59 protein-coding genes and 1 tRNA gene (1 of these 60 only partly in view) are annotated in these 55159 nt (G+C 70.9%); 41 read left to right on the plus strand and 19 right to left on the minus strand.

The features are described 5' to 3' along the window. The 3 genes in view from purD to GH747_RS04940 are tightly spaced (at most 10 nt apart) and all read left to right on the plus strand, a layout consistent with a single transcriptional unit that may run on beyond the window. Positions 1-521 carry the final stretch of a phosphoribosylamine--glycine ligase gene (gene purD / locus GH747_RS04930; RefSeq protein ID WP_149768394.1) on the plus strand. Its footprint begins 745 nt before the window's first position, so 521 of the gene's 1266 nt are visible here — the last part of the coding sequence; the start codon falls outside the window, past its left edge; the stop codon is at positions 519-521. Positions 522-531: 10 nt separating this feature from the next. Beyond that, positions 532-975 (plus strand): nitroreductase family deazaflavin-dependent oxidoreductase, encoded by a 444-nt coding sequence (locus GH747_RS04935; protein ID WP_149768395.1) that lies wholly within the window; start codon positions 532-534, stop codon positions 973-975. Between the two features lie 9 nt (positions 976-984). After that, complete coding sequence (locus tag GH747_RS04940; RefSeq protein WP_149768396.1) at positions 985-1422, plus strand: nitroreductase family deazaflavin-dependent oxidoreductase; 438 nt, start codon at positions 985-987, stop codon at positions 1420-1422. A gap of 1 nt (position 1423) precedes the next feature. Here GH747_RS04940 and GH747_RS04945 read toward each other — a convergent pair whose 3' ends face one another. Together GH747_RS04945 and GH747_RS04950 are read right to left on the minus strand one after the other, a co-directional pair. After that, the gene (locus GH747_RS04945; protein ID WP_149768397.1) at positions 1424-1711 is read right to left on the minus strand and encodes a transcriptional regulator; all 288 of its coding nucleotides are present in this window, start codon (positions 1709-1711) and stop codon (positions 1424-1426) included. After that, the gene (locus tag GH747_RS04950) at positions 1708-2181 is read right to left on the minus strand and encodes a hypothetical protein (protein ID WP_149768398.1); all 474 of its coding nucleotides are present in this window, start codon (positions 2179-2181) and stop codon (positions 1708-1710) included. The genes GH747_RS04945 and GH747_RS04950 overlap by 4 nt, the downstream gene beginning before the upstream one ends. A 127-nt stretch (positions 2182-2308) precedes the next feature. Between GH747_RS04950 and purB the strand changes: the two genes are divergently transcribed. Beyond that, positions 2309-3730: an adenylosuccinate lyase gene (gene purB, locus GH747_RS04955; RefSeq protein ID WP_456085350.1), complete on the plus strand. Its 1422-nt coding sequence runs from the start codon at positions 2309-2311 to the stop codon at positions 3728-3730. Positions 3731-3814: 84 nt separating this feature from the next. Here purB and GH747_RS04960 read toward each other — a convergent pair whose 3' ends face one another. After that, positions 3815-4627, minus strand: coding sequence for an ABC transporter permease (locus tag GH747_RS04960; RefSeq protein WP_149768400.1), 813 nt, complete (start codon positions 4625-4627; stop codon positions 3815-3817). After that, complete coding sequence (locus GH747_RS04965; RefSeq protein ID WP_323740623.1) at positions 4624-5625, minus strand: ABC transporter ATP-binding protein; 1002 nt, start codon at positions 5623-5625, stop codon at positions 4624-4626. The genes GH747_RS04960 and GH747_RS04965 overlap by 4 nt, the downstream gene beginning before the upstream one ends. An 82-nt stretch (positions 5626-5707) precedes the next feature. On the opposite strand from GH747_RS04965, the gene GH747_RS04970 reads away from it, so the two are divergent. After that, a complete protein-coding gene (locus tag GH747_RS04970) occupies positions 5708-6655 on the plus strand; it encodes a helix-turn-helix transcriptional regulator (RefSeq protein ID WP_205602761.1) in 948 nt (315 codons plus the stop codon). A gap of 12 nt (positions 6656-6667) precedes the next feature. On the opposite strand, the gene GH747_RS04975 is transcribed toward GH747_RS04970, so the two are convergent. Both GH747_RS04975 and ccmA read right to left on the minus strand, forming a co-directional pair. Then, positions 6668-8203 (minus strand): DUF6297 family protein, encoded by a 1536-nt coding sequence (locus tag GH747_RS04975; RefSeq protein WP_149768401.1) that lies wholly within the window; start codon positions 8201-8203, stop codon positions 6668-6670. Continuing rightward, complete coding sequence (gene ccmA / locus GH747_RS04980; RefSeq protein WP_228552776.1) at positions 8200-8841, minus strand: heme ABC exporter ATP-binding protein CcmA; 642 nt, start codon at positions 8839-8841, stop codon at positions 8200-8202. Before ccmA ends, GH747_RS04975 begins: the two co-directional genes overlap by 4 nt. A 112-nt stretch (positions 8842-8953) precedes the next feature. Here ccmA and GH747_RS04985 point away from each other — a divergent pair, with 112 nt between their 5' ends. From GH747_RS04985 to GH747_RS05035, 11 genes are all read left to right on the plus strand, one after another. Then, positions 8954-10093, plus strand: coding sequence for a serine hydrolase domain-containing protein (locus GH747_RS04985; protein ID WP_149768403.1), 1140 nt, complete (start codon positions 8954-8956; stop codon positions 10091-10093). Positions 10094-10102: 9 nt separating this feature from the next. After that, a complete protein-coding gene (locus tag GH747_RS04990; protein WP_149768404.1) occupies positions 10103-10972 on the plus strand; it encodes a phosphoribosylaminoimidazolesuccinocarboxamide synthase in 870 nt (289 codons plus the stop codon). Between the two features lie 132 nt (positions 10973-11104). Continuing rightward, positions 11105-12655, plus strand: a complete 1551-nt coding sequence (locus GH747_RS04995; protein ID WP_149768405.1) for a long-chain-fatty-acid--CoA ligase — start codon at positions 11105-11107, stop codon at positions 12653-12655. Positions 12656-12727: 72 nt separating this feature from the next. Further along, positions 12728-13000: a phosphoribosylformylglycinamidine synthase subunit PurS gene (gene purS, locus GH747_RS05000; protein WP_149768406.1), complete on the plus strand. Its 273-nt coding sequence runs from the start codon at positions 12728-12730 to the stop codon at positions 12998-13000. Then, entirely contained in the window at positions 12997-13665 is a 669-nt protein-coding gene (gene purQ, locus GH747_RS05005) for a phosphoribosylformylglycinamidine synthase subunit PurQ (protein ID WP_149768407.1), read from the plus strand. Before purS ends, purQ begins: the two co-directional genes overlap by 4 nt. Before the next feature lie 34 nt (positions 13666-13699). Continuing rightward, positions 13700-13996 (plus strand): GNAT family N-acetyltransferase, encoded by a 297-nt coding sequence (locus tag GH747_RS05010; protein WP_149768408.1) that lies wholly within the window; start codon positions 13700-13702, stop codon positions 13994-13996. A 92-nt stretch (positions 13997-14088) separates the two neighbouring features. After that, positions 14089-14502, plus strand: a complete 414-nt coding sequence (locus tag GH747_RS05015; protein WP_149768409.1) for a hypothetical protein — start codon at positions 14089-14091, stop codon at positions 14500-14502. Next, positions 14499-14987 (plus strand): hypothetical protein, encoded by a 489-nt coding sequence (locus tag GH747_RS05020; protein ID WP_149768410.1) that lies wholly within the window; start codon positions 14499-14501, stop codon positions 14985-14987. Before GH747_RS05015 ends, GH747_RS05020 begins: the two co-directional genes overlap by 4 nt. A 59-nt stretch (positions 14988-15046) precedes the next feature. Beyond that, on the plus strand, positions 15047-16267 hold the full coding sequence (locus GH747_RS05025; RefSeq protein WP_228552777.1) for an Nramp family divalent metal transporter: 1221 nt from the start codon (positions 15047-15049) through the stop codon (positions 16265-16267). Between the two features lie 35 nt (positions 16268-16302). Next, positions 16303-16719 (plus strand): VOC family protein, encoded by a 417-nt coding sequence (locus tag GH747_RS05030; RefSeq protein WP_149768412.1) that lies wholly within the window; start codon positions 16303-16305, stop codon positions 16717-16719. Positions 16720-16742: 23 nt separating this feature from the next. Beyond that, positions 16743-17588 carry a siderophore-interacting protein gene (locus GH747_RS05035; protein WP_149768413.1) on the plus strand — a complete coding sequence of 282 codons (846 nt, stop codon included), beginning with the start codon at positions 16743-16745 and terminating at the stop codon, positions 17586-17588. A gap of 205 nt (positions 17589-17793) precedes the next feature. Here the strand turns inward: GH747_RS05035 and GH747_RS05040 are convergent, their stop codons facing one another. Next, entirely contained in the window at positions 17794-18945 is a 1152-nt protein-coding gene (locus GH747_RS05040; RefSeq protein ID WP_163695296.1) for a GNAT family N-acetyltransferase, read from the minus strand. Positions 18946-19021: 76 nt separating this feature from the next. On the opposite strand from GH747_RS05040, the gene GH747_RS05045 reads away from it, so the two are divergent. Genes GH747_RS05045 through purL form a run of 3 tightly spaced genes read left to right on the plus strand, consistent with a single transcriptional unit; the run spans position 19022 to position 22068 of the window. After that, entirely contained in the window at positions 19022-19411 is a 390-nt protein-coding gene (locus GH747_RS05045; protein ID WP_149768415.1) for a VOC family protein, read from the plus strand. Continuing rightward, positions 19408-19728 carry a cupin domain-containing protein gene (locus tag GH747_RS05050; protein ID WP_149768416.1) on the plus strand — a complete coding sequence of 107 codons (321 nt, stop codon included), beginning with the start codon at positions 19408-19410 and terminating at the stop codon, positions 19726-19728. Before GH747_RS05045 ends, GH747_RS05050 begins: the two co-directional genes overlap by 4 nt. A gap of 33 nt (positions 19729-19761) precedes the next feature. Beyond that, a complete protein-coding gene (purL, locus tag GH747_RS05055) occupies positions 19762-22068 on the plus strand; it encodes a phosphoribosylformylglycinamidine synthase subunit PurL (RefSeq protein WP_149768417.1) in 2307 nt (768 codons plus the stop codon). A gap of 50 nt (positions 22069-22118) precedes the next feature. Here the strand turns inward: purL and GH747_RS05060 are convergent, their stop codons facing one another. Then, complete coding sequence (locus tag GH747_RS05060) at positions 22119-23072, minus strand: type IV toxin-antitoxin system AbiEi family antitoxin domain-containing protein (protein ID WP_205602762.1); 954 nt, start codon at positions 23070-23072, stop codon at positions 22119-22121. A gap of 131 nt (positions 23073-23203) precedes the next feature. Between GH747_RS05060 and GH747_RS05065 the strand changes: the two genes are divergently transcribed. After that, positions 23204-23704, plus strand: coding sequence for a GNAT family N-acetyltransferase (locus GH747_RS05065; RefSeq protein WP_149768418.1), 501 nt, complete (start codon positions 23204-23206; stop codon positions 23702-23704). A gap of 9 nt (positions 23705-23713) precedes the next feature. On the opposite strand, the gene GH747_RS05070 is transcribed toward GH747_RS05065, so the two are convergent. After that, the gene (locus GH747_RS05070) at positions 23714-24100 is read right to left on the minus strand and encodes a nuclear transport factor 2 family protein (RefSeq protein WP_149768419.1); all 387 of its coding nucleotides are present in this window, start codon (positions 24098-24100) and stop codon (positions 23714-23716) included. Between the two features lie 47 nt (positions 24101-24147). On the opposite strand from GH747_RS05070, the gene GH747_RS05075 reads away from it, so the two are divergent. Genes GH747_RS05075 through GH747_RS05090 form a run of 4 tightly spaced genes read left to right on the plus strand, consistent with a single transcriptional unit; the run spans position 24148 to position 28005 of the window. Beyond that, on the plus strand, positions 24148-25239 hold the full coding sequence (locus GH747_RS05075) for a sensor histidine kinase (RefSeq protein ID WP_149768420.1): 1092 nt from the start codon (positions 24148-24150) through the stop codon (positions 25237-25239). A 60-nt stretch (positions 25240-25299) separates the two neighbouring features. Then, positions 25300-26055, plus strand: a complete 756-nt coding sequence (locus GH747_RS05080; RefSeq protein WP_149768421.1) for a LytR/AlgR family response regulator transcription factor — start codon at positions 25300-25302, stop codon at positions 26053-26055. A gap of 1 nt (position 26056) precedes the next feature. Next, positions 26057-26440 (plus strand): hypothetical protein, encoded by a 384-nt coding sequence (locus GH747_RS05085; protein ID WP_149768422.1) that lies wholly within the window; start codon positions 26057-26059, stop codon positions 26438-26440. Positions 26441-26457: 17 nt separating this feature from the next. Next, positions 26458-28005, plus strand: a complete 1548-nt coding sequence (locus GH747_RS05090) for a sodium/solute symporter (RefSeq protein ID WP_149768423.1) — start codon at positions 26458-26460, stop codon at positions 28003-28005. Here GH747_RS05090 and GH747_RS05095 read toward each other — a convergent pair. After that, on the minus strand, positions 27977-29206 hold the full coding sequence (locus GH747_RS05095; protein ID WP_205602764.1) for a S1C family serine protease: 1230 nt from the start codon (positions 29204-29206) through the stop codon (positions 27977-27979). The two genes, GH747_RS05090 and GH747_RS05095, sit on opposite strands and share 29 nt — an antisense overlap. A 66-nt stretch (positions 29207-29272) precedes the next feature. Beyond that, entirely contained in the window at positions 29273-30760 is a 1488-nt protein-coding gene (locus tag GH747_RS05100; RefSeq protein ID WP_149768424.1) for a DEAD/DEAH box helicase, read from the minus strand. Between the two features lie 242 nt (positions 30761-31002). Here GH747_RS05100 and GH747_RS05105 point away from each other — a divergent pair, with 242 nt between their 5' ends. From GH747_RS05105 to GH747_RS05120, 4 genes are all read left to right on the plus strand, one after another. Further along, positions 31003-32508 (plus strand): glycosyltransferase family 39 protein, encoded by a 1506-nt coding sequence (locus tag GH747_RS05105; RefSeq protein ID WP_163695297.1) that lies wholly within the window; start codon positions 31003-31005, stop codon positions 32506-32508. Between the two features lie 180 nt (positions 32509-32688). Beyond that, positions 32689-33027 (plus strand): DUF485 domain-containing protein, encoded by a 339-nt coding sequence (locus tag GH747_RS05110; protein WP_228552778.1) that lies wholly within the window; start codon positions 32689-32691, stop codon positions 33025-33027. Then, positions 33024-34673: a solute symporter family protein gene (locus tag GH747_RS05115; RefSeq protein ID WP_149768427.1), complete on the plus strand. Its 1650-nt coding sequence runs from the start codon at positions 33024-33026 to the stop codon at positions 34671-34673. Before GH747_RS05110 ends, GH747_RS05115 begins: the two co-directional genes overlap by 4 nt. 104 nt (positions 34674-34777) lie before the next feature. Then, complete coding sequence (locus GH747_RS05120; protein ID WP_149768428.1) at positions 34778-35701, plus strand: AEC family transporter; 924 nt, start codon at positions 34778-34780, stop codon at positions 35699-35701. Between the two features lie 131 nt (positions 35702-35832). On the opposite strand, the gene GH747_RS05125 is transcribed toward GH747_RS05120, so the two are convergent. Next, complete coding sequence (locus GH747_RS05125) at positions 35833-36873, minus strand: NAD(P)-dependent alcohol dehydrogenase (protein WP_149768429.1); 1041 nt, start codon at positions 36871-36873, stop codon at positions 35833-35835. A gap of 63 nt (positions 36874-36936) precedes the next feature. On the opposite strand from GH747_RS05125, the gene GH747_RS05130 reads away from it, so the two are divergent. Together GH747_RS05130 and GH747_RS05135 are read left to right on the plus strand one after the other, a co-directional pair. Next, on the plus strand, positions 36937-37788 hold the full coding sequence (locus GH747_RS05130; protein ID WP_149768430.1) for a patatin-like phospholipase family protein: 852 nt from the start codon (positions 36937-36939) through the stop codon (positions 37786-37788). A gap of 2 nt (positions 37789-37790) precedes the next feature. Continuing rightward, on the plus strand, positions 37791-38153 hold the full coding sequence (locus GH747_RS05135) for a sterol carrier family protein (RefSeq protein WP_377035993.1): 363 nt from the start codon (positions 37791-37793) through the stop codon (positions 38151-38153). Between the two features lie 46 nt (positions 38154-38199). On the opposite strand, the gene GH747_RS05140 is transcribed toward GH747_RS05135, so the two are convergent. Then, a complete protein-coding gene (locus tag GH747_RS05140) occupies positions 38200-39576 on the minus strand; it encodes a glycoside hydrolase domain-containing protein (RefSeq protein WP_149768431.1) in 1377 nt (458 codons plus the stop codon). A gap of 6 nt (positions 39577-39582) precedes the next feature. Between GH747_RS05140 and GH747_RS05145 the strand changes: the two genes are divergently transcribed. From GH747_RS05145 to GH747_RS05160, 4 genes are all read left to right on the plus strand, one after another. Further along, positions 39583-40884 carry a dipeptidase gene (locus tag GH747_RS05145; RefSeq protein WP_323740624.1) on the plus strand — a complete coding sequence of 434 codons (1302 nt, stop codon included), beginning with the start codon at positions 39583-39585 and terminating at the stop codon, positions 40882-40884. A 111-nt stretch (positions 40885-40995) separates the two neighbouring features. Further along, positions 40996-42120: a hypothetical protein gene (locus tag GH747_RS05150; protein ID WP_149768433.1), complete on the plus strand. Its 1125-nt coding sequence runs from the start codon at positions 40996-40998 to the stop codon at positions 42118-42120. Between the two features lie 198 nt (positions 42121-42318). After that, on the plus strand, positions 42319-42774 hold the full coding sequence (locus GH747_RS05155) for a hypothetical protein (RefSeq protein WP_149768434.1): 456 nt from the start codon (positions 42319-42321) through the stop codon (positions 42772-42774). Then, on the plus strand, positions 42771-43109 hold the full coding sequence (locus GH747_RS05160) for a hypothetical protein (RefSeq protein ID WP_149768435.1): 339 nt from the start codon (positions 42771-42773) through the stop codon (positions 43107-43109). The genes GH747_RS05155 and GH747_RS05160 overlap by 4 nt, the downstream gene beginning before the upstream one ends. Positions 43110-43192: 83 nt before the next feature. Here the strand turns inward: GH747_RS05160 and GH747_RS05165 are convergent, their stop codons facing one another. Next, positions 43193-44764, minus strand: a complete 1572-nt coding sequence (locus tag GH747_RS05165; protein WP_149768436.1) for a long-chain-fatty-acid--CoA ligase — start codon at positions 44762-44764, stop codon at positions 43193-43195. A gap of 95 nt (positions 44765-44859) precedes the next feature. Here GH747_RS05165 and GH747_RS22395 point away from each other — a divergent pair, with 95 nt between their 5' ends. The 4 genes from GH747_RS22395 to GH747_RS05180 all read left to right on the plus strand — a co-directional run bounded on the left by GH747_RS22395 (position 44860) and on the right by GH747_RS05180 (position 47939). Continuing rightward, positions 44860-44988 carry a hypothetical protein gene (locus GH747_RS22395; RefSeq protein WP_267236157.1) on the plus strand — a complete coding sequence of 43 codons (129 nt, stop codon included), beginning with the start codon at positions 44860-44862 and terminating at the stop codon, positions 44986-44988. 38 nt (positions 44989-45026) lie between these two features. Continuing rightward, a complete protein-coding gene (gene purF, locus GH747_RS05170; protein WP_149768437.1) occupies positions 45027-46541 on the plus strand; it encodes an amidophosphoribosyltransferase in 1515 nt (504 codons plus the stop codon). Positions 46542-46557: 16 nt separating this feature from the next. After that, positions 46558-47607 carry a phosphoribosylformylglycinamidine cyclo-ligase gene (gene purM, locus GH747_RS05175; protein ID WP_149768438.1) on the plus strand — a complete coding sequence of 350 codons (1050 nt, stop codon included), beginning with the start codon at positions 46558-46560 and terminating at the stop codon, positions 47605-47607. Positions 47608-47744: 137 nt separating this feature from the next. Next, the gene (locus GH747_RS05180) at positions 47745-47939 is read left to right on the plus strand and encodes a DUF3073 domain-containing protein (RefSeq protein WP_149768439.1); all 195 of its coding nucleotides are present in this window, start codon (positions 47745-47747) and stop codon (positions 47937-47939) included. A 93-nt stretch (positions 47940-48032) separates the two neighbouring features. Here the strand turns inward: GH747_RS05180 and GH747_RS05185 are convergent, their stop codons facing one another. Both GH747_RS05185 and GH747_RS05190 read right to left on the minus strand, forming a co-directional pair. Then, positions 48033-49808 carry an ABC transporter ATP-binding protein gene (locus GH747_RS05185; protein ID WP_149768440.1) on the minus strand — a complete coding sequence of 592 codons (1776 nt, stop codon included), beginning with the start codon at positions 49806-49808 and terminating at the stop codon, positions 48033-48035. After that, a complete protein-coding gene (locus tag GH747_RS05190) occupies positions 49805-51511 on the minus strand; it encodes an ABC transporter ATP-binding protein (RefSeq protein ID WP_149768441.1) in 1707 nt (568 codons plus the stop codon). The genes GH747_RS05185 and GH747_RS05190 overlap by 4 nt, the downstream gene beginning before the upstream one ends. A gap of 214 nt (positions 51512-51725) precedes the next feature. Here GH747_RS05190 and GH747_RS05195 point away from each other — a divergent pair, with 214 nt between their 5' ends. Next, complete coding sequence (locus GH747_RS05195) at positions 51726-52604, plus strand: siderophore-interacting protein (RefSeq protein WP_149768442.1); 879 nt, start codon at positions 51726-51728, stop codon at positions 52602-52604. Between the two features lie 22 nt (positions 52605-52626). Here GH747_RS05195 and GH747_RS05200 read toward each other — a convergent pair whose 3' ends face one another. After that, positions 52627-53706 carry a Leu/Phe/Val dehydrogenase gene (locus tag GH747_RS05200; RefSeq protein WP_228552779.1) on the minus strand — a complete coding sequence of 360 codons (1080 nt, stop codon included), beginning with the start codon at positions 53704-53706 and terminating at the stop codon, positions 52627-52629. Between the two features lie 159 nt (positions 53707-53865). Between GH747_RS05200 and GH747_RS05205 the strand changes: the two genes are divergently transcribed. Both GH747_RS05205 and GH747_RS05210 read left to right on the plus strand, forming a co-directional pair. Then, positions 53866-54099, plus strand: coding sequence for a BldC family transcriptional regulator (locus tag GH747_RS05205; protein ID WP_149768443.1), 234 nt, complete (start codon positions 53866-53868; stop codon positions 54097-54099). A 78-nt stretch (positions 54100-54177) separates the two neighbouring features. After that, on the plus strand, positions 54178-54645 hold the full coding sequence (locus GH747_RS05210; protein WP_149768444.1) for a hypothetical protein: 468 nt from the start codon (positions 54178-54180) through the stop codon (positions 54643-54645). Here GH747_RS05210 and GH747_RS05215 read toward each other — a convergent pair. Both GH747_RS05215 and GH747_RS05220 read right to left on the minus strand, forming a co-directional pair. After that, entirely contained in the window at positions 54642-54977 is a 336-nt protein-coding gene (locus GH747_RS05215) for a DUF6191 domain-containing protein (protein ID WP_149768445.1), read from the minus strand. The two genes, GH747_RS05210 and GH747_RS05215, sit on opposite strands and share 4 nt — an antisense overlap. Before the next feature lie 75 nt (positions 54978-55052). Then, positions 55053-55126: transfer RNA gene (locus tag GH747_RS05220), tRNA-Phe, on the minus strand. Positions 55127-55159: the final 33 nt, after the last annotated feature.

Genomic DNA, 55159 nt, shown 5'->3' on the forward strand with positions numbered 1-55159 from the left:
TCGACACGATGGCGCAGCGAGGCACCCCGTTCACGGGCCTCCTGTACGCGGGCCTGGCCCTGACGTCGCGCGGCCTGAAAGTCGTCGAGTTCAACGCTCGGTTCGGTGACCCGGAGACGCAGGCGCTGATGGCACTGCTCGAGTCGCCGGTCGGGCTGCTGCTGCACGCCGCGGCGACCGGCGACCTCGCTGCGGTCCCGGCCCCGGTGTGGCGCGACGGAGCCGCGGTCACCGTGGTCGTCGCCGCTGAGGGCTACCCGGTCGCGCCGCGCAAGGGTGACGTGATCCGAGGCGTCGACGATGCCGACGCGGTGGAGGGCGTCGACGTGATCCACGCCGGCACCGCGCGTGACGCCGACGGCAACCTCGTCACCGCGGGTGGTCGGGTCCTGACGGTCACGGCCGCCGGTGCCGACCTCGCCGAGGCGCGCCGACGGGCGTACGCGGCCGTCGACCTGATCCACATCGACGGCGGCTTCTCGCGACGCGACATCGCGGCGAAGGCAGCCGCTGCGTCCTAGGGTGATCGACATGTCGATCACCGGAGAGTACGAGCCGAGCGCCTGGAAGATGTCGCGGGACCAGGTCGCGGGGTACGAGGCGTCCGGCGGGCGCACGCACAACACGATCGTGGGCAAGCCCGTCGTGATCGTCACCTACCGCGGCCACAAGACCGGCCTCGTACGCAAGACTCCCGTCATGCGGGTCGAGCACGACGGCGCGTACGCGGTGGTGGCCTCCATCGGCGGCCGCCCGAAGAACCCGCAGTGGTACGCGAGCATCGTCGCCGACCCGCACGTGATGCTGCAGGACGGTCCCGAGCCGCGCGACTACGTGGCGCGGGAGGTCCACGGGGACGAGAAGGCGCTCTGGTGGGACCGTGCGGTCGCGGCCTACCCGTCGTACGCGGACTACCAGAAGAAGACGTCGCGTGAGATCCCGGTGTTCGTTCTCGAAGCCGTCGACGGTGCTTGACTGAGGAGCATGCCAGTCACCGGAGAGTACGAGCCGAGCCCGTCGGCTCGCGTGCGCAAGCACGTCGAGGAGATGGAGGCCACCGGCGAGCCCGCGAACACGCCGCTCGGCCTGCCGATCGTCGTGATGACCTTCCAGAGCAGGCATCCGGGCAAGGTCCACAAGACGGCCGTCATGAAGGTCGAGCACGACGGGGCGTACGCGCTGGTCGCGTCGAAGGGCGGGGCTCCGCAGCACCCGTCGTGGTACCACGCGCTCATCCGGCACCCCGAGATCGACCTGCAGGACGGGACGGAGAAGCACGCCCTCCGGATCCGCGAGATCCACGGCGAGGAGCGGGCGCAGTGGTGGGACCGCGCCGTCGACGCCTATCCGCCGTACGCGGAGTACCAGACGAAGACTGATCGCGAGATCCCGGTCCTGCTCGGCGAGCCGATCCAGGCCTGACTCAGTCGCCGAGGAGAGCCTGCAGCGCCGCCCGGTGGCGGCGGTAGGCGGCGCGCCCGGCCGACGTGAGGGAGTACGAGGTGCTGGCGCCGCGGCCGCGCCCGCTCTTGTGCACCTTCACGTACCCGGCTGCCTCGAGGGCGGACATCTGCTTCGACAGGTCGGACTCGGTGATGCCGAGGTGCTCGGTGAGGAACCGGAACGTCACGTGGTCGGAGCCGGTCAGCACCGCCATCGCGGCGAGCCGCTTCGGGGCGTGGATGACGGGGTCGAGATCGGCCAGGCTCATGCGAGCCGCGCCTTCGCGGCCGCCGCTGCACGGGCGTACGCGCGCTCGTACCACCACAGTCCTGCCCCTGCGGTGACGCATCCGACCGCGGCGCAGACCCACCACGGGGCGAGGGCGACCGCGACGACGATCGCGCCCAGGACAACCACGGCCCCGACGACGTAGCCACGCATCACACGCCGGATCTCCACCGGCTTGCGGCCGCGCAGCGAGGGTGCCGCGCCGTGGTAGCGCTGGTACCAGCCGACGTAGACGCCGATCAGGGCTGCGAGGCCGACGATGCCGGCCGCGGCCCAGATGCGCCCCGGGTCGTCGCCGCGGGTCAGCTTTGTGAGGGCCGCGAAGGATCCGGCCCACAGGGCGGCCGCGGGGACGTACCACCAGGGGGTGGGTGGGGTGCTGGTGTAGGGGGCCGCCTCTGCTCGCTCGAGCTCGCGCAGCTGGTCACGGATCTCCGAATCGCTTTCCATGTCGGAAACCTTAGGGGAATGCTTTCCACTTATGCAAGTGGAAAGTTGTGCGAGTTCCCGGCGGCGGTCCTCAGGGCCTGACATGCCCAGATCGGGGACGTGGGCGGCACCTGGGACAATGGAGCACGTGACGACTCCGAACGTGCTCGCTCTCCGCTACGCCTCGCCCGAGATGGTCCGCATCTGGTCCCCCGAGCACAAGATCGTGCTCGAGCGGCGCCTGTGGATCGCCGTCATGGAGGCGCAGCGCGACCTCGGCATCGAGACCCCCGACGGCGTGATCCAGGCGTACGCGGCGGTCGTCGAGCAGGTCGACCTCGACTCGATCGCGGCCCGTGAGCGCGTCACGCGCCACGACGTGAAGGCCCGCATCGAGGAGTTCAACGCCCTCGCCGGCCACGAGCACATCCACAAGGGCATGACGTCGCGCGACCTCACCGAGAACGTCGAGCAGCTCCAGGTCCGCTCGTCGCTCGCGCTGGTGCGCGATCGCGCGGTGGCGGCGCTGGTGCGGCTGGCCGCGCGTGCCACGGAGCACGAGGCGCTCGTGATGGCGGGGCGCAGCCACAACGTGCCGGCCCAGACGACCACGCTCGGCAAGCGGTTCGCGACGGTCGCCGACGAGATGCTCGTCGGGGTGCAGCGGATCGAGGAGCTCATCGCGCGCTACCCGATGCGGGGCATCAAGGGTCCGGTCGGCACCGCGCAGGACCAGCTCGACCTCCTGGGCGGCGACCGTGAGGCGCTCTCGTCGCTCGAGCAGCGCGTCGCGGACCACCTCGGGTTCGACCACGTGCTCACCAGCGTCGGCCAGGTGTACCCGCGCTCGCTCGACTTCGACGCCCTCAGCGCGCTCGTGCAGCTCGCCGCCGCGCCGTCGAACCTCGCGACCACCGTCCGCCTGATGGCAGGCAACGAGCTCGTCACCGAAGGCTTCAAGCCCGGTCAGGTCGGCTCGTCGGCGATGCCGCACAAGATGAACTCGCGCTCGTGCGAACGCGTCAACGGATTCGCGGTCGTGCTCCGCGGCTACCTCGCGATGATCGGCGAGCTGGCCGGCGACCAGTGGAACGAGGGCGACGTCTCGGACTCCGTCGTACGCCGGGTTGCGCTGCCGGACGCGTTCTACGCTGCGGACGGCCTCTTCGAGACGTTCCTGACGGTGCTCGACGAGTTCGGGGCGTTCCCCGCGGTGGTGCAGCGCGAGCTCGACCGCTACCTGCCGTTCCTCGCGACCACGAAGGTCCTGATGGCCGCGGTCCGCCACGGCGTCGGCCGGGAGTCGGCGCACGAGGCGATCAAGGAGCACGCGGTCGGCGTCGCGCTCGAGATGCGCGAGAAGGGCACGAGCGAGAACGACCTCTTCGCCCGGCTCGCCGCCGACGAGCGTCTCGGCCTGACCGAGGCGGACCTGCAGGCGCTGGTCGCCGAGCCCCTCACGTTCACCGGGGCAGCCGTGCCGCAGGTCGAGGCGGTCGTCGCCCAGGTCGAGGAGCTGGCCGCACGTCACCCGCAGGCGGCGGCGTACAGCCCCGGCGACATCCTCTGAGCTGCCCGCGGCGGACACGCACACGACGACGAGGGATCCCGGCCAGATGGCCGGGATCCCTCGTCGTTCGTGCAGGGTCGTGCGTCAGCTGCTCGCTCGCATCGCCCGCGCACCGACCACGAGCCCGACGACGCAGGTGATGGCAGCCGCGGCGGCGCCCGCGACGGCGTCACCGTTCCACGAGCCCTCGATGAGCGCACGCTCGGCATCGACGACGTAGGTCAGCGGGTTCACCTTCGAGAGTGCCTCGAGCCAGCCCGGCGCCCCCTGCAGCGGGAGCAGGATGCCGGCGAGGAGCATCAGCGGGAACAGCAGCGTCTGCTGCACACCCCAGAAGGCCCACTGGTTCTCCTTGACCGCGAGCGCGAGGGCGTACGACAGCGCGCCCAGGCCGACGCAGAACACCGACAGCACCACCAGCCCGACCACGAGCCCGGCGAGGTCAGGGCGGAACCCGAACGGCACCGCGACCCCGACGATCACCAGCGCCTGCACGATGGTCGGGACGATCTCCTTGAGGGCGCGGCCGATCATCAGCGACGAGCGCGACAGCGGGCTGACGAGCGTGCGCTCGTGGGACCCCGTCTGCATCTCGAACTGCAGGTTGGCTCCCGTGGTCGACGTGCCGAACAGCGCCAGCATCACGATCACGCCGGGCACGAACCACTGGAGCGTGTCGGCCGTCGACTGCCCCGACGACGCGACGAGCAGGGGTGTGAACAGCCCGAGGAAGAACAGCGGCTGGATGATGCCGAAGATGACCGAGAACGGGTCCCGGACGACGGGCCGCAGCTCGCGTACGAAGACGAGGGCGGTGTCGTGCAGAGGGCTCGTCGCTCGGCTGACCGGCGCCGGCGCGTCGGGCGTACGGGTGGGGTGGGTGTCGACGGCGCTCATGCCGCCACCTCCTCGAGGGTGTCGATGCTGGTGTCGGTGCGGCCTTCGCGCAGGCTCCGACCGGTGAGGGAGAGGAAGACGTCGTCGAGAGTCGGACGCGCGACCTCGACGGTCGAGGGCGTGATCCCGGCCTGGGCGTAGTCGCCGAGGAGGCCCGCGACGATCCCGGACCCGCCGGCGACCTGGATGTCGACGGCGCGCGAGGTGTGCGTGACCTGCGCGGCCGGGTGAGCGGCGGAGGCGCGCTCGGCGGCCCGCGACGCGTCGCCGGGCGACGAGAACGTGAGGGCGATGCGGTCGCCGGCGTGGTCGGCCTTGAGAGCGGCCGGGGTGTCGTCGGCGACGACGCGGCCGTTGTCGACGACCACGATGCGCTCGGCGAGTGCGTCTGCCTCGTCGAGGTAGTGCGTCGTCAGGACGACGGTCGCTCCGTGCCGGTGGCGGAGGTCGAGGATGTGCTCCTGGAGGTTCGCGCGGTTCTGCGGGTCGAGCCCGGTCGACGGCTCGTCGAGGAACAGCAGACCCGGCGCGTGGATGAGCCCCATCGCGATGTCGAGCCGGCGCCGTTGCCCGCCCGAGAGCGTCATCACCTTCTGCTTCGCCTGCTCAGACAGCCCCAGCGACTCCATCAGCTCGGCGGCGCGCGTGCGCGCCTGCGTGCGGGACAGACCGTACGACTGTCCGCTGACGACGAGCTCGTCGATCGCGCGCTGCGCGTGCGCGGCGCTGTTGCCCTGGCCGATGTAGCCGATCGCGCGACGGACGGCGCGCTGGTCGGTCACGACGTCGTGACCGGCGACCGTTGCGCTCCCCGTCGTCGGTGCGAGCAGCGTGGTGAGCATCCGGAGCGTCGTCGACTTGCCGGCGCCATTCGGGCCGAGCAGCGCGACCATCTCGCCCTGTGCGATGTGAAGGTCGAGGTCCTTGACCGCGGTGACGGTCTTCTTGCCGGTGTGGAACTCACGGGTGAGTCCCCGCGTCTCGATCATGGTGTCCATGGCTCTACGTTCTCGCGGCTTCCGGTCAGGTTCTGTCCTGATTCAGCCCCTATGCTGAGAAACCGGAAGGATCGAGGAGAACATGGCTGGTTCGAGCGAACGCATGCTGCGACTGCTGTCCCTGCTGCAGACGCACCGCTACTGGACGGGGCCCGAGCTGGCCGACCGGCTCGACGTCAGCGAGCGCACGCTGCGGCGCGACGTCGACCGGCTCCGCGGCCTCGGTTACCCCGTGGACGCGACCCGCGGCGCCGCCGGCGGCTATCAGCTCCAGGCCGGCGCGTCTCTGCCCCCGCTGCTGGTCGCCGACGACGAGGCCGTCGCCATCGCGGTCGGGTTGCAGGCGTCGGCAGGCACGGGGACGAGCGCTCTCGACGACGCGACGGTCCGCGCGCTCAGCAAGATCGTGCAGGTGATGCCGCCGAGGCTGCGGCGCAGGGTGAAGGCGCTCCAGGACTACACCGACCGAGGACCGATGTACGGCGGTCCTGCCATCGACGCGGTGCTGCTCTCGGTCCTCGCGCAGACGTGCCGCGACGACGAGCGGCTCGAGATCGTCTACCGCCGGGCCGACGGCGAGGGCGGCCGCCGTACGGTCGAGCCGCACCGGCTCGTCTCGCGCGGCCGCCGCTGGTACCTCGTGGCGTACGACCTCGGCCGGGGCGACTGGCGCACCTTCCGTGTCGATCGCATGTCCGAGCCGCGTGCGACAGGGACGCGGTTCCGCCAGCGGGAGCTGCCGGCGCCTGACGCGGCGACGTTCGTGAGCGAGAAGATCGCCGCCCTGCGGCCGACGATCGACGTGGCTTTCACGGTGCATGCGCCGCCCGCGCAGGTGAAGCAGGCGGTCCGGCGGTGGGGCACGGTCGAGGCGGCTGGTGACGGCCGGTCGCGCGTCACGATGACGGTGGACACGTTCGACTGGGTCGTGTTCGTCCTCGCGGCGGTCGGCGCGCCGTACGAGCAGGCCGAGCCGCCCGAGCTGATCGAGCACCTGCGCCGTACGGGCGGGCTGCTCGCCGGCGTCTGACCTGCGGACTGGTCAGGAGCGGCGCTTCTCGGCGGTCGCCTCCTGCAGCCGCTCCGTGTACGGGCGAGTGTCCCCGACGGCGTTGATCGCCCGCCACAGCGCGAACGCTGCGACCAGCACGGCGACGGCGACAGACCACAGCGTGGACGCGCCGAGCGTGAGCGCGAGAGAGCCGAGCACGGCAACGTCCGGTCCACGGACGACGGAGACGATCATCCCGGGCGGCAGTGCACCCATCGGGCTGGTGACGAGCGGACCGTCGAACCGTGGGGCCGCCGAGGCGGCCGAGCGCACGATCCCGCTCCAGATCGCCAGCGTGAGCACGACGACCTCGACCACGGACCCGCCCGGAAGGAGCATCGTGATGCCGACCGACCACAGTGCGGCCACGACACCGCCCGGCACCGCGAGCGCGACGAGGAGGGCGAGGTCGTCGAGCCCGAATGCGCGTCGCAGCCCCGGCGACCGCCAGACGATCCGCAGCGACGCGGTCGTCCACCGCGTGGCCGCGTAGCCGGCGAGCGCCGCGACCAGGACGGCGAGCGACCCGAGGCCGACGGCCGCACCGACCTGGACGACGACCGCGGCGGCCGCCAGGCCGAGGAGCCGGCGCGGCGACCGCGCGAGTCGCATCCCCTCGCGCACGACCACCGCACCGAACCCCCGTCCGAGCCCGCGCCGCGACCTTCGTGCACCCAGCAGCCTGAACCGGCGCGCGGTGAGCAGCTCGCCGACCAACGAGAGGTCGAGCCCGTACGCCGCGCCGGTCAGGCCGGCGACCAGCGCGCCGCCGGGCTCGACGTCGGCGCGGCTCAGCCGGGAGATGCGGCGGGTCGCCAGGACCGCGGCCACGAGGCCCGCGACGACCACGACGCCGGCGACGGCGAGCGACACCGACGCGTCGACCGTGAGCTCCCACGAGAGGCCGTACGCGATAGCGGCGGCGAGCACGAGGGCGCCCAGGAGCAGCGCGTCGCCCGTCACGCCGACGGCACGCCGCAGTCCCGGATGCGGTTGGGCAGCCGTCGCGAGCGCCGTGGTCAGGAGCCCGGTCCCGACGGCACCCACCAGCACTGCGACGATCGTCGCCGGGGACGCGATCGTCCCGGCCAGCGCGACCCCCGGGAACGCCACGCACACCGCGACAGCGACGCCCAGCGCGGCGGCGTACGGCCGTCGGAGCAGCCCGCCGCGCGCGACCGGTGTCGCGAGCACCCACTGGCCGGTCGCGCTGCCGCTGACGACGGGACCGATCGACGCGAGCGCATGGAGGACCGCGCCGACCGTGCCGAGCGCGACCACCACCGGCAGCTCCTCCCGCACGGCAGCGCACCCGGCGGTGGGACACCCCAGAAGCTCATGGTGGACCTGGGCGATCGCGGCGCCGACGACGACCCCGAGCATCGCGAGCGTGAAGAGCGCGACGTAGGCGTCCTCGGCGACCTGCAGCCACGTCTTGTTCGCGTGGGCGCGGCGGGCGCGCGTGAGCTGACGGCGGAATGCACGGACCGACGGGACGGCGGCGGCAGCCGCGACAGTCTCGCTCACGCGCCGAGCTCGAGGACGTCGTCGCCGACGGCAGCGGCGAGGTCGGGGTCGTGGGTGGCCATCACGATCGCCGCACCGGCGCGCTTGTCGGCGGCGAGTCGCTGTGCGAGCCACGCCTGGCCGTCGGTGTCGAGCCGCTGCTCGGGCTCGTCGAGGACCAGCAGCCGGTACGGCCGGACGAACGCCGTCGCCAGCGCCAGCCGCTGGCGCTGTCCCGACGAGAGTGTGCCCGGGAACTGGTCGCGTACGTCGCTGATGCCGACCGCCTCCAGCACCTCGTCGGCCTGCTCGGGCGCCTGCCCGTGGGCGCGGGCGAGCAGGTCGAGGTGCTCGAGGACCGTGAGGTCGGGGAAGAAGTCGAGATCCCCGAGGACGGTCGCCACGTCGGCGCGGAAGCGCGGGTCGGACTCGTCGACGCGACGGCCGTCGAAGGTGACGGTGCCGGAGGTCGGACGCTCGCCCACGAGGCAGCGCAGCAGCGTGGTCTTGCCCGAGCCGTTGGGCCCGCGCAGCACCAGGCAGCGGCCGGCACGGACGTGGAAGGACAGGTGGTCGAAGACGACCCGGTGCCCGTACGCGTGCTCGAGATCGGTGACCGAGACCAGGGACGTGGGCGTCTTCTTCGACTTGCGGCTCACCGCGTCAGTCTGCCACCGCCGTCCGAACCGTCCGCGTGGACCGCGGCTCGACACCCCTGGCGGGGGGTGGCAAGGTGAGCGGACGCTTAGCCCCTGCCTCGAGGAGCCCCGCATGGCCGAGATCCACGGCACGTACGACGACCGCTTCCAACCGCTGGTCGACGAGCTCGCCCGGCGGGTCGACACAGGCCATGAGGTCGGCGCCTCGCTCGCCGTCGTGCAGGAGGGGCGAACCGTCGTCGACGTCTGGGGCGGGCACGCCGACGCCGCGCGGACGACGCCGTGGGTTGAGGACACCATCACGCACGTGTGGTCGTGCACCAAGACCGTCACCGCGCTGGCCGCGCTCGTGCTGCACGAGCGGGGGCTGGTCGACGTCTACGAGAAGGTCTCCGCCTACTGGCCGGAGTTCGCCGCGAACGGGAAGGCTGACGTCGAGGTCCGCCACCTCCTCGCGCACGCGTCCGGAGTCTCGGGGATGGACCAGCCGTGCACGGTCGAGGACCTGTACGACGCTCAGGCCGCGGCGGCGCGGTTCGCGGCGCAGGCGCCATGGTGGGAGCCCGGCACTGCCTCCGGCTACCACGCGATCAACTATGGGCACCTCGTCGGCGAGGTCGTACGCCGCGTCACCGGCCAGTCGCTGGCGGAGTTCGTCGCGGCGGAGATCGCGGGCCCGCTCGGCGCCGACTTCACGATCGGCCTGCCCCGCGACGCGTACCCCCGGGTGAGCCCGATCATCGCCCCGACCGGCGTCGAGATGCCGCCGGGTGTCCAGCCGGGACCTCTCGCGATGCAGACCCTCGGCGGCCCGCCGCTGCACGCGACCGTGGCGCTGACCGACGGGTGGCGCGCCGCCGAGATCGGCGGAGCCAACGGGCACGGCAACGCCCGCTCGCTGGCGCGGATCCAGTCGGCGATCACGAACGGAGGCGTCGTCGGCGGCCACAAGCTGCTGAGCCCGGGGACGATCGACCTGATCTTCGACGAGCAGACCTCGGGCCCCGACCTCGTCCTCGGCGCACCACTGCGCTGGGGGATCGGCTACGCGCTCGTCGACCCGGCGACCCAGCCGTACCTCCCCGAGGGGCGCATCTGCCACTGGGGCGGCTGGGGCGGCTCGTACGTCGTCAACGACCTCGACCGGCAGATGACGGCGACGTACGCCATGAACCGCATGGGCAACGGCCTGCTCGGCTCGCACCGTGGCGCAGGCTACCTGCGCACGCTGTACGCCTGCGTCGACGCCTAGACTCTCACCGTGAGCGCGCCGTACGACGTCCCCGGAGCCACCCACGTCTACTCCGGCAAGGTCCGCGACCTGTACGACCTGCCGAGCGGCAACCTGCTCATGGTCGCCAGCGACCGGATCTCCGCGTACGACCACGCGCTCGACCCGCCGATCCCGGACAAGGGCGAGATCCTCACCCGCATGTCGCTGTGGTGGTTCGACCAGCTCAGCGACGTCGCGCCCAACCACGTGGTCTCCACCGACGTCCCCGAGGTCGTCGCCGGGCGTGGCATCGAGGTCGAGCGGCTCGACATGGTGCAGGTGGAGTGCATCGCCCGCGGCTACCTGACCGGGTCGGGCCTCTTCGACTACCGCGAGTCGGGAGTCGTCTCGGGGATCACGCTCCCCGACGGGCTGACCGACGGGTCGCGGCTGCCCGAGCCGATCTTCACGCCGAGCACGAAGGCGGCGTACGGCGGCCACGACGAGCCCATCTCGTACGAGCAGGTGGCGGGCATGGTCGGCGAGGAGCTCGCCGCGTCGCTGCGCGACCTGACCCTCGAGGTCTACGCCCGCGGCGAGGCGATCGCCCGCGCGAAGGGCATCATCGTCGCCGACACCAAGATCGAGATCGGGGTCCGGGCCGACGGCACCCTGGTGCTGGCCGACGAGCTTCTGACGCCCGACTCGTCGCGGTTCTGGCCCGCCGACCAGTGGGAGCCCGGCCACGCTCAGCCGTCGTACGACAAGCAGTTCGTCCGCAACTGGCTCACCTCGCCGGAGTCGGGCTGGGACCGCGTCTCGGACACCGCGCCGCCGCGCCTGCCCGACGACATCGTCGAGAAGACGCGGGCGCGCTACCTGGAGGCGTACGAGACGCTGACCGGCGAGACCTTCTAGCCGCCGGTCGTCACCCCGATGCGACGCCCGTCACGTGCCGCATGTCACTCTTGGGGAACCCGTACTCGTCGGTAGCCCTGTGGCGGCGCTGGTGCGGAGCCATGACGACCCTTCCTGACAGGAGCATCTTCGGTGAGCAATCTGGCCTCCCTCCTCGAGCGCTCGGCGGCGGAATTCCCCGACCGGACCGCCATCGTCTTCGGCGACATGCGACTGAGCTATCCGCAGGTCGATGCCGCTGCCAACCAGGTCGCGAACCTCCTGGCCTCGCGCGGGATCGGGCACGGCGACAAGGTCGCGCTGGCGTGCCCGAACCTCCCGTACTTCTCGATCGTCTACTACGGCATCCTCAAAGCCGGCGCGACCGTCGTCCCCCTCAACATCCTGCTGAAGGGTCGCGAGGTCGCGTACCACCTCGACGACTCGGACGCTCGTGCCCTCTTCGCCTTCCAGGGCACGCCGGACCTGCCGATCGGCCAGGAGACGTGGGACGGCTTCAACGCCACCGACGGCTGCGAGCACTACTTCCTCATCACCGCCGACCCGACCGCACCGTCCCCGATCGAGGGCGCGGAGACGTTCGCGGCCGCCGTCGGCAACCAGCCGCCGACGCACGAGACGGTGGAGACCGCCGACTCCGACACCGCGGTGATCCTCTACACCAGCGGCACGACCGGCCAGCCCAAGGGCGCTGAGCTGTCGCACTCCAACATGCTGAGCAACGCGCTCGTCGCCGACCGTCTGTTCGGCGCCGACGCGCAGGAGCCGCACACCTACCTCTGCGTGCTGCCGCTGTTCCACTCCTTCGGCCAGACCGTCATCCAGAACGCCGGCTTCGCCTACGGCGGCACCGTCGTGATGCTGCCGCGCTTCGAGGCGAACGCCGCGCTCTCGCTCATCGTCGGCGAGGGCATCACGTTCTTCGCGGGCGTGCCGACGATGTACTGGGGCCTGCTCGGCGGCCTCGAGGGCAGCGACATCACCGCCGAGCAGGTCGGCGCGACGCTCAAGGTCGCGGCCGCGGGCGGTTCGTCGCTCCCGGTCGAGATCATCAAGGAGTTCAAGGCACGCTTCGGCGTCGACATCCTCGAGGGGTACGGGCTCTCCGAGACCTCCCCGGTCGCCAGCTTCGCGCCCCTCGGCGCCGAGCCGCGGCCCGGCTCGATCGGCAAGCCGATCCCGGACGTCGAGATGAAGCTGATCGACCCGGAGTGGAACGAGGTCACCGAGCTCGGCGAGATCGGCGAGATCGCGATCAAGGGCCCGAACATCATGAAGGGCTACTACAACCGGCCCGAGGCGACGGCCGAGGTCATCAAGGACGGATGGTTCCGTTCGGGGGACCTGGGCCGCAAGGACGAGGACGGCTACTACTACATCGTCGACCGCGCCAAGGACATGATCATCCGCGGTGGCTTCAACGTGTACCCGCGCGAGCTCGAGGAGGTGCTGATGACCCACCCGGCGGTCTCGCTGGTCGCGGTCATCGGCGTCGCTCACGACAGCCACGGCGAGGAGGTCAAGGCCGTCGTCATCAAGAACCCCGGCGACGAGACCACCGAGGAGGAGCTGGTCGCGTGGGCCAAGGAGCAGATGGCGGCGTACAAGTACCCGCGCATCGTCGAGTTCCGTGACTCCCTGCCGATGACCGCCACGGGCAAGATCCTCAAGCGCGAGATCTGACGTCGAGACGGGATTCCGGCGGCAGGTAGACTTTCCGCCGGAATCCCGTCCCGCCTCCCAAGGAGTGCCATCGTGGCTCGTGTCGTCGTCGACGTCATGCCCAAGCCGGAGATCCTCGACCCCCAGGGCAAGGCCGTTCACGGCGCGCTCGACCGCCTCGGCTTCGGTGGAGTGGCCGACGTCCGCCAGGGCAAGCGGTTCGAGCTCGAGGTCGAGGGCGAGATCACCGAGGAGCGGCTCGCCGAGATCCGCAACATCGCCGAGACCCTCCTCTCCAACCCCGTGATCGAGGACTACGCGGTCCGAGTCGACGAGTCCGTCAGCGCCGAGGGCGGCGCGGCGTGAAGGTCGGCGTCGTCACCTTCCCCGGGTCGCTCGACGACGTCGACGCCCAGCGCGCCGTACGCCTCGCCGGAGCAGAGCCGGTCGCGCTCTGGCACGGCGACCACGACCTGCGGTCGGTCGACGCGGTCGTCCTGCCGGGCGGCTTCTCGTACGGCGACTACCTCCGCTGCGGAGCGATCGCGCGGTTCGCGCCGGTGATGACCGAGGTCGTCGCCGCAGCCCACGGCGGCATGCCGGTGCTCGGCATCTGCAACGGGTTCCAGATCCTGTGCGAGTCCCACCTGCTCCCCGGTGCGCTGATCCGCAACGACCACCGCAAGTTCGTGTGCCGTGACCAGCGTCTGCGCATCGACAACGCTGCCACCGCCTGGACGAGCAGCTACGAGGCCGGCGACGAGATCGTCGTCCCGCTCAAGAACGGCGAAGGCGGCTTCGTGGCGGACGAGTTCACGCTCGACCTCCTGGAGGGCGAGGGCCGTGTCGTCGCGCGCTACCTCGACGACAACCCCAACGGGTCGCTGCGCGACATCGCCGGCATCACCAACGAGCGCGGCAACGTCGTCGGTCTCATGCCGCACCCCGAGCACGCCGTCGAGGACCTGTGCGGTCCTGGCACGGACGGGCTCGGCTTCTTCACGTCGGTGCTCAGCGCCCTCGTGAAGTAGCCGCCGAAAGCACCCCCCGTACGAAGGAGCCCCCATGGTCGAGTCAGTCGTCGACGTCCACGACAACACCGAGGATCAGCGCTACGACCTGATGGTCGACGGCGACCTCGGCGGCACGATCGTCTACCGCGATCCTCGTCCCGGTGTCCGGCAGCTGGTGCACACCGAGGTACGCCCCGAGCTGGGCGGACGCGGGCTCGCGGGCGTGGTCGCCAAGGCGGCGCTCGACGACATCCGCGCCAAGGGCTGGCAGGTTGTCCCGACCTGCCCGTACGTCGCCTCCTACATCGAGAAGCACCCCGAGTACGCCGACCTCGTCGCCGGCGGCTGACCTCTTTCGACCCCTCGAGTAGCGCACCTCGCCCAGCCGGGTGAGGATCGAGACGACCCCCGGCTCGGCTTCGTTCGTCAGCAGGGGTTCTCGTGGTCGCAAAGCTCGTGACGTGGTCGATCACCGTGTCGGCCGTGGCTGCACTCAGCCTCGTCGGGGGCGCGGGGAAGGGGCCGGCTGATGATCCAGCGGAGACTCTGGAACGCATGCTGGTGGCGATCGGCAGCGGCGAGTACGCGGTGGCGTGCGAGATGACGGTCATCGACGGGACACCGGTTGAGGACGCCGACGCGACCGGGTGCGCGGAGCGCCTGCGGATCTTCGCCGAGGGTATGAGCCCGTCGGACCTGGGCCGTCTCAGAGAGGTCGAGGTCGAGCCGGTCTCGGCCTCCGGGTCGACGATCGCGATCACCGGGTCGCGGGTCGCGGGGGCGCCCGCAGCGTACGCCCAGTCGGTCTTCGACCTCGTCCGCCTGAACGGCAAGTGGTACGTGGTGGGCACATGAGCGCGCACGCCGGCTCTGGGCGGCGGCGTGGCACGGTGCCGGTCGTCGTCGCGATGGTGGTGGTCGGGCTGGGCGTGGCCCTCTTGTCACTCACGACGAGCACCGGATCGTCCGGGCTCCCGGCGCGCCCGAGCGCGGCGGCGGCCGAGAGCTGGTCGGGATCGCCGTCGGAGACGCTCGAGCGGATGCTGAGGGCGCTGGGCACGGGCGAGGTGGAGGCTGCGTGCAGCGTGGCCGCACCCGACGGTTTCCCGATCACCACGATCTCCGGCCAGCGGCGCTGTCAGCGTGAGCTCCGCGCGAAGCTCGACGACCTCGACCCGCGGCTCCTCGAGGCCTACCGCGACATCGAGGTCCGCGGGGCGACGGTCGAGGGCAACAGCGCGACGGTGCGTCCGCACCAGGTCGTCGGGGCGCCCGTCGCGATGCTGAACGCAGTCTTCGTGCTCGTCGAGGCGGGCGACTCCTGGTACGTCGTGGTCTGACGGGACTGAAGCGGCGCCTCGGTTTCGGGGCCCGCCCGTGATGGTCCATGCTGGTGGGCGTGTTCGTCCGTTCCCCGCGCCTGCCCCGGAGCGTAGGTCTGCTCGGCCCCGCGTTCGTGGCAGCCATCGCGTACGTCGACCCCGGCAACGTCGCCACCAACGTGACGGCGGGGGCGACGTTCGGCTACACCCTGGTCTGGGTGGTCGTGCTGGCGAACGCGATGGCCGTCGTCGTCCAGTACCTGTCGGCGAAGCTCGGCATCGTCACCGGCCAGTCGCTCGCCACGCATGTGGGGGAGGCGCTCCCGCGGCCCGCGCGGATCGCGTACTGGCTCCAGGCCGAGGCCGTGGCCGTGGCGACGGACATCGCGGAGGTCGTCGGTGGCGCCGTGGCGCTGTACCTGCTGTTCGACCTCCCGCTCGTCGCCGGCGCCCTCGTGACGGTGGCCGTCTCGATGCTCGTGCTCCGTATCGGCGACCGGTTCGGCCAGAGCACGCTCGAGCGGGTCGTCATCGGCTTCCTGCTGCTCATCGCGGTGGGGTTCACGGCCGGACTCTTCGTGGCGCCGCCCGACCCCGGGGCCACCATCGAGGGCCTGGTGCCCCGGTTCGACGGGGCGGAGAGCGTCCTGCTGTCCTCGGCGATCATCGGTGCGACCGTGATGCCGCACGTGATCTACCTGCACTCCGGGCTGACCGCGGGACGCCTCGGCGAACGGGGGGTCCGCCGATCGATCCCGGACCTGCTGGCGGCGACGCGCGTCGACGTCGTGGTCGCGCTGGTGGTGGCCGGCACGCTGAACCTCGCCCTGCTGCTCACAGCCGCGTCGAGCCTGTCCGGCCAGGACGGCACCGCGACCCTCGCCGGTGTGCACGCCCTGATGACGTCCGAGCTCGGCGCGGGTGTCGCGCTGCTGTTCGCCGTCGCGCTGCTCGGGTCCGGCCTCGCGTCGACGTCGGTAGGCTGCGCCGCGGGCGCCGAGGTGATGCAAGGGCTGCTGCGGGCGCGCGTCCCGATCCTCGTACGCCGCGTGGTGACCGTGATCCCGGCGCTCGTCGTCCTCGTGATGGGCATCGAGCCGTCGCGCGCGCTCGTGGTGTCGCAGGTCGTGCTCTCGGTCGGGATCCCGTTCGCCCTGATCCCGCTGCTGATCCTGACGGCCAAGCGGTCGGTGATGGGGGAGGACGTCAACCGACCAGTCACGACGGTGGTCGCCGCCGCGATCGCGGGCGTCGTCATCGCCCTCAACGTCGCGCTGCTGGTGCTCACGTTCGCCTGAGCGTCTCGTCGGCGGCGACGCCTAGGGTGGTCAGCATGGACCAGCGCATCAGCTTCCTCACGCTCGCCGTGGGCGACGTCGCCCGCAGCCGTGCCTTCTTCGTGGACGGGCTCGGGTGGGAGGAGAGCCTATACGTCCCGGGCGAGGTCCTCATGCTCGCGGTCGGCGAGCACGTGGTGCTGTCGTTGTGGGACCGTGCCGCGTTCGAGGAGGAGGTCGGTCCGATCGCGACGGGCCCGGGGCTCGCGCCGATGACGATCGCCCACAACGTGGCGAGCCCCGCCGAGGTCGACGCCGTCCTCGCCGTGGCTGCCGCCGCGGGAGCGACGGTGCGGTCGCCGGGGACGCAGCGGGAGTGGGGCGGCTACAGCGGCTACTTCCTCGACCTCGACGGATTCGCCTGGGAGATCGCCTTCAACCCAGGCCCCATCGGTGCCTCCGTCCTGCCTTGACGGCTCAGTTAGGGTTGCCTGATATGAGCACGACGACGCAGCCCCCGACGTCCACGGCGAAGGCTCGCCGTAGCCCGATCAAGTTCGAGGTGGTCTCGAGCGAGCGGCTCACGCGTCACATGCAGCGCGTGGTGCTCTCCAGCCACCAGTTCGACGAGTTCGCCCGGAAGTTCGGCGGATTCACGGACTCCTACGTGAAGCTCGTGTTCCTCGCCGACGGCTTCGACTACCCCGACCCGCTCGACCTCGACTTCGTCCGCGAGGAGTTCCCGAGCGAGGCGCAGCCGGTCGTCCGCACCTACACGCTGCGGGCGATCGACCTCGTCCACAGCCGCATCACGCTCGACTTCGTCGTCCACGGAGACACCGGCGTCGCCGGGCCCTGGGCGAAGCGCGCCAAGGTCGGTGACGTCATCCACCTCAACGGCCCTGGCGGCGCCTACGCTCCGGATCCCGCCGCGCCGTGGCACCTGCTGGCCGGCGACGAGGCCGCACTCCCGGCTGTGCTCGCGGCGCTCGAGGGCATGCCGGCCGGAGCTCGCGTGCATGCGTTCGTCGAGGTCGACGGTCCCGAGGACGAGCAGCCCGTCGTGTCGGAGGCTGACGTGACGATGACCTGGCTCCACCGCGACGGCGCGCCGGCCGGTTCGACGACGCTGATCGCCGATGCCGTCCGCGGCCTCGACTGGCTCCCGGGCGAGCCGCAGGTGTTCGTGCACGGCGAGTCCGGGCTGCTCAAGCAGCTCCGTGCCTACTTCCTCACCGAGCGCGGCATCCCGCGCGACCGGCTCTCGCTGTCCGGCTACTGGCGCCGCGGCGAGACCGAGGAGGGCTTCCGCGCCTGGAAGAGCGCGCAGACGCCGGCGTAGGTCTCGATACGCGGGCTCGTTCCTCGCCCGCTACTCGACCGGCGGAAGGGTGCGGGCTCGTTCCTCGCTCGCTACTCGACCGGCGGAAGACGCGGGCTCGTTCCTCGCCCGCTACTCGACCGACGGAAGACGCGGGCTCGTTCCTCGCCCGCTACTCGACCGGCGGAAGGGTGCGGGCTCTCGTCGACCGGCGGAAGACGCGGGCTCAGAAGTAGTCGACCATGAACGGCGTCGCTGCGAACGCCGCGTCGATGCGCGCATCCGTCTCTGGGTCTCCGCCCTCGGCGAGGCCCGACCGGCGCAGCGTCGCGAGCGGCGTGCCGGCGTACACCGCTGCCGCGCCGCGGGGCCCCAGGGCCACCCCGTCGCCGAGCTCGGTGCGCTCCAGCCGGCCGGCGCCGTCGGACACGATCAGCGTGTAGGCGCCCGACCCGGCTGCGTCGAGCGGGTCGTTCAGCGTCAACGGGACCTCGATCTCGAGACCGGGCGGGAATCCTCGCGCGGCGATCGCAGCGGGCGCGTCGACGAGGCGGAGCATCCACCACTGGGTCGCCCGCGTCGTGATCACGTTGTCCGGGATCATCCACCACACGGGGTCGTGAGGCGCGAGGGCGACGCGGACGGTCGAGAGCACCGACGAGCCTGACCCGACGATCCGCCACAGCGCGCGCAGCGTGGACTCCGACGTGGCGGCGATCGTCTGGACGTCGAAGCGCTCCCTGCCGAACGAGTACGACAGGACGCCGTCGTCGGCGACGTAGGTGAGGATCTCGTCGTCCTCGAGGTCGTGCGCGATCTCGACCGGTTCCCAGTCGAACGGCCCGCAGTCGCGGGCGTGCGCTGCCGTCGCGCCGATCAGGCGGGCGATCTCGGCAGCGTCGTCGGGGCCGCCGCGACGGAGCGGCACGTCGGGACCGGACAGCCGGCGGAGCGTGTCGGTCGAGATCTCCACGACGTGCCGGGCGCCGGCGACCTCGTATCCGACGGCCCGGTACGGGGCGGTGGTGGCCGGATACAGCGCGGACAAGGGAAATCCGAGTTCACGCGACCGCTCGAGGATGCCCTGCATGAGCGCCGACCCGACGCCGCTGCCACGGTGCTCGGGAGCCACCACGACCCCGCCGATCCCGGCCATGGGGACCCGGCGACCCGCCCACCACTGGCCGAAGCTGTTGATCCGGGCTGTGGCGACGACTGCCCCGTCCACGTAGGCGGCGAGCACCCGCTTCCCGTCGATCGAGCGCTGCACCATCGCCTTCCACTGCTCGACGTCGCCCCCCGAGATCGGGCCGAACGAGCGGGAGCGGACGTCGAGCGCGGGGTCGAGGTCGTCGGGCGACAGGTCACGGATCTCCATCGCTCGACCGTAGTGGCAGGTCGGGTTACGGTCGAAGGGATTCTCGGAACTCCGTACGACACGCGAGGAGCCCGTGATGGCCAACAGCATCGTCCACTTCGAGATCCCGTTCGCCGACGGTGACCGTGCGCGGTCGTTCTATCGCGACGCGTTCGACTGGGAGGTCGCTGAGATGCCGGACCTCGACTACACGATGGTCGTCACCGGCCCGGTGGGCGACGACCAGATGCCGAGCAGCCCGGGATACATCAACGGCGGCATGTTCCAACGGACGGAGCCGTTCACGGGACCGTCCCTGACGATCGCCGTCGACAGCATCGACGAGACGATCGCCAAGCTCGAGTCGCTGGGTGCGACCGCGGTCGGCAAGAAGGAGGCCGTCGGCGACATGGGCTACGCCGCCTACTTCAAGGATCCGGAGGGCAACGTGATGGGCCTCTGGGAGAACGCGACACCGACAGGATGAGCGCGCACCTCATCGAAGTCACCTCCACCGACAACGTGGAGGGTGAGGCCTACGACGCCGGAGTCTCGATCATCCAGGAGGACACCGACGTCGTGGGGAGCGGGCCGCGGCTGCACCAGCACCCGTACGCCGAGACGTTCGTCATCCACGCCGGGAGCGCCCTGTTCACGGTCGCGGGCGAGGAGGTCGTCGGCCGGGCGGGCCACGTGCTCGTCGTGCCCGCGAACACTCCGCACAAGTTCTCGGTGCTTCCGGGCGGCTACCGTGCCACGCACATCCATGCGAGCCCGACCTTCGTCACGGAGTGGCTGGAGTAGGGGGCCTTCGGAGGCGCCGACTACCCTGGTGTCGTGACCGACGCGCCTGCCGCCACCGCCCCGCCCGCCAAGTTCCGCCTCGACACCGTCGAGCACGCCGACGCGACCCCGGACCACGAGCAGCCTTGGGCCGACCTGGGCCTGAAGGCCGACGAGTACGCCCGGATCCGCGAGATCCTGGGCCGCCGGCCCACCGGGGCGGAGCTCGCGATGTACTCGGTTATGTGGAGCGAGCACTGCTCCTACAAGTCGAGCAAGGTGCACCTCAAGAAGTTCGGCGAGCTCCCGCAGGAGACGCCGCTGGGCAAGACGCTCGCCGGGATCGGTGAGAACGCCGGCGTGATCGACGTCGGGCAGGGCTACGCGGTCACCTTCAAGGTCGAGTCGCACAACCACCCGAGCTACGTCGAGCCCTACCAGGGCGCTGCCACCGGTGTCGGCGGCATCGTCCGCGACATCCTCGCGATGGGCGCCCGCCCGGTCGCCGTGATGGACCCGCTGCGCTTCGGCCCGCTGGACGCACCCGACACGAAGCGCGTGATGCCGGGGATCGTCGCCGGAGTCGGCGGCTACGGCAACTGCCTCGGCCTGCCCAACATCGGGGGCGAGGTCGTCTTCGACGAGACCTACCTCGGCAACCCGCTCGTCAACGCGCTGTGCGTGGGCGTCCTGCGCCACGAGCAGCTGCACACCGCCCACGCGTCGGGCGAGGGCAACCAGGTCGTCCTGTACGGCGCGCGCACCGGCGGTGACGGCATCGGCGGCGTGTCGGTGCTGGCGTCGGAGACCTTCGACGCTGAGGGCCCGGCGAAGCGGCCGAGCGTCCAGGTCGGCGACCCGTTCATGGAGAAGCTCCTGATCGAGTGCACGCTGGAGCTGTTCGACGCCGAGGTCGTCGCCGGCATCCAGGACCTCGGCGGGGCCGGCCTCTCGTGCGCGACGAGCGAGCTCGCCAGCGCGGGGGACGGCGGCATGCACGTCGAGCTCGACACGGTCCCGCTGCGCGACTCCACGCTCTCGCCCGAGGAGATCCTCATGAGCGAGTCGCAGGAGCGGATGATGGCGGTCGTCGAGCCTCGGCACCTCGACCGCTTCATGGAGATCTGCGCCAAGTGGGACGTGGAGGCGACGGTCGTCGGCGAAGTCACCGAGACGGGCCGTCTGGTGATCGACTGGCACGGCGAGACCGTCGTCGACGTGCCCCCGCGCTCGGTCGCGCACGACGGCCCGACGTACGAGCGGCCGTACGCCCGCCCGGACTGGCAGGACGCTCTCCAGGCCGACACGACGGCCTCCCTCGCGCGTCCGGCGAGCGGCGACGAGCTCCGTACGACGCTGCTCGACGTGCTGAGCTCGCCGAACCAGGCGGACAAGTCGTGGATCACCGACCAGTACGACCGCTACGTCCGCGGCAACACCGTTCTCGCGCAGCCTGAGGATGCCGGCGTCATCCGCATCGACGACGACACCAACCTCGGTGTCGCCGTGTCGACCGACTGCAACGGGCGGTTCGCCAAGCTCGACCCGTACGCCGGCGCGCAGCTGGCGCTCGCCGAGTCGTACCGCAACGTCGGTGTCTCGGGCGGCCTCCCGCTCGCGGTCACCGACTGCCTGAACTTCGGCTCGCCCGAGGACCCGGCGGTGATGTGGCAGTTCGAGCGGGCCACCGCTGGCCTCAAGGACGCCTGCGCGGTGCTCGGCATCCCCGTGACCGGCGGCAACGTGTCGTTCTACAACCAGACCGGCGAGACCGCGATCCTGCCGACGCCCGTGGTCGGGGTGCTCGGCGTCGTCGAGGACGTCACCAAGCGCATCAAGCAGGGCTTCCGCGCGGATGGCGACGTCGTGCTCGTCCTGGGCACGACGCGCGACGAGCTCGACGGCTCGGCGTGGTCGCAGGTCGCGCACCAGCACCTCGGCGGGGTTCCGCCGCAGGTCGACCTGGCGGCCGAGAAGGCGCTGGCGGACCTGATGGTGGAGGTCGCCAAGCAGGGTCTCGCGACGGCCGCCCACGACCTGTCCGACGGTGGTCTCGCGATTGCGCTCGCCGAGGCGTCCATCCGCAACGGCGTCGGCGCGAGGGTGGCGTTCGAGGGCGCTGGGCTCGACAGGAACGTGTTCGAGGCGCTCTTCTCCGAGTCGGCCGCACGGGCGCTCGTCACCGTCGCAGCCTCGGACCTACAGGGCTTCACGGCGCTCGCCGCCTCGTACGGGGTGCCGGTCACTCGGATCGGGACGACCGGTGGCGACGCTCTCGCCGTCGAGGGGCAGTTCTCGATCCCGGTCACGGAGCTCCGAGACCGCTGGACCGCGACGATCCCGGCGGTCATGGGCGCCTGATCCTTCATCGTGCAGGATCGGTGCCACAGGCTGACACCGATCCTGCACGTTCACGCGCCGTCCACGATCGCGCAGTCAGGGGAGGCGCAACGCTCTGGCTCTCCGGTCCACCCGTGCTGCTGAAGGATCAGCGCGAGCTTCGCCGCCGTACGGCACGGCCAGCGAAACACCTGGCCCCAACCCAGCCTCGCGGTGGGGCGCCCCTCGACGAGGACGTCGAGGTGACGGTCGAGATCGCTGTCGCGCTGCGTGGCGCTCTCGTGGTAGATCCGGCCGTCGAGCTCGACGACGAGCAATCGAAGGTCCGCGTCGCGATAGACCGTCCCCTCGCTCCCCACCGCCTTCAGCTGTCGGCGTGCAGCGGGGAGTCCGTGCGGGTGTTCGACCCGGCGCAGGTATCCGTGCTCGAGAACCGAATGCGTCCCTGAGGCGATGTCGGCGAGCACGGCCCGGAACCAACGGCGCCGCCTGACCCGAGCTCGCCGGCGCATCACGGACAGGATGCGGTCGGCGGTGGTCCGCCGGCTCGCGCACGCCCGCGCGAGCACGGCGACGCCGTCGATCTTGTCGTCGCACTCGGTCGCCAGGTCGAGGACTGCCTCCTCGTAGTGCAGCCGGGGTGGAGACCGGTTCCACGACACCATCGTCTCGAGGTCCTTGCGACGCGTCACGCGAAGCCCTGGCTGCTTCGCGACATCACGGCGTCGGTCGATGGCGACCTCGACGACGTCGTCTGCGGTGGAGTCGAGGCGTACCCGCTCGGCGGCCCGGATCGCGGACTCGCCCGACAACGCCGCCGGCCATGCGTACAGCACAGCCCCCCACGCCCGCTGCCTCCACGTCGCTGCGCCGGTGTGGTCGAGGTACACGCCCGGAAAGAGTGGGCTCAACTCACGTCGCCTCAGCATCCGCCGGATGTGGTGCGGCCGCAGCCCGACGTCCAGCAGCTGTCGGCGCGCGATCACCCCAGACTGCTGGGCGAGCATCTCGTCCCATGGTTGCACCGCACCAGCGTGCTCCGGGCGGTCGCCGTCGCGCGTGCCTCGTCCACAGGCTTCATCGTGCAGGATCGATGCCACCATTCGGCACGGATCCCGCACGATCGAGCAAGGCAGCAGACCCCTAGGCTGGCACCGTGTTCCCGACCCGCGCGTACGCCCGTGACGCGGAGGCCATCGTCGCTCTGCGTGACGACCTCGCGCGGTGGCAGGTCGCGTCCGGGCTCGTCCAGTGGCAGCCCGGTGAGGTGACCCCCGACCAGGTGCGCGAGCAGATCGCGGACCAGCAGTGGTGGCTCCTGCGCGACGACGGCGCGATCAGCGCGACGGTGCGCGTGCTGGAGGCCGACCCGCGGATCTGGGACGACCTCGTGGCGCCGGAGGACGCTGACGCGCTGTACGTCCACGGGCTGATGGTGCGCAGGACCCACCGCGGCCGCGGGCTCGGGACGGTGATGCTCGACTGGGTGGCGGAGCGGGTGCGCGACGCCGGTCGTACGATCCTGCGGCTCGACTGCGCGGCCGCCAACCCGTCCTTGCGGGCCTACTACGCCGGGCTGGGGTTCACCGAGCGCGGCGTCCGCGAGTTCGACCCGCCGTGGCGGCCGCTCGTCCGTCTCGAGAAGTCGGTCGGCTGACCGAGGTCGTCAGCGGGTCGCGCCTGCGAGGTTGTCGTCGTCCCCGGCCGCCAGGTAGGTGCCGTGCCCCTCGACGACGAGCCCGTCACGCAGGTGCAGCACCTCGTTGACGAGCCCGCCCTTCTGGTTGCGGTAGTTGATGACGACGGTGTCGAGCCCGGCATAGACCCCGACGACCTCGAACCGCAGGTCGGGGATGCGCCGCAGCCCCTCGGTCCAGTACGCGCGCAACGCGTCCTTGCCGCGCAGCACGCCGTCGCTGTCGTCGAGGAGCTGGGCGGCGACCGGCGACGTGAAGACGACGTCGTCGGCGAAGTGGGCGAGCACGGCTTCGACGTCGTGGGCGTTCCAGGCGTCACGCCACTGGACGGCGAACGACTGCGGATCCGATCGCATACGGCAACCCTAGTGAGCCGCTGCGACAGCGTGCCACACTCCGTCCCATGAGGACACCGTGGTCGCGTCGTGCGCTCGGATCAGCTGAGGACCGGGCGACGTACGAGACTCTGCACACGGCCTCGCAGGCGGCGCCCGCACTCCGCCGTGGGCTGACCGAGGACAGCGCGTCGGCGGCTCTGAAGCACCTGAGGACCCTGCTCGGCGTGTCGTCCGTCGCCCTCACCGACACCGAGCGGATCCTCGCCACCGAAGGCACGCGCGAGCGCCGATCGGATGCGATGGAGCTTGCCCGGCAGGCGATCGCAGCTGGGACGACGCAGGCGTTCAGCACCCCGCATGCGCACTACCCGTACGCGATCGTGGCCCCGCTGACCGTCGAGGACGCCGTGGTCGGTGCGGTGGTGGTGAGGTCGGCGACCAGGTCGGCGGGTCTGGCGCGGGCGACGACCGAGGTCGCGCGGTGGGTGTCGGGCCAGCTCGAGCTTGCCGAGCTGGACAAGTCCCGTACGGCGCTGATGGAGGCCGAGCTGCGAGCGCTGCGGGCCCAGATCTCGCCTCACTTCATCTACAACTCGCTGGGCGCGATCGCCTCGTTCGTCCGTACCGACCCGGAGCGTGCCCGCGAGCTCCTGCTCGAGTTCGCGGACTTCACCCGCTACTCGTTCCGACGGCACGGCGAGTTCACGACGCTCGCCGACGAGCTGCAGTCCATCGAGCGCTACCTGGTGCTGGAGAAGGCCCGCTTCGGCGACCGGCTGAACGTCACGGTGCAGGTGGCGCCCGAGGTGCTGGCGGTGACGCTGCCGTTCCTGTCGATCCAGCCGCTGGTCGAGAACGCCGTACGGCACGGGCTGGAGAGCAAGGCAGGTGGCGGCAAGATCGTGGTGATCGCCCTCGACGCCGGGACGGAGGCGGTGATCACGGTCGAGGACGACGGGATCGGCGAGGACCCGGACCGGGTACGCCGCATCCTCGCCGGCGACGGACCAACCGACTCCGTCGGCCTCGGCAACGTCGACGAGCGGATGCGCACCGTCTACGGGAACGCCTACGGGATCGTGGTCGAGACCGCGCCGGGTGCCGGGACCAAGGTGACGGTCCGGGTCCCGAAGTACGCGCCCGGCGCCGCCCTCTGACGTAGCCGAGCGGGTCGGCGGTGTGACGGGGGCCACAGGCGCCGCCTAGACTCAGGCGCCATGGGCCTGAACGTACTCGTTGCCGACGACGAGCAGCCCGTCCTGGACGAGCTGGTCTACCTGCTCGACCGCGACGAGCGGATCGACCACGTGACCGCCGTGACGTCAGGTGCTGACGTGCTTCGGGCGCTGGAGGCCGACGAGGCCGCGGTCGACGCCGTCTTCCTCGACATCGCGATGCCTGCCCTCTCCGGACTCGAGGTCGCCCGGGTGCTCGCACGGTTCCGCAACCAGCCGAAGGTCGTCTTCGTGACCGCCCACGAGGACCATGCGGTCGACGCCTGGGACCTCGATGCCGTCGACTACGTGCTGAAGCCGGTGGCGGAGGACCGTCTGCGTGAGTCGGTCCGCCGCGTCCTGGGGGCCCGTCCCGCAGATCCGCGCGACGTCGACGCCGACGAGGTCGTCGCCGTCGAGCTCGCGGGAGTGACACGGTTCGTCCCGCGCAGCAGCGTGGCCTACGTCGAGGCGCAGGGTGACTACGTCCGGCTCCACACGGTGAGCGGCGACAGTCACCTTCTCCGTACGCCGCTGGTGACGCTCGAGCACGACTGGGCCGATGCCGGGTTCGTCCGTATCCACAGGAGCCTCCTCGTCGACTCCGCACGGGTACGAGAGGTCCGGATGCTCGGCGGCCGGTGCACGATCCTCGTGGACGTGGGCGGCTCGTCGTACGTCGAGCTCCAGGTCGCTCGCCGTCACACCCGCGACCTGCGCACCCTCGTCCAGCAGCGCGCACGCACCGTCGGAAGCTGACGTGGCCGAGTCCGACCAGCCACCTCCGCGGGCCAGGGTCCGGGTCACCAGCCCGCACACGACCCTGCGTCCGCACCGGCGGCGTACGGTCGTGCAGGAGATCGACGAGGAGACCGAGATCGGTGAGGTCTACATGCGGTCGCTGATCCGGTCGCAGCTGCGTCTGGCGCTCATCGTGTCCGTCGTCGTCGCGCTGCTCGTCGGCGGGCTGCCGATCCTGTTCGTCCTCGTCGACCTCGACGCTCTGCAGGTCGGCCCGGTGCCGCTGCCGTGGTGGATCCTCGGCGCGGCGGTCTATCCGGTGCTGTTCGTCATCGGATGGGTGTTCGTCGCCGCGTCCGAGCGCAACGAGCGCGCGTTCAGCGACCTCGTCGAACGGCCCTGAGCTGGCAGGACCTGCCCGTGAACACGACGTACTCCGCCATCGCCGTCGCTGCTGTCGCGCTCGCGACGCTCGGGATCGGCCTGTTCGGGCTGCGGTTCAGCCGGACCACGTCGGACTTCTTCGTGGCGTCGCGTTCGGTGAGCCCGTTGTGGAACTCCTCGGCGATCGGCGGCGAGTACCTCTCCGCCGCGTCGTACCTCGGCATCGCCGGACTGATTCTCACCTTCGGCGCCGACATGGTGTGGTTCCCGGTCGGGTGGACCGCGGGTTACCTCGTGCTGCTGGCGTTCGTCGCCGCTCCGCTGCGTCGTTCCGGCGCGTACACCCTTCCCGACTTCACGCAGATGCGTGTGCAGTCGACCGCTGCGCGCGGGGTCGCGTCGATGCTCGTCGTGGTGATCGGCTGGCTCTACCTGATGCCGCAGTTCCAAGGCGCGGGCCTGGTGCTCCACACCGTCATCGGCGCACCTGCGTGGGTCGGGTCGGTCCTGGTGGCGGTCATCGTCGTCATCAACGTCGTGTCGGGCGGCATGCGCAGCATCACGTTCGTGCAGGCCTTCCAGTACTGGTTGAAGCTGACCGCGCTGCTCGTGCCGCTCGTCTTCCTGCTGCACGCGTGGACGGAGGACGGACGCCCGACGCCGAGCGACGCCGGTGCGTCCGCAGCGTGGCTGTCGCCGGTCGCTGCGGACACGGGTCTCGGCCTCTCGATGTACGCGACGTACTCGCTGATCTTCGCCACGTTCCTCGGCACGATGGGCCTTCCGCACGTGGTGGTCCGCTTCTACACCAACCCGGACGGGCGGGCGGCGCGCCGGACGACGCTGCTGGTCCTCGCCCTGCTCGGCGTCTTCTACCTGATGCCCACGGCGTACGGCGTCATCGGCCGTGTGTACGCGGGCGACCTCGTCGACACGGGCGAGACCGACATCGTGGTGCTCGAGCTGCCGATGCGGATGATCGGCGGCACGCTCGGCGAGGTCCTGGGTGCCCTGCTGACCGCGGGCGCCTTCGCGGCGTTCCTGTCGACGTCGTCCGGCGTGACGATGTCCCTCGCCGGCGTGCTCGCGCAGGGGCCGTTGGCGAGACGTGTCCTCGGTCCGGTGGCCGGCCTGCGGGTCGGTGCGGCGTTGGGGATCCTCGTCCCGCTCGGGCTCGCGCTCGTGTCCGGCCGGATCGCGGTGGCGAGCTCGGTCGGGTTCGCCTTCGCGGTCGCCGCATCGACGTTCTGCCCGCTGCTCGTGCTGGGCATCTGGTGGCCGCGGTTGACGGCTCCCGGGGCGATCGCCGGCATGCTCGCGGGCGGGTTCGGGGCCGGGGGTGCCGTCGTCGCTGCGATCGTCCGTGGCAGCGACGAGGGCTGGCTCGACCAGCTGCTCTCTCGTCCTGCCGCATGGTCGATGCCGCTGGCGCTCGCCACCATGGTGCTGGTCTCGCTGGCGACGCAGAGCCGGCGCCCGTCGAACGTCCGGCGAACGATGGTCCGGCTCCACTCGCCCGAACGTCTTCGCCTCGACCGGGCCGACGCCGACGGCATCAGCCGACCGGACCCTCCCCGAGGGTGACGAGCTCCTGGTGACTCTGCCCAGCGGCGTCGATCCAGGACAGCGTCACGCTGTCGCCCGCGTCGTGGGTGTCGATCGCCCGGGAGAGCGCGTCCGACGAGGTGACCGCCGCGCCGTCCAGCGCCGCGATGGTGTCGCCTGCGACGAGCCCGGCCGTTGCTGCTGCGGAGCCGTCGACGGTGCCGGCGATCACGACGCCGGACGTCGCGGAACCCGGCAGCGTGGAATCGCCGTCAGGGTCGCGCGGGACGACGGCGCTCGCCGTGTTGGCGAGCGTGACGCCGAGGAAGGCGGTGGCGCCGATCTCGACCGTTCCGCTCTCCTGTCCAGAGCTGATCTGCGTGACGATCCGCAGCGCCGAGGCGATCGGGATCGCGTACGCCGTCACGTCGGCCGCGCCGCTCGATGCTGCGGTGTCGATGCCGACCACCTCGCCGTCGTCGTCGTACAGCGGACCACCCGAGTCGCCGGAGACGATGTCGGCATCGATCTCGATGAGGTTGGTCAGGCTCTCGGAGCCGCCCTGCTCGTCGGACACCGTGATCGACTGGTGGAGTGCTGTCACGGTCCCTGCGGCGGCGCTGGCGTCGGAGGCGCCCCCGGCGTTGCCGACGCCGACGACCGCGTCGCCGACCTCGACGGCCTCGTCGGTGTCGGTGGTGACCGTGCGGAGGTCCGAGGCGCCCTTCAGCCTCAGGAGTGCGACGTCGGTCGCGGCGTCGTACCCGACGACCTCCGCCTCGTACGTCGCTCCGGTCGAGGCGATCTCGACCTCGATCTCCGTCGCGCCCTCCACGACGTGGTGGTTCGTGAGGATCTCGCCGTCCGACGTCAGCACCACGCCGGTCCCGGCAGCTTCGCCGGAGCCGTAGTCGAGGGTCGTCGTGATGTAGACCAGACCGACCTTCTGGGCGGCGGTGGCGCGGGTGGTCTCGTCCTGTGTCGTGTCGGCGCCGCCGTACGCGCCGTCGTACGGCTCGCCGTACGGGGACGACCACGGGTCGGTGACCGCGGCCGTCCCCCTCGCCGGAGGTGCAGCAGAACCGAGAGCGGCCGCGGACGCGTACCCGACACCGAAGGTGCCGAGCACGGCCGCGGCCGCGAGACCGGCGATGCCGGTGCGTACGAGGGTGCGAGTCGCGGAACGCCGTGCCCTGAGGTGGGTGGGCTGCGTGGCCTGGGGTGAAGTCATCGTGTCCATGACCTCAGTCCAACGCCGCCACCTGGGTGAAGCCTGTGGGCGTCCTGTGGACCCGCGAAGGGTTGGTCAGCGGCTGCGACGCCCGGCCTGCGCCGAGAACGCCGCGGCACCGCCGCGCGACGACGAGCCGCTGCCGGTGCGCGTCGAGGAGCCGCCGCCGTTGCCGCCGGAGCGACGCCCGCCGGTCGACTGGCCGCTCGACTGTCCCGGGCCGCCGGCGCTGCCCGCGCCGCTGCCACGACGCCGGTTGCGCGAGCGGTTGCCGCTGCGGGCGACGTCGCCGCTCTGGCCGCGACCCTGACCGCCGCCGTTGCCGCGACCGCGACCGCCCTGGCCGCGACCGCCCTGCCCGCTGGACGCCGCAACGGCGAGCTCCGGCGGTGCTGCGACGCGCTCGGCCTGCGGGCCGACGAGCGTGTGGACGATCTCGGCGCCGGGCGCCACGTCGTGGTCGGTCGGCTTGATCTTGGCCGCACGCATGAGCGTCTTGACGTCGCGGCGCTGATCAGGGGTCGCGACGGTCACGACGACGCCCGAGGCGCCGGCCCGAGCCGTACGGCCGGAGCGGTGCAGGTACGCCTTGTGCTCGGTCGGCGGGTCGACGTGCACGACGAGCGAGACGTCGTCGACGTGGATGCCGCGCGCCGCGATGTCGGTCGCGACGAGGACGCGCACGACGCCGTCGGAGAATGCCGAGAGATTGCGCTGGCGCGCGTTCTGGCTCAGGTTGCCGTGCAGGTCGACGGCCGGGATGCCGGAGGCGGTGAGCTTCTTGGCGAGCTTCTTCGCCGAGTGCTTCGTCCGCGTGAAGGCGAGAGTCTTGCCCTGGCCGCCGACGAGCTCGCTGACGAGTGCCTGCTTGTTGTCGTGGCTCACCGAGAGCACGTGGTGCTCCATGTCCGGGACGTGCGACGTCGCCTCGTCGACCGAGTGGGTCACCGGGTTGTGGAGGTAACGCTTCACCAGCGTGTCGATGCCGTTGTCGAGCGTCGCCGAGAACAGCAGGCGCTGCGCGTCGCGAGGGGTCTTGTCGAGGATCCGCTTGACGCCCGGGAGGAACCCGAGGTCGGCCATGTGGTCCGCCTCGTCGAGGACGGTGACCTCGATGTCGCTGAGGTTGCAGTGGCCCTGGCCCATCAGGTCCTCGAGCCGGCCCGGCGTCGCGACGACGACGTCGACGCCGTTGCGGAGCTTGGTGACCTGCGGGTTCTGGCCGACGCCGCCGAAGATCGTCATCGTGCGCAGCTGCATCGCCTGGGCGAGCGGCGCGAGCGTCTCGAGGACCTGGGTCGCAAGCTCGCGGGTCGGGACGAGGATCAGCGCGCGGGGGTGACCGGACCGGCGACGGCGGCCGGTGGCGGCGAGGACGGCGAGCGTCGGGAGGCTGAACGCGACGGTCTTGCCGGAGCCCGTACGGCCGCGGCCGAGGACGTCACGTCCGGCGAGGGAGTCAGGCAGCGAGGCCGCCTGGATGGGGAAGGGGGTGGTGATGCCGCGCTCCGAGAGGGAGGCAACGAGAGGTGCGGGCACGCCGAGATCGGCGAAGGTGGGCACAGAGGTGTCCTTCGTATCGTGGGGATGGCCGTGATTGCATCCACTCACGAATGAGGACGGGGAGGGCGCAAGGTGCGCGCCGCTCAAGCAGACGACCGCGGACGCAGGGTGCGTCCTGGCTCCACAGTACGGGTCAGGTGGTCGTTGCGACGAATCCAGTGGCCGTGATCACACCGCTGACGGCAGGGGCCGATGCTCAAACCGTGATGCCGTGGATCCGGCGATCCCCTAGATTGCGGCGCATGGGCATGACGGCCCGCGTGATCCACGGAGACGGGCCGACCACCGTGCCCCGCCCGCCGTACGCGCGCCTGCCCGTTCTCTCGGCCGCGGCGACGCTCGCGGTGGTTCTCCTCGTCACCGCGAACCAGTACGGGTTCCACCGCGACGAGCTCTACTTCCGGATGCTCGACCCTGCGTGGGGCTACGTCGACCAACCGCCGTTGATCCCGCTGCTCGCCAACGCGATGACGGAGCTGATCGCCGACGAGCCGTGGGCCGTACGCCTGCCGGCCATCGTGGCCGTCGTTGCCGCGACCCTCGTCGCGGCGGCCATCACGCGCGAGCTCGGTGGTGGCGCGCTCGCCCAGGGACTGTGTGCGTGGACCTTCGCGTTCGCGTCGTTCCCGCTGGTGGCGGGCCATGTGCTCGTGACCACCTCGACCGACCTGCTGGCCTGGCTGCTCGCCTCGTGGTTCGCGTGCAAAGCATTGCTGCGCGGCGACGAGCGGTGGTGGATCGCCGTCGGTGCGGTGGTCGGACTCGCCACGTACGGGCGGTTGCTGATCCCGTGGTGGGTGCTCGGGATGGTGGTGGGCTTCCTGCTGGTCGGGCCACGCCGCCCGTTGCGCTCACGCTCCTTCTGGGTCGGAGGCGTGATCGCCGCCGTCGTCGCGCTGCCGAACCTCGTCTACCAGGTCGTCAACGGCTTCCCGCAGCTCGACATGGGTGCCGCCCTCGCGGAGAACAACGCCGACGAGGTCCGCGTGATGATGTGGCCGTTCCTGTTCATCCTGCTGCCGGCGGTCTGGGTCGTCGGAGCTGTCGCGCTCTGGCGGCGGCCCGCGTGGCGTCCGCTCCGCGCGTTCCTCGTCGCCTTCGTGGTGGTCGTGGTCCTGACCTTCGTCGGAGGGGCGCAGTTCTACTACCCGGTCGGCCTGCTCGCTGTGCTGTTCGCCGCCGGCTGGGTGCCGACGGCGGCATGGCTCGCACGCTCGTCGACCGCCGTACGCGCAGGGATCGGGGCCTTGCTCGTCGTGTACGTCGTGGTGTCCGTCGTCGTGTCGCTCCCGGTGATCGGGGTCGGCACGCTCGGGAGCACGCCGGTCCCCGGGATCAACCAGGCTGCCGCGGACCAGGTGGGGTGGCCGGCGTACGTGCGGCAGGTCGCCGCCGTGTGGGACGGGCTGTCCGAGGACGAGCGGAAGGACGCTGTCGTCATCACGTCCAACTACGGCGAGGCCGGGGCGATCGACCGGTACGGTCCCGCGCTCGGCCTGCCCACGCCGTACAGCGGGCAGAACGCCCTCCACGACCAGGCCCGCCCACCCGACAGCACGCAGACGGTCGTCTTCGTCGGCGGTCAGTACGGCTTCGCGCGCACGCTGTTCGAGGAGTGCGAGGTGCGCGACCGGCTGCGCAACGGCGTCGACGTCGACAACGAGGAGGAAGGGGTCCCTGTCGCGGTGTGCCGCGGTCCGCTGCGCCCGTGGCCGGGGCTCTGGGACGACCTGCGGCACCTGGACTGAGCGGCACCGGTGTGGCCGTTCGTCGCGTCGCGGCGACCGTTCGTCGTCGGCGACGCGCCGCACGCCGACCGCGTTGGCGCGCCCGCCGAAGGGGTCGCGGTGTGATCTGGCACACACCAGGTCTCCCTCCCTAGCGTCGCGATGAGAGACCCCCGTCCGACGCACCCGAGAGGTGAAGCCGTGATCGAGAGAACCACACCGGCAGAGGATGCGGCTTACGCGCGCATCCATGCCACAGACGAGTTCCGCACCCTCAGACGCAAGTACATCGGCTTCGTCGTCCCCGTGACGATCGGCTTCATGAGCTGGTACCTGCTGTACGTCATCTGCTCGAACTGGGCCCCTGACTTCATGAGCATCCAGGTCGTCGGCAACATCAACATCGCGCTGATCTTCGGTTTGCTGCAGTTCGTCACGACGTTCGGCATCGCCATCTGGTACTCGAAGTTCTCCGTGAAGAACCTCGACCCGCACGCCGACAAGCTGCGCGCCGACTACGACGAGGAGATCGGACGATGAGCACGAACGACGTGATCCTCGCTGCGGAGGACGGCGGCCATCAGACGCTCACGACTGTGCTGTTCGTCGGCGTCGTGCTGCTCACCGTCGGCATCACCTTCTGGGCGAGCCGCAACACCAAGACCGCTGCGGACTACTACGCGGGCGGCCGCTCGTTCAGCGGGTTCCAGAACGGCCTCGCGATCGGCGGCGACTACATGTCCGCCGCGTCGTTCCTTGGCATCTCCGGCGCGATCGCGCTGTCCGGCTACGACGGTTTCCTCTACTCGATCGGATTCCTCGTCGCCTGGCTGGTGGCGCTGCTGCTCATCGCCGAGCTGCTGCGCAACTCCGGTAGGTTCACGATGGCCGACCAGCTCGCGTACCGGATGCGTCAGCGTCCCGTCCGCACAGCGGCATCGGTCTCCACGGTGGTCGTCTCGATCTTCTACCTGCTGGCGCAGATGGTCGGCGCCGGCGCCCTGGTCTCCCTGCTCCTCGGTGTGGAGGGCGAGGCCCTCAAGAACCTGACGATCGTCGGCGTCGGTGTCCTGATGATCTTCTATGTGGTCGTCGGCGGCATGAAGGGCACCACGTGGGTGCAGATCGTCAAGGCCGTCCTCCTCATGGTGGGCACGTTGCTGATCAGCGTCCTCGTGCTCGCGAAGTTCAACTTCAACCTGTCCGAGCTCCTCGGCACCGCGGCGTCCAATTCCGGCAAGGGCCAGGCGTTCCTCGAGCCGGGCCTGAAGTACGGCGCCAACCTCACGAGCAAGATCGACTTCCTGTCGCTCAGCATCGCGCTCGTGCTGGGTACGGCAGGACTGCCGCACATCCTGATCCGCTTCTACACCGTGCCGACCGCACGGCAGGCGCGTACGTCGGTGAACTGGGCCATCGGGCTGATCGGCACCTTCTACCTGATGACGCTCGTCCTCGGCTTCGGTGCGGCGGCGCTGCTCAGCACCGACCAGTACGCGAAGGTCGCGGAGTCCGGCGGCAACCTGGCGTCTCCGTTGCTCGCCGAAGCCGTCGGCGGCGGCGAGGGCTCGACCGGAGGTGCGATCCTGCTGGCACTGATCGCGGCCGTGGCGTTCGCGACGATCCTTGCGGTGGTCGCAGGTCTGACGCTCGCCTCGGCGTCGTCCGTCGCGCACGACCTCTACGCCAACGTGTTCAAGAAGGGCGAGGTCACCGGTGAGGAGGAGGTGAAGGTCGCGCGGATCGCGGCGTTCGTGATCGGTGGTGTGGCGATCGCGCTCGCGATCCCGGGCCAGTCGCTCAACGTGGCCTTCCTTGTCGCGCTCGCGTTCGCCGTCGCTGCGTCGGCGAACCTGCCGGCACTGCTCTACAACCTGTTCTGGAAGGACTTCAACACGCGCGGTGCGACGTGGAGCATCTACGGCGGTCTCATCTCCGCCGTCGGCCTGGTGTTCTTCTCGCCCGTCGTCTCCGGCAAGGTCGATCCCGCCACCGGGGAGAGCTTGTCGCTCTTCGGGACCGGCGTGGACTTCAGCTGGTTCCCGCTGGAGAACCCCGGCCTGGTGTCGATCCCGATCGGCTTCTTCCTCGGCTGGCTGGGCACCGTCACCGCCAAGGAGAAGGCGGATCCCACGATGTACGAGGAGCTGGAGGTGCGCTCGATGACCGGCGCAGGTGCCGAGTGATCGGCTGACCGACTGGCACGACGTACGCTCCCCCGCTCCGGCGCTCGACGCGCTGGGGCGGGGGAGCTGCGTGTCCCTGCCGGCGTATCGGTGAGGATGGGGACGTGATCGGGGTGCTCGAGGGGTTTGGCGTCATCACCGTCGTGATCGCCGTCGGGTTCCTCCTGGCACATGTCGGCGTCCTCACTCTGGAGTACCAGGAGCTGCTCTCGCGGCTCGTCTTCTTCGTCGGCAGCCCGGCGCTGCTCTTCTCCGTCCTCGCCGACACCGACGTCGCCGGAGCACTCTCGCAGGCGCTGGTCGCCAACGCGGCGAGCGTCGCCGTGGTCGCTGCGATCGCCATCTCGCTCGCGCGATGGCGCTGGCGGCGCGGCTGGGGCGACGCGACGATGGCCGGCCTCGGCGCGGGCTACGTCAATGCCGGGAACCTCGGACTCCCCATCGCGCTGTACGTCATCGGGGACGTGTCCGCGGTCGCCGGAGCGCTTCTCCTCCAGCTGCTGGTGCTGGCTCCCTTGGCGTTCGTCGTCCTCGACCAGGCAGCCTCGGGCGAGCGGCCCACGCTGTGGCGGGTGGTCTCGCGGCCGTTCCGCAACCCCGTCACCGTCGCCGCGGTCATCGGTGTGGTCGTGGCGCTGTCCGGGGTGTCGGTGCCGCGGTGGGTCGCCGATCCGATCGACCTCCTCGCGGGTCTCGCGATCCCCGGCATGCTGATCGCGTTCGGGCTCTCGCTGCGGCTCGGCCCGAAGCCGGGGGCGAGCGGCGCGAGCGGTCAGGTCGCGACCATCTCCGCGCTCAAGCTGCTGGCGCAACCGCTCGTCGCGTACCTGGTCGGCCGGTTCGCGCTCGGACTCGACGGCGAGGCACTGCTGGCGGTCGTGGTGGTCGCGGGGCTGCCGACCGCGCAGAACGTGTTCGTGACGGCGGTGCGCTACGACCGTGCGGTCCCGGTCATACGCGACGTGGTCTTCGCGACGACCGTGCTCTCGTTCGGCACGATCCTCGCGATCGCTGCGCTGCTGGCCTGAGCTCCCGCTGGTCGAGGCGCGAAGCGATCGAGACCCCTGGTGGTCTCGAGACGGGCTCGTTCCTCGCCCTCCTCGACCAGCGGGGTGTGGGTTCCTCCTCGACCGGCGAGGGGTCTGCGGTTCTCGAGATCTCACCCGTTGGGCAGCACGACCGCCCGCCCGCGGATGTCTCCCGCGTGCAGCCGCTCGTACGCCGTCGGCGCCTCGTCCAGCGAGAAGGTCTCGATCTCGACGTGGATCTGGCCGCGGTGCGCCATGTCGAGGACCTCGATCAGCTCGCTGCGTGATCCCCAGTAGGGCACGCGTACGGCAGCGTCGTACGGAGTCGCGCCGAACCCGACGGTCGCCGTGCCGCCGCCGATGCCGACGATCTCGACCGCACCCTCCATCGCCACCGAGCCCATGGCCGTCGCGATCGTCGGCGCGGCGCCCACGAAGTCGAGGACCACCTCGGCGCCGAGACCGCCCGTCAGCTCCTTGATCTTGCCGGCCGCGTCGGCGTCGGACAGCAGCGCCTCGTGCGCGCCGACCTCCTTCGCGAGGGCGAGCTTCTCGTCGTTGACGTCGAGTGCGATGACCCGCGCACCGGTGAGGGCGCGCAGGATCTGGATCCCGACGTGGCCGAGCCCGCCGGTGCCGATGACGACGGCGGTGCTGCCGGCGACGAGGTGGGGCATCACCGTCCGGATCGCGTGGTACGGCGTGAGCCCGGCGTCGGTCAGCGACACGTTGCGCACGGGGTCGAGGTCTCCGAGCGGGACGAGGTGGCGTACGTCGTCGACGATCAGGTACTCCGCGATCGCGCCGGGCGCGCCGAGGCCGGGCGGAGCGATGCCCAGGTCGGCGGCGTACGGGCAGCAGTTCTCCGCACCCCGTGCGCAGGCGTGGCAGACGCCGCAGCCCCATGGGCCGTACACCGCGACAGAGTCCCCGACCGCGACCCCCGTGACGCCGTCGCCGAGCGCGTCGACGATGCCGGCGCCCTCGTGGCCGAGAGTGAGCGGGAGACCGAACGTGTACGCCTCCTCGGGCAGGCTCATGACGAACTCGTCGGAGTGGCACAAACCGGCGGCGGTGACCTTGAGGCGGACCTGGCCGGCCGCGGGTTCCGGCGTCTCGACCTCGACGACTCGGGGAGGACTGCCGATCTCGACGTACTGGAGTGCGCGCATGTCTTCACGGTAGGTCGACTGCACGGGCCCCGCCGGGTGAGCGGGACGGGGCACAATGGCGCGGTGACTACACGCGCACTGGTGCTCGGCGGCGGCGGGATCACCGGCATCGCCTGGGAGATCGGCCTCCTGCACGGACTCGCCGAACGGGGCGTCGACCTGTCCGGGGCCGACGTCGTGATCGGGACCTCGGCCGGCTCGGTCGTCGGGGCTCAGCTGACCAACGGGGCGGCGACGAGCGCGATGTACGAGCGGCAGCTGGCGCCGGTCGGCACGTTCGGCCCCGAGCCGGCCGCGGCGATCGGGCTCGGCGTGACCGCGCGCTGGATCGCTACCGGGCTGCGCAGCGGGCGCGACCTCGAGGGTCTCGGTCGACGCCTCGGCGCGTACGCCGTTCGTGAAGCGAGCCGCGGCCGCGTGCCGACGGAGGAGGAGCGGATCGCGGTCATCAGCAGCCGTCTCGTGTCGCAGGAGTGGCCCGGGCGCCCGCTCCGGGTCACTGCCGTGGACGCGGCCACGGGAGCGTTCCGGGTGTTCGAGGCGTCCGACGGGGTCCCTCTGGCTCGGGCGGTCGCGGCCAGCTGCGCCGTACCCGGCATCTATCCGCCCGTCTCCGTCGACGGCAGGCGCTACATCGACGGCGGTACCCGGTCGTCGGCGAACGCGGACCTCGCGGCCGGGTACGACCAGGTGGTCGCTCTCACTCCGATCGCGGCGGCCGTGCCGCGCTCGCGGGGAGCGGAGGCACAGCTCGCCGGGACCGGCGCTCGCTACACCGTCGTCGCACCGGACAGGGACGCGCGCCGCGCCATCGGCCGCAACGTGCTCGACCCGTCGGCGCGGGCGGCGACTGCGCGTGCGGGCCTCGCGCAGGCTGCGAGCGTCGCGGACGCCGTCGCCGCCGTGTGGGGCTGACCGTGGCTCGCCGACTCGTCCCACTCGATCCGGAGGTCTGGCAGGAGCTGCGCGTCCGGCTCGACGCGGCCGGCCCGCCGCAGCCCGCTGACCTTCGCGCCGCGACCAAGCACCTGCTGGCCGTGCTCGACCAGCGCGCGCCCGGCAACAGCGTCGAGGTGCGCGTCCCGCCGTACGCAGCGGTCCAGGTGATCCCCGGTGCCCGTCACACCCGCGGCACACCGCCGGCGGTCGTCGAGACCGACCCTCTGACGTGGATCGCGCTCGCCACCGGCCGTACGACGTGGGCCGAGGCGGTCGCGGCGGGCAGGGTCAGCGCGTCCGGGGAGCGCAGCGACCTCACGCCGTACCTCCCGCTGGACTGACCGCACCCGCCGCTGGTCGAGGCGCGGAGCGATCGAGACCCGACCCTCACCGCTTCCCAGCGCGCAGGGCGGCCCACAGCTGGGGCTCGGCCGTGCGCCACCCGGGCAGCTTGACCCGCTTGCGGTAGTCCAGCACGGCTCGCTCCGTCGTCGCGTCGAACAGTCCGTTGCGCGGCACGGAGCGCGCCAGCGCCGCGGTGAGGGAGCGCTGGAGCTTGTAGACGTTCTGGCCTGTCGAGCCGCGCTTGAGCACCGGCGCGCTGTTGCCCGACAGCAGCGAGACCCAGACCTTGCGGCTGATCGTGCCGGTCTTCGCCCACCCGCGGGCGGCCCGGTAGCGGTTGATCGCGCGCTGGGCCTTCGCGCCGAACTTGGTGCCCGACGTCGACCCCTTGTAGTAGCCACGCTGCTTCAGCAGGCACTTCGCCTCGGGGACGAGGTCGGCACGGCGCTGGTTACGGCGGATGTAGCGGTACTTCGAGACGCTCGGTGTCCCGCACTGCGCCTTGGGCTTCTTCGTGGTCGATCCCGAGCCGATGTCCATCACGTTGCGGTCGATGTTGATCGTGACGCCGTTGTAGCGGGTGACGGCGTTGCCGACGTACTGGTGGATCCGCTTGCCGTCGACCCAGTAGCGGTCGTCGAGGTACGGCTCGGCCTTGAGGTTGGCCTTGCCGTTGTACCAGCCGAACCAGAGGGCGTCGGGGTAGTGGTAGCCGCTCACCGAGGCGTTGCGGAGGTTGTTCATCGTCCTGATCGCGGCCGACGCGCTCGAGTAGAGCCCGGAGCGGTAGCCGTGCTGGGCGATCCGTGAGCTCCAGCCGTGAACGAACTCGATGACGGCGGCGTTGCAGGCGGCGTTGGAGATCGGGTACCACTCGATGTCGAGCGTGAGCGTGCTTCCCCTGCCGATGGCGAGCGCGGTCGCGGCGGTGACGCTCTCGTTAGCGGCGAGCACGCCCTGGGAACGCGCGGTCGCGGGGTCTGACGACATCTTCTGCTTGTTGCCGGCGTAGCAGGGCGCCTGCATCCCGACGTGGATCGGCAGGAGGCGCCATCCGCGGGACGCCTGCGTGGTCACCCAGCTGCGGGTCAGGTTCGGTTGGGCGCAGGCTCGGGAGGAGCCGGAGATGTAGATGCCCACCGCGCCGAACGGGGACGAGACCCACCACGCGTCCATCTGCGCCTGCGTCGGCGCGGTGCAGGCGTCGAACGCGAAGCCGGTGAAGTTGCCGGGGGCGTTGACCGCGGCGTCCGCGGGCGCGGCGGCCAGAGCCGGGACGAGCGCTCCGGCGGCCAGCGTGAGGCCGGCGACCGCGGCGGTCAGCCGCCGCCTGGACGCGGCGTGGATCCGTGTGGTGAGCATCGACATCATCCCCCGTAAAGTGCCGACATGAGCCTTGCGGCGTTGCAACGACTTCATGCCATCATGCCTTCGGTTCTCTCGGACTTGAAGGATCTCGTGCGGATTCCTTCGGTGGGTGCAGATCCTTCGCGATCTGAGGACGTACGCCGTAGCGCTGACGCCGTTGCCGCACTGCTCCGTGACGCCGGTTTCGCACGCGTCGACGTCGTCTCCGCGGGCGGCGGACCTGCCGTCATCGCAAATCATCCCGCACCGCCGGGGTCACCGACGGTGCTCCTCTACGCCCACCACGACGTCCAGCCGACCGGCGATCCCGCCGTCTGGACGTCGCCGCCGTTCGAGCCGACCGAGCGTGGAGAACGCCTGTACGGCCGGGGTGCCGCCGACGACAAGGCTGGGATCGCTGCCCACCTGGCGGCGTTCCGGGCCTGGGACGGAGCACCTCCGGTCGGAGTCACGGTCTTCGTCGAAGGCGAGGAGGAGTCGGGGTCGGCGAGCCTCGGGACGCTGCTCGACACCTATCGCGACCGGCTGGCCGCCGACGTCATCGTCATCGCGGACTCGACGAACTGGGCGATCGGCACCCCCGCGCTGACCACGACGCTGCGCGGCCTGGTCGACTGCGTCGTCGAGGTCGAGACGTTCAAGCACGCGGTCCACTCCGGGATGTGGGGTGGCGTGTTCCCCGACGCGCTCTCCGTGCTGGTCCGTCTCCTCGCGACGCTGCACGACGACACCGGCGAGGTGGCCGTGTCGGGGCTGCATGTGGGGACGGCCGCCGACGTCGAGTACCCGCTCGACCGCCTGCACGCCGAGTCCGGTGTGCTCGACGGGGTCGACCAGATTGGCTCCGGCTCGGTCGTCGACCGACTGTGGGCCAAGCCGGCGATCAGCGTGATCGGTATCGACGCGCCGACGGTGGCCGACTCCTCGAACACGCTCGTGCCTCGGGCGCGGGCTAAGGTCTCGATGCGGATCGCTCCCGGCTCCGACACCGACGCGTCGATGGATGCACTCGTCGAGCACCTGCGGACCCACGCACCGTGGGGCGCAAGGGTCACGGTGACGCCGAACGACCGCGGCGACGCGTATGCGATCGAGGCGGAAGGCCCGGCGTACGACGCGGCTCGCTCGGCCTTCCGCGAGGCGTGGGACGGTGTGGAGCCGATCGACATGGGCGTAGGCGGATCGATCCCGTTCATCGCGGAGTTCGCCAGCCGTTATCCGGACGCGGCGGTCCTGGTGACCGGGGTCGAGGACCCGGACACGCGCGCTCACGGGGTCGACGAGGGTCTGCACCTCGGGGAGTTCTCACGGGTCTGCGCCGCCGAGACACTCCTCCTGGCTCGCCTCGGGGAGCTCTGAAAAAGACGCCCACGTGCTGAGAACTTTCTGATAAATCATATATCGTCGCGCTGTTCATCCTAAGTTCTTCGGAAACGGTCGCTGTCCGGAGGCGGCCGCGGAAGGAGAGACATGACGATGACTCCAACCCGCCGCGGTGCGGGCCTGATCGCCGCAGGTGCGCTTGTCGCCGGCACCCTCGGTCTGGCCGCAGCTCCCGCCGCCAACGCTGCCGAGACCACCACCGACTACTCCTGCGACTACACGGGCGGCCCCCACGCGTCGTCGCTGAGTGCGGACGTCCAGGCGCCGGCGACGATCCTGACGGGCCAGCCGCTCACGCTGACCGCGACCGGCGTCGAGTACGCATGGGGCGCGACCTGGACCCAGGCCGGCCGCGACTACTCGATGAAGTACAAGGACGTGACCGCGACGGTGCCCGTCCTCGTCAACGGCGTCGCTCTCGCGCAACCGGCGAAGCTGACCTTCAACAACGCTGACCTGGTCGTCCCCGCGGCAGGCAACATGACGTGGCCCGGGAAGATCGCGTTCCCTGCGATCCCGACCACCTCGGGTGCAGACGTGAACGTCACCTTCGGCAAGGTCGACTTCGACATGCAGGTCGCCCTCAGCCTCGTCGGCGGCGGCAACATCTTCATCCCGGCCAAGGTCCCCTGCGCGGTCTCGGGCACGGCACCGACGGTCGCAAGTGTGGACGTCCTTCCCCCGGGCAACCTCGCCGCGGCTGCGCCGTTGAGGGCTGTCGGCAAGCCCGTCGTCGGCCAGCGGCTGTCGGCCGTCGGTGGGACGACCACCCCGGCCAGCACGGTCGCGTACACGTGGCTCGTCGGCGGCAAGGCTGCCGGCGCCGGCTCGGCGTACGTCGTGAAGCCCGCCGACCTCGGCAAGACCATCGCCCTGAGCGCGAAGGCGACGAAGGTCGGCTACAACCCCAAGGCCTCGACCGTCACGGTCGGCAAGGTCGCCGCCGGCTCGTTCGTCGTGCCGGGCAAGCCCGCGATCAGTGGCAAGGCCAAGGTCGGCAAGACGCTCAAGGCCAAGGCCAAGAGCGTCGCCGGCACGAGGGTCACCTACCAGTGGCTGAAGAACGGCAAGGCCATCAAGGGTGCAAAGTCCAGCAAGCTCAAGCTCAAGAAGTCGTTCAAGGGCAAGAAGGTCTCCGTGAAGGTGACCTACACCCGGGCCGGCTACAAGACCGTCGCCGTGACGTCGGCGGCCAAGAAGGTCAAAAAGTAACCCAGTTCTGACGAAGGACCCGACATCCGGCCACCTGTCCTGGCCGCGGTGCCGGGTCCTTCGTTTTGTCGCGTCAGATCTGGCCGCACGCCGGACGGAGCCAGTCGCAACCTGGCACAGCTCGTGACGTTGTTCAGCACGATGCTGACACGCAAGGATGGGCACGCGGACAGAAATTGGCGGCAAGGACCTGGGGTAGTGATGCGCGTCGAGTCTCACGATCGCTTCAGCGCCGTTGCCGAGTTTGACCCGGTGACGGGGCGCCTCGATGAGTTCAGCCGTGCGTCAGGCGCCGCTGCGGACCGGGTCGCCCCACAAGGCCACTATTCAAGGTTGGCGGGGACGCTCGTGGTGTTCTACCGACTTGGCGCGTCACTTTGGATACGCATCGGGGTCGCATCCCGGAATCTCAACGACGCGGGAGTGGAGATCCGCTGGAAGAGGTCTCGTGGGCACTCAACTCTGGACCTCATCGATAACGGAGTGCTGATTGCGGAAGCGGAGTATCAGCCAAGCCCGGGAGGTGGCGACGCGGATCCGACTCCTTTCGCGGAATCGGAAGACTGGGACTTCGGGCTGTTCGTGACGGCGGTGCTTGGGAGCGAAGGTCGGCGCGCGCGCATCTACGGCGGGGCGGGAGAGTACGCGGAATGACGAGATCGAGAAGGGGTCAGTCGTACCGTCGGAAGATCCGGTTCCTGGACGACGCCCTGATTCTCGAGGATGGGGAGCGGTGGGATCGGGTCCGTCCCGCGAGCTCGTACTTCAGTACAGCGTGCGAGGTCCGTGAACTGTCGCCCCTCCGTGCCGTCCTCATCGATGGCCGCGCTGCGCCGACGGACATGACGCTCGAGCGATACAGAGCCTGCGTCACGCAGGCGCTGGCGACCAACCATCCGGAAGGCGAGGATCCGGCGGTGCAGTTCCTCGTCTACTCCCGAGGCGACCACACGATTGTCGGCGTGGTGCCGACCCAGGACTGGTTCTAAGTCGTCCACAGTGGTGCGGGCACCCAGTGATCCAGCGAACTGCTGGGCTCTGATCCACCGCTGATGGACCAGAGCCCAGCGCGTCAGATCTGGCGACCGGTGTCCGCCCAGTAGCCCTTGCGCAGGTCGCGCTTGAGGATCTTGCCGGACGGGTTGCGGGGGAGGAGCTCGACGACGTCGATCGTCCGCGGGCACTTGTAGCCGGCGAGCTGCTCGCGCGTGTACGCGATGAGCTCCTCCTCGGTGACCGACTGGCCCTCGCGGAAGGCGACGACGGCCTTCACGCTCTCGCCCCAGCGCTCGTCGGGAACGCCGATCACGGCAACCTCGGCGACGGCGGGGTGTCCGGTGAGGACGCGCTCCACCTCGGGGGAGTACACGTTCTCGCCACCGGTGACGATCATGTCCTTGATGCGGTCCTCGACGTACACGTAGCCGTCGACGAACCGCCCGATGTCGCCGGTCCGGAACCACCCGTCCTCGGTGATGACCTCGGCCGTCGCCTGTGGCTTGTTGAGGAAGCCCTTCATCAGCTGCGGCGTGCGGAACCACAGCTCGCCCGCGTCGCCCTCGGCCACGTCCTCCAGCAGGAACGGGTCGACGACACGGGTCTCGACGCCCGGGATCGGGATGCCGGCCGACAGCAGCCGCTCCGGGTGGTCGGCGTCGAGGTGGTCCTCGGGGAGCAGGTGCGTCACGACGCCGCACACCTCGGTGAGGCCGTACACCTGCATGAACTTCGTGTCCGGCCACGCCTCCATCGCCGCGCGCAGCAGCGGCAGCGGCATCGGCGCGGCGCCGTACGTGAAGAACTTCAGCTTGCCGAACAGCGCGGCGGCCTCCGGCCCTCCGGCGAGCGCCATCTGCGCGACGGCGGGGACGAGGAACGCCGAGTTGGCGCCCTTCATGATCGCCGTCGCCAGCGACATCGGGTCAGGGTCGCGCGTCATGATGCTCGGGAAGCCGTCGTGGATCGCGAACTGCACGTACGACGTGCCGCCGACGTGGAACAGCGGCATGGCGACGAGGCTCTTGTCGCCGGGCTCGAGCTCCCAGTCGGCGTGCGCGTTGATGGTGTGCGCCACCATCGCGCGATGGGTCAGCATGACGCCCTTGGGGCGGCCGGTCGTGCCTGAGCTGTACATGACGAGGCAGACGTCGTCGGGGCTGTGGTCGGGCGATGGGCCGGCGGGTTGCGACGCGGCGAGCCACCCCTCGTACTCGTCGCCCTCCGCACCGTCGGGCATCACCTGGATGATCTGCTCGACCGTCGGGAGCCTCTCGCGGATCGTCTCGATCGCGGGGACCAGCTCGGTGCCGACGAACAGCACTCGCGCACCGGAGTCGTTGATCGTGTAGTCGAGCTCGTCGCCGGCGAGGCGCCAGTTGACGATCGCTGTGGCCATCCCGCGCGAGGCGGCAGCCAGCGTGATCTCGACGCATGCCGGGTGGTTCTTGTCCAGGAAGGCGACGACGTCGCCGCGGCCCAGGCCGAGGTCGCGCAGACCGCCGGCGGCACGGCGTACGCGGTCGTCGAACTCGGCGTACGTCCAGGCCCTCTCTCCGTAGTCCATGCACTCGGCGTCGGGGGTCACCTCGGCCCAGTAGGAGAGGCGATCGTCAAGGAAGGTCGGTGTCGGAGGGGCTGCGGTCATCGGCTGACTCCTCGGGGCGGCGCTCACGCGTCGGCGGACAGTGGTGACGACTGTGACACGGGTCACACGGTGAGGCAAGGACGTACTCTGAGGTGGTGCCTCTTGCTGAGATCTCCGCCGCCGGTTCCCTTCCCCAGCCGCTCATCGGAGCGGTCGCCGTCGGCATCCCGCTGCTCATCGTCGCTGTCTTCTTCGTCTTCTGGGACCGCCCGAAGAAGCCCTGAGCAGGAGCGCATTCACCCCAGGCACCTACACTGGAGGCGTGCCTCGCGGAGACGGTCGTCTGACCCACGACCTGGACCCCCACGACGTCGGCCCCCAGGATGCCTGCGGTGTCTTCGGAGTCTGGGCTCCAGGCGAAGAAGTAGCCAAGCTCTCGTACTTCGGGCTCTACGCCCTCCAGCACCGCGGGCAGGAGTCCGCGGGCATCGCCGTCAGCAACGGGTCCCAGATCCTCGTCTACAAGGACATGGGCCTCGTGTCCCAGGTCTTCGACGAGGCCACGCTCGAGTCGCTGCAGGGCAGCCTCGCGATCGGCCACACGCGCTACTCGACGACCGGCGCCAGCGTCTGGCAGAACGCGCAGCCCACCTTCCGCCCCACTGCGCACGGGTCCGTCGCCCTCGGCCACAACGGCAACCTGACCAACACCGCCGAGCTCGCCGACCTTCTCGAGAAGCGCACCGCCGAGAGCGGCAGCGAGCTCGTCGGGCGCGTCCGTGAGTTCGCCTCCAGCGACACGGCTGTGATGGCGTCGCTGCTCGCCTCCTACGAGGACCGCACCCTCGAGGAGGCCGCCCTCGAGGTGCTCCCGCAGATGCGCGGCGCGTTCTCGCTGGTCTTCATGGACAACGACACCCTGTACGCCGCTCGCGACCCGCAGGGCATCCGTCCGCTGGTGCTCGGCCGGCTCGAGCGCGGATGGGTGGTCGCGTCGGAGACCGCCGCCCTCGACATCGTCGGCGCCTCGTACATCCGTGAGATCGAGCCGGGCGAGTTCATCGCGATCGACGCCGACGGCCTGCGCACCCACCGCTTCGCCGAGCCTGCGCCCAAGGGCTGCGTGTTCGAGTTCGTCTACCTGGCACGCCCCGACACCCAGATCTCCGACCAGCGCGTCTTCTCCGTACGCGCAGAGATCGGCCGCCGGCTCGCCGCCGAGGCGCCGGTCGAGGCCGACCTCGTGATCCCGGTGCCGGAGTCCGGCACGCCCGCGGCGATCGGCTACGCGGAGGCCTCCGGCATCCCGTTCGGACACGGCCTCGTCAAGAACTCGTACGTCGGACGCACGTTCATCCAGCCGAGCCAGACCCTGCGCCAGCTCGGCATCCGGCTCAAGCTCAACCCGCTGCGCGACGTCATCGCAGGCAAGCGCCTGGTGGTCGTCGACGACTCGATCGTGCGCGGCAACACCCAGCGCCAGCTCGTCCGCATGCTCCGCGAGGCTGGCGCGGCAGAGGTCCATGTCCGGATCTCGAGCCCGCCGGTCAAGTGGCCCTGCTTCTACGGCATCGACTTCGCGACCCGCGCCGAGCTGATCGCCAACGGCATCTCCGTGGACGAGATCCGCCGCTCGATCGGCGCCGACTCGCTGTCCTACATCTCGCTCGAGTCGATGGTGGACGCCACCAACGTGCCGAAGGCCAACCTGTGCCGGGCGTGCTTCGACGGCGAGTACCCCGTCGCGCTGCCCGAGGGCAGCCTGGTCGGCAAGAACCTGCTCGAGCCCGAGGAGCACGCGGACGACCGCGTCTCCGTGACCATGGTCAACCCCTGAGCGGCGGAGGGTCGCAGTGACGTCGTACGCAAGTGCCGGAGTCTCCATCGAGGCGGGGGACCGCGCCGTCGAGCTGATGAAGGAGTGGGTCGAGAAGGCTCGCCGTCCTGAGGTCCTCGGTGGCATCGGCGGCTTCGCCGGCCTGTTCGACGCCTCGCAGCTGAAGCGGTTCGACCGCCCGTTGCTCGCCACGTCCGCCGACGGGGTCGGCACCAAGGTCGCGATCGCGCAGCGCATGGACGTCCACGACACGATCGGGTACGACCTGGTCGGCATGCTCGTCGACGATCTCGTGGTCTGTGGCGCCGAGCCGTTGTTCCTCACCGACTACATCGCGACGGGCAAGGTCGTCCCGGAGCGTGTCGCGGCGATCGTCAAGGGCATCGCCCAGGCGTGCGAGGAGGCGGGCTGTGCGCTGCTCGGCGGCGAGACGGCGGAGCACCCCGGGCTGCTCGGGCCTGACGAGTACGACGTGGCCGGCTCGACGACCGGTGTCGTCGAGGCGGAGTCGCTTCTCGGGGCGCACCGTGTGGAGGCCGGAGACGTCGTGATCGCGATGGCGTCGTCGGGCTTGCACTCCAACGGCTACTCGCTGGTCCGCAAGGTGTTCTTCGACATCGCCGGCTGGGACGTCGAGCGTGAGGTCCCCGAGCTCGGCGGGACGCTGGGCGAGACCCTGCTGACCCCGACCCGGCTGTACGCGAAGCCGTGCCTGGAGCTGGCGTCCACGGTCGACGTGCACGCGATGTCGCACATCACGGGCGGCGGATTCGCCGCGAACCTCGCGCGCGTGCTCCCCGACAGCGTCTCGGTTCGGGTCGAACGGGGCACGTGGACGCCGGCCCCGGTGTTCGGGATGGTCGGCGAGCTCGGAGCGGTCGAGCGCCCCGATCTGGAGTCCGCGCTCAACATGGGTGTCGGCATGGTTGCCCTGGTCGCGCGCGACTCCGCCGACCGCGCTCTCGAGGTCCTGGCGGAGCAGGGCGTCGACGCGTGGCAGTGCGGCGAGGTCCTCGATGCTTCTGGTGGAGGGGTTGAGCTGGTCGGCGACTACCGCACGATGTGATCTGCATCACCTGCGACATCGGGTGCCGGAATTGTCGGTGACGAGTCGCCGGGTCGGTTCGCGCATCCTTGGTCTCAACAGGTAGCCTTATCGCTACGAGAGACCACATCCGAGACTTCGCGAGGGGGTCGGACCCTATGGGGCGCGGCCGTGCAAAAGCCAAGCAGACGAAGGTTGCACGCAACCTGAAATACCAGACGCTCGACACCGACTTCGACCAGCTGCAGCGTGAGCTCCATGGTGAGCCCGATCGCCCTGTCGAAGAGCCGGACCCCGAGCTTCTCGAGAAGTACGCCGACTACGCCGACAGCGAGTCCGGTCCTCCGAAGTGATCGTCGCTGACGCAGCCCGCCGGGTCATCCCGCGGGCTGCGTCGCGTTTCTGCGCGAACCCGGTCCGCGCTGGGGTGGGCTGCGCCTAGGCCGTCAGGACTGCGACCAGGACGCCCACAGCCGTGCGTACTGTCCGTCGCGCGCCAGCAGCTCGTCGTGCGTGCCTTCCTCGACGATCGCGCCACGGTCCAGCACCACGATCCGGTCCGCGCGCACGGCCTGGGTGAGACGGTGCGCGACGACCAGTGCGGTCCTGCCCTGCAGGATCTCGGTGGCCGCCTCGTCGAGCTGCCTGGCGCCTGACGACCCGGCCTCGGCCGTCGCCTCGTCGAGGACCACGACGGGCCTGTCGGCCAGCAGGATCCGCGCCAGCGCGAGCTGCTGCGCCTGCGCCGGGGTGAGCGTGTGGCCGTGGGCACCGACGACCGTGTCGAGCCCGTCGGGGAGGGCGGCGACCCAGCCGGACGACCGCGTACGTCGCAGCGCGTCGTGCAGCGCCTCGTCGTCGGCGTCCTCGGCCGCCAGCGTCAGGTTGTCGCGCACCGTGCCTGCGAAGACGTGCACCTGCTGCGTCACGAGCGCGACCTGGCTCCGCACACCGCGTGCGCCCCACTCGTCGTACGCGGCACCGTCGAGCGTGCGCGCTCCCGCCGAGGGGACGAGATGGCCTGCGGCGACCAGCGCGAGAGTGGACTTGCCGGCTCCGGTCGCGCCGACGAGGGCGACCCGCTCGCCGGCGGCGACCCGCAGAGTGACGTCGTGCAGGACCTCGTCGCCGTCACGGTAGCGGTGATGGATCCCGGCGACGTCGAGCGCGAGGCCCGTCTGATCTGCACGCGCTGCTGACCGGGCGGAGGCGGGATCGTCAGGCTCGGCGCCGTCGGCCTCCGGCATGAGCGCGAGTCCGGCGAGGCGTGCCAGCGAGGCCCCCGCCGACTGGACCTGGTCGAAGGTCGTCAGCACGCCGCCGATCGGCCCGAACAGCCGGTGAAAGAACAGGGCCGCCGTCGTCGCGGCACCGACGGTCGCGGCGCCGTCGCGGACGAGCACGAAGCCGGTGCCGAGCACCAGCAGCAGCCCGACGAGCTCGGCGCGGTTGGTGCGCGCGAAGAAGCGCGTCAGCATCCGGAACACGGTGATCGACACAGTCGCGGCGCGCCACGAGCGTACGGCGACCTGCTCCTGCCACGCCTCGCCGTAGCCGAGGGCCCGCAGCGTCTGCGCGCTGTGCACCCCGGTCAGCAGAGCCTCGGCCCGCTCGCCCTGGGCGATCCGCTCCTCGCGGTAGAGCGGGGCGGACCGGGGGAGGTACCAGCGCAGGCCGAGCACGTAGAACGGGAGCGCGCACAGCCCGGCGAGCCCCAGCCGCCAGTCCAGCGCGGCGAGCCCGACGGCGGTGAAGCCGATCGCGACCGACGACTCCACCGTGTAGGGCACGGCCTCGTCGAGGGTGTTCGTGACAGTGCGGACGTCGTCGCCGACCCGCGACAGCACGTCGCCGGCTCCGGCTTCCTCGATCCGGTCGGGCTCGAGGCCGAGGACACGCGCGACCACCTCTTCGCGAAGCCGGGCGAGGGCGGGGACGACCGCCTGGCCGAGCGCGGCGACGGCGAGCCCGGCGCACAGCGCACCGGCGAGCGCGGCAGCGGCGATGATCGACGCGGCGCGTACGACGTCGGCCGCGGTGCCGCCGTCTCCGACCGTGTCCACGAGGTCGCCGAGCACCCACGGGGGAACCAGGCCGAGGAAGCCGCTCGCTGCGAAGGCCACGGTCGCGATCGTCAGCGGGAGGCGCCGCTCACGCAGGAGCGTCCATGCGACGCGTACGGTCTCGCGCCGGGACGCGATCGGGAGGATCGTGCTGCTCATCGGAGCACCGCCTCGTCGTAGTCGGCCCGGCCGAGCAGCTCCGCATGCGTGCCGTCGGCGACGGTCTTGCCGTCGAGCACGAGGAAGACGCGGTCGGCCTGCTGGAGGACCGAGGGGCTGGAGGTGATGACGAGGGTCGTCGCCGACGAGCCCTCGCCGTGGCGCAGGCCGCGCAGACCGGCGGCGATGACCTCCTCGGTCACTGAGTCGACGGCGCTCGTCGGGTCCTGAAGGACGAGGACCGGCCGGTCGGCGGTGAGGGCACGGGCCAGCGCGAGACGTTGCCGCTGTCCGCCGGACAGTGCGCCGCTGACCCGGACCCGGCGATCGAGCCCGTCGGGATGGCTGTGGACGACCTCGCTGGCGGCGGACGCGTCCAGTGCGGCGCCGAGCCTGTCGTCGGGGGCGGCCGCCGTGGGGTCGACGTTGAAGCGCACGCTGCCCTCGAACAGGTCCACGTGGTGGTTCGCGACGAGCAGGGCCTCACGGCGCGCCTCGACGCTGAGGCTGTGCAGGGGAACGCCGCCGATGCGGGCTTCGCCGCCTTCCGGTACGGCTTCGCCGCTGAGCAGCGCGACGAGCGTGTCGGAGGAGCCGGGGTCGTCGACCACGACCGCGACGAGCTGGCCGGGATCGGCGATGAGGTCCAGGCCCGTCAGCGGACCGGTCACCACGCCTTCGAAGGACACCGACAGCGGCCCTGTGGGCGTCGCGTCGCCGTCAGGGACCAGGCGTGGCGTCCGGAGCACGGCTCCGACCCGGGCAGCCGACGCCCGCGACGTCGCGGCGTGAGCGCCGATCTCTGCCAGCATGCCGACGGGCTCCGCGAGGAACTGGGTCAGGCCGGCGACGGCGACGAACTGGCCGAGCGTCAGGTCTCCGTCGAGTGCTCGCAGGCCCGCGACCAGGGCGACCGCGGCGAGCAGGAGCCCGCTCAGCCCGCTCGTGGTCCCGGCCAGGACGCCCCACCCGCGAACGGTGCGGACGGCAGCCGTCGCTGCGCGTCCGCTCGCGTCGCGGTACCGGGAGACGGCGATCCGCTCCGCGCCGACACCCGCCAGCGGGCGTACGCCCTGGACGAGGTCGGTCGCCATGCCGGCCGCGCGGGCGACGGCGGCCTGCTCGGCGCTCGAGCGGCGGGCGATCACCGGACTGATCACCTGGGTCAGCGCGACCACGGTCGGCACCCCGACCAGGACGAGGACACCGAGCCACACGTCGAGCCACAGCAGGTACGCGGCAGCGCCGACGACCGACGCGAGCGCACTGAGCGTGAAGCCGAGCTGGCGCACGACGTAGGTGACCGCGTCCGTGTCGCTCGTGGCGACCGACAGGAGCTCGCCCGGCAGCAGCCCGGTCCTGGCGCCGCGCGGGTGGAGGACGTGCTCGGTGATCTCGAGCCGCAGGGCGTGCTGCTCGCGCTGGACCGCCTCGAACCCCAGCCGGGCCCCGAACCGGTACGAGTAGCTGAGGACGCCCATCAGCACGCTGAGCCCGACGGCACCGACCACGAAGGCCGACAGGTCGCCGGGGGCGATCGCCGTGTCGATGATGATGCCGATCGCGACGGGCACGAGCGCTTCGCACACGTGCCACAAGCTCAGGAGGGCGTACGAGCCCGTCAGGCGGCCGCGGTGGCGGCGCAGGGTCCGGCGCAGCAACGACCACTCGGTGAGCGGCGGTGCGACCGGCGCCTCAGCCATGGACCGTCGGGCGGCGGCGGTCGCTGCGGCGCGGGGCCGCGGGGAGGTCGTGGAGCACGACGCTGATAGTACGTGCGGCGTCGCGGCACGCTCGCACCGAGAGAGCGCCTCGGCACCGGATGTCCGACCCGGGAGATGAGAGAGCCACGAGGTTAGGTTAGCCTCGCCAACTATCAGCGACCAGGCCGGGGCTTCCGGCCGCGGAGGAGTGACGATGGGCGCGACGCCGAACCTGAAGGCCGACGTGGTGGGTCCCGCCCTCGCCGCGGTCGATCACCCGCTCGGCATCCGCGAGGTCGAGGTGCTCCGCCGGGAGCGGCTCACGCCGCGGATGGTCCGGCTGGTGCTCGGTGGCGACCTCGAGGGTTCGGGGTGGACGGCGAGGACGCCCGACGAGCACGTGAAGCTGGTCTTCCCCGATCCCGACACCGGCGTCACCCGGCATCCCGTGCTCGACGGCGACCACCTCGACTGGCCGAAGCCGTTCCCGCCGACACGCGAGTACACGGTCCGCCGGTACGACGCGGAGGCCGGCGAGGTCTGGATGGACTTCGTCGTCCACCCGGGCGGGCTGGCCTCGGACTGGGCCCTCTCGGCCGAACCCGGTGACCGGGTGTGGGTCGCGGGGCCGCGATCCGGGCACGCGACGCCCGACGCCTTCACGCACCGAGTGGTCCTCGCGGACCTCACTGCCCTCCCGGCGGTGGCGCGGATGCTCGAGGAGCTGCCCGACGGCGTCACCGCCCAGGTCGCCGTGCTGGTCCCAGACGCCGAGGAAGAGCAGGAGCTCGCGGTGCGTGAGGGTGTCGCGCTGACCTGGCTCCACCTCGACGGGCCGCACGGCGAGCACGGTTTCGAGCCGTACCTCGCGTCGCTCGACGTCCCTGCCGGCGAGCCGTGGACGCTGTGGGCCGCAGGCGAGGCGGGCCTGCTCAAGCCCGTGCGGCGGTGGGCGAAGGACCACGGCCTGGTGAACGGGCGTACGGCCGACATCTCCGGCTACTGGAAGCGGGGCCGTACGAACGAGGTCACCGCGCGCCGGATGATCACGCACCGGCTCGCGCACCTCCTGCACCTCCCGCACCAGGACTGAGTCGTACGGCGTGCGTGCGGCGTCAGGGCAGCCAGACGCCGCGCAACCGCCCGACCTCGCGCATCCGCTGCTCCGCGATCCGGTCCGCCGCGGTCGACGGTGCCACGCCCTCGTCCTTCGCGCGGTGCAGCACGTCGAGCGTCGTCGCGTAGATCCTCTCCGCACGCGCCTTCGCGCGTTCGAACGAGAAGCCGTCGAGCTCGTCGGCCACCTGGATCAGGCCGCCGGCATTGACGCAGTAGTCGGGCGCGTACACGATCTCGCGCTGCGACAGCAGGTCCTCGGTCCCGGTGTGCGCGAGCTGGTTGTTGGCGCCGCCGCACACGATGCGGGCGCTCAGGGCGGCCACCGTCTCGTCGTCGAGCGCACCGCCCAGGGCGCAGGGTGCGTACACGTCCAGCGGCTCACGGACGAGCGACGCGGTGTCCGCGACCGCCTTCACCGACGGGTACGCCGCCTGGACCGCGTCGACGGCGCGCGGGTCGACGTCGGTCACGACGACGTCGGCACCGTCCTCGATCAGGTGGCCGACGAGGTGCCGCCCGACCTTGCCGACACCGGCGACACCCACCCGTCGCCCGGACAACGACGGCGTCCCCCAGATGAACTCGGCACTGGCTCGCATCCCCTGGAACACCCCGAACGCGGTCAGCACCGAGGAGTCGCCGGCGCCGCCGTGCGCGGTCGTACGGCCTGTCACGTACGACGTCTCGCGGGCGATCACGTCCATGTCCTCGGGGAAGGTGCCGACGTCGCACGCCGTGTAGTAGCGGCCGTTCAACGACTCCACGAACCGCCCGTACGCCCGTAGCCTCGCCTCCGACTTGTCGCGGCGCGGGTCGCCGATGATCACGGCCTTGCCGCCGCCGAGGTCGAGTCCCGCCAGCGAGGCCTTGTAGGCCATCGCTCGGGAGAGAGCCAGCACGTCGGCGAGCGCCGCATGCTCGTCGGCGTACGGATAGAACCGCGTCCCGCCGAGGCCTGGCCCGAGCGCTGTGGACCACACCGCGACGATCGCCTTCAGGCCGCTCTGCTCGTCCTGGCAGAACACCACCTGCTCGTGGCCACCGCCGAACGGGGACACCATCGTCGAACCCACCACTGCCAGCCTCCTCAGACGTCTCCCACCCACTCTAGGACGGCGTGCGGGACACGCTGAGAGGTGCGATTCTGTCGCAGGGATAGTCATTCGGTTACATCTCGATACGAATTCCGCGATACCCCTCGGCTCGGGATGGTCGAGTTTGGCATCATTCACCCCATGGATTCGCACTCCCCCGATGCGGAACGCCTACTCACGCCCTCCGAGGTCGCCGCGATGTTCCGCGTCGTCCCGAAGACCGTGACCCGCTGGGCGCAAGCAGGCAAGATCAGTTCCATCCGTACGCTCGGCGGTCACCGCCGCTTCCGTGAGAGCGAGGTTCGCCGTCTTCTCGCCGAGGGATTCGGCACCGACGACGACTTCGACAGCACGGACGCGTCCCGCGCCAGCTAGCGGCGCGTCGGCGAGGGCAACCTGTCGCCGCGGTAGAGGGTCGGGGGACCTGCTGCGCGCGCGATCAAGGAGAACGACATGCCACAGGGTCACAGTCCGCGCACGGTCCTGCTCGCCAGCGCCGTCGCAGGTCTCGCCAGCGGCGGTCGGTCCTCGCTCGGACCCGTCGTCACCTGCTTCGTGGGGACGACGTCCTCCTGGGCCCGAGCAGGGGCCGTCACCGGTGTCGCCGTCGAGCTCGTGGGTGACAAGCTGCCGCGCACTCCCGACCGTCTCGGCCTCGCGCCGCTGACCGGCCGGGTCGTTGCAGGTGGTGTGACCGGCGTGCTGCTCGCCCGCGCCCGCCGAGTCCGGGGCGCCCTGCCTGCTGTCGCCGGTGCCGGTGGAGCGCTCGCCGGTTCGTACGCTGGCGCAGCCTGGCGCGCTGCGTGGGCGCGGTCCGGGCGACCCGACCTGCCGGCCGCGATCATCGAGGACGCGGTCGCGATCGGGCTCGCGTACGCCGCCTACCGCGCGGTCTCGTCAGTCCCGACATCCTCCGCCTAGTCAGCCGGTGCGGAGCGATCTCGATCGGGCAGGCCGCTGACCCGAAGGCGTACGACTCCGCGCTCGAGGTCCACTCGACCCCACGGTGGTGTGCCGTCCGCGTCGTCGCTGCGGCGGACCCGCTGCGAGGCGCGGTGCTCCAGCGCATCCTGCGAGCCCGGTGCGACGACCCCGGTGAAGGCGTCGAAACCTGCGGCCGCGACGGGGGTGCGCGCCGTTTCGTCGCCGGCACGTCTGCGTCGGCGGGAGACGACCGTCTCGACCGCCGCGACAACGACGAGCAGCACCACGATGGCGGGCAGCGTGGTCACGAGAAGGACGCCGGCGGACATGCGTCGAGACTATCGGTGCGGCGGTGAGACGCCGAAGGCCCGCAGGCGTGCTGCCTGCGGGCCTTCGTGATGAGGTGGCCAGGGCCGGGGTCGAACCGGCGACCTTCCGCTTTTCAGGCGGACGCTCGTACCAACTGAGCTACCTGGCCGCTGCCGGTGACGCAGAGCCACCAGGACAACGA

Origin of the sequence: Mumia xiangluensis, assembly GCF_010994095.1 — a bacterium.
GTDB classification, from domain to species: domain Bacteria; phylum Actinomycetota; class Actinomycetes; order Propionibacteriales; family Nocardioidaceae; genus Mumia; species Mumia xiangluensis.

Excerpts from the sequence above, each read along its gene's own strand:
- GH747_RS04935 (WP_149768395.1), top strand. The coding sequence starts at position 532 with ATGTCGATCACCGGAGAGTACGAGCCGAGCGCCTGGAAGATGTCGCGG.
- GH747_RS04940 (WP_149768396.1), top strand. The coding sequence starts at position 985 with ATGCCAGTCACCGGAGAGTACGAGCCGAGCCCGTCGGCTCGCGTGCGC.
- GH747_RS04945 (WP_149768397.1), bottom strand. The coding sequence starts at position 1,711 with ATGAGCCTGGCCGATCTCGACCCCGTCATCCACGCCCCGAAGCGGCTC.
- GH747_RS04950 (WP_149768398.1), bottom strand. The coding sequence starts at position 2,181 with ATGGAAAGCGATTCGGAGATCCGTGACCAGCTGCGCGAGCTCGAGCGA.
- GH747_RS04960 (WP_149768400.1), bottom strand. The coding sequence starts at position 4,627 with ATGAGCGCCGTCGACACCCACCCCACCCGTACGCCCGACGCGCCGGCG.
- GH747_RS04965 (WP_323740623.1), bottom strand. The coding sequence starts at position 5,625 with ATGGACACCATGATCGAGACGCGGGGACTCACCCGTGAGTTCCACACC.
- GH747_RS04970 (WP_205602761.1), top strand. The coding sequence starts at position 5,708 with ATGGCTGGTTCGAGCGAACGCATGCTGCGACTGCTGTCCCTGCTGCAG.
- GH747_RS04985 (WP_149768403.1), top strand. The coding sequence starts at position 8,954 with ATGGCCGAGATCCACGGCACGTACGACGACCGCTTCCAACCGCTGGTC.
- GH747_RS05010 (WP_149768408.1), top strand. The coding sequence starts at position 13,700 with ATGGTCGAGTCAGTCGTCGACGTCCACGACAACACCGAGGATCAGCGC.
- GH747_RS05020 (WP_149768410.1), top strand. The coding sequence starts at position 14,499 with ATGAGCGCGCACGCCGGCTCTGGGCGGCGGCGTGGCACGGTGCCGGTC.
- GH747_RS05030 (WP_149768412.1), top strand. The coding sequence starts at position 16,303 with ATGGACCAGCGCATCAGCTTCCTCACGCTCGCCGTGGGCGACGTCGCC.
- GH747_RS05035 (WP_149768413.1), top strand. The coding sequence starts at position 16,743 with ATGAGCACGACGACGCAGCCCCCGACGTCCACGGCGAAGGCTCGCCGT.
- GH747_RS05040 (WP_163695296.1), bottom strand. The coding sequence starts at position 18,945 with ATGGAGATCCGTGACCTGTCGCCCGACGACCTCGACCCCGCGCTCGAC.
- GH747_RS05045 (WP_149768415.1), top strand. The coding sequence starts at position 19,022 with ATGGCCAACAGCATCGTCCACTTCGAGATCCCGTTCGCCGACGGTGAC.
- GH747_RS05050 (WP_149768416.1), top strand. The coding sequence starts at position 19,408 with ATGAGCGCGCACCTCATCGAAGTCACCTCCACCGACAACGTGGAGGGT.
- GH747_RS05070 (WP_149768419.1), bottom strand. The coding sequence starts at position 24,100 with ATGCGATCGGATCCGCAGTCGTTCGCCGTCCAGTGGCGTGACGCCTGG.
- GH747_RS05075 (WP_149768420.1), top strand. The coding sequence starts at position 24,148 with ATGAGGACACCGTGGTCGCGTCGTGCGCTCGGATCAGCTGAGGACCGG.
- GH747_RS05080 (WP_149768421.1), top strand. The coding sequence starts at position 25,300 with ATGGGCCTGAACGTACTCGTTGCCGACGACGAGCAGCCCGTCCTGGAC.
- GH747_RS05095 (WP_205602764.1), bottom strand. The coding sequence starts at position 29,206 with ATGGACACGATGACTTCACCCCAGGCCACGCAGCCCACCCACCTCAGG.
- GH747_RS05105 (WP_163695297.1), top strand. The coding sequence starts at position 31,003 with ATGGGCATGACGGCCCGCGTGATCCACGGAGACGGGCCGACCACCGTG.
- GH747_RS05115 (WP_149768427.1), top strand. The coding sequence starts at position 33,024 with ATGAGCACGAACGACGTGATCCTCGCTGCGGAGGACGGCGGCCATCAG.
- GH747_RS05125 (WP_149768429.1), bottom strand. The coding sequence starts at position 36,873 with ATGCGCGCACTCCAGTACGTCGAGATCGGCAGTCCTCCCCGAGTCGTC.
- GH747_RS05140 (WP_149768431.1), bottom strand. The coding sequence starts at position 39,576 with ATGAAGTCGTTGCAACGCCGCAAGGCTCATGTCGGCACTTTACGGGGG.
- GH747_RS05145 (WP_323740624.1), top strand. The coding sequence starts at position 39,583 with ATGCCTTCGGTTCTCTCGGACTTGAAGGATCTCGTGCGGATTCCTTCG.
- GH747_RS05150 (WP_149768433.1), top strand. The coding sequence starts at position 40,996 with ATGACGATGACTCCAACCCGCCGCGGTGCGGGCCTGATCGCCGCAGGT.
- GH747_RS05160 (WP_149768435.1), top strand. The coding sequence starts at position 42,771 with ATGACGAGATCGAGAAGGGGTCAGTCGTACCGTCGGAAGATCCGGTTC.
- GH747_RS05165 (WP_149768436.1), bottom strand. The coding sequence starts at position 44,764 with ATGACCGCAGCCCCTCCGACACCGACCTTCCTTGACGATCGCCTCTCC.
- GH747_RS05180 (WP_149768439.1), top strand. The coding sequence starts at position 47,745 with ATGGGGCGCGGCCGTGCAAAAGCCAAGCAGACGAAGGTTGCACGCAAC.
- GH747_RS05185 (WP_149768440.1), bottom strand. The coding sequence starts at position 49,808 with ATGAGCAGCACGATCCTCCCGATCGCGTCCCGGCGCGAGACCGTACGC.
- GH747_RS05190 (WP_149768441.1), bottom strand. The coding sequence starts at position 51,511 with ATGGCTGAGGCGCCGGTCGCACCGCCGCTCACCGAGTGGTCGTTGCTG.
- GH747_RS05195 (WP_149768442.1), top strand. The coding sequence starts at position 51,726 with ATGGGCGCGACGCCGAACCTGAAGGCCGACGTGGTGGGTCCCGCCCTC.
- GH747_RS05205 (WP_149768443.1), top strand. The coding sequence starts at position 53,866 with ATGGATTCGCACTCCCCCGATGCGGAACGCCTACTCACGCCCTCCGAG.
- GH747_RS05210 (WP_149768444.1), top strand. The coding sequence starts at position 54,178 with ATGCCACAGGGTCACAGTCCGCGCACGGTCCTGCTCGCCAGCGCCGTC.
- GH747_RS05215 (WP_149768445.1), bottom strand. The coding sequence starts at position 54,977 with ATGTCCGCCGGCGTCCTTCTCGTGACCACGCTGCCCGCCATCGTGGTG.